Source organism: Dactylosporangium sp. NPDC005572 (genome assembly GCF_040605515.1).
Lineage (GTDB): Bacteria > Actinomycetota > Actinomycetes > Mycobacteriales > Micromonosporaceae > Dactylosporangium.
The window spans coordinates 1-54,959 of record NZ_JBEXCY010000031.1 but is presented as its reverse complement, the minus strand read 5'-3'; the positions used below and the strand labels follow the sequence as shown (position 1 = coordinate 54,959).

Annotated in this window: 58 protein-coding genes (1 of these 58 running past the window's edge); 34 read left to right on the top strand and 24 right to left on the bottom strand. The window is 72.6% G+C overall.

What is annotated here, in order from left to right; all coding sequences use genetic code 11:
* Both ABZS66_RS18085 and ABZS66_RS18080 read left to right on the top strand, forming a co-directional pair.
* Positions 1-434: the 3' portion of an ABC transporter permease gene (locus ABZS66_RS18085; protein ID WP_354758920.1), read on the top strand. 292 nt of this gene lie to the left of the window's left edge; only the last 434 of its 726 coding nucleotides appear in the window; the start codon falls outside the window, past its left edge; the stop codon is at positions 432-434.
* Entirely contained in the window at positions 431-991 is a 561-nt protein-coding gene (locus ABZS66_RS18080; protein ID WP_354758918.1) for a helix-turn-helix domain-containing protein, read from the top strand. Before ABZS66_RS18085 ends, ABZS66_RS18080 begins: the two co-directional genes overlap by 4 nt.
* Here ABZS66_RS18080 and ABZS66_RS18075 read toward each other — a convergent pair.
* Positions 968-1,312 carry a hypothetical protein gene (locus ABZS66_RS18075; RefSeq protein ID WP_354758916.1) on the bottom strand — a complete coding sequence of 115 codons (345 nt, stop codon included), beginning with the start codon at positions 1,310-1,312 and terminating at the stop codon, positions 968-970. The two genes, ABZS66_RS18080 and ABZS66_RS18075, sit on opposite strands and share 24 nt — an antisense overlap.
* 57 nt (positions 1,313-1,369) lie before the next feature.
* Here ABZS66_RS18075 and ABZS66_RS18070 point away from each other — a divergent pair, with 57 nt between their 5' ends.
* Both ABZS66_RS18070 and ABZS66_RS18065 read left to right on the top strand, forming a co-directional pair.
* Positions 1,370-1,897: a GNAT family N-acetyltransferase gene (locus ABZS66_RS18070; protein ID WP_354758914.1), complete on the top strand. Its 528-nt coding sequence runs from the start codon at positions 1,370-1,372 to the stop codon at positions 1,895-1,897.
* Between the two features lie 43 nt (positions 1,898-1,940).
* Positions 1,941-2,411 (top strand): hypothetical protein, encoded by a 471-nt coding sequence (locus ABZS66_RS18065; protein WP_354758912.1) that lies wholly within the window; start codon positions 1,941-1,943, stop codon positions 2,409-2,411.
* 56 nt (positions 2,412-2,467) lie between these two features.
* On the opposite strand, the gene ABZS66_RS18060 is transcribed toward ABZS66_RS18065, so the two are convergent.
* A complete protein-coding gene (locus ABZS66_RS18060) occupies positions 2,468-2,737 on the bottom strand; it encodes a hypothetical protein (protein ID WP_354758910.1) in 270 nt (89 codons plus the stop codon).
* 88 nt (positions 2,738-2,825) lie between these two features.
* Here ABZS66_RS18060 and ABZS66_RS18055 point away from each other — a divergent pair, with 88 nt between their 5' ends.
* The 3 genes from ABZS66_RS18055 (at position 2,826) to ABZS66_RS18045 (ending at position 5,374) form a co-directional block, all read left to right on the top strand.
* The gene (locus ABZS66_RS18055; RefSeq protein ID WP_354758908.1) at positions 2,826-3,719 is read left to right on the top strand and encodes a helix-turn-helix domain-containing GNAT family N-acetyltransferase; all 894 of its coding nucleotides are present in this window, start codon (positions 2,826-2,828) and stop codon (positions 3,717-3,719) included.
* Between the two features lie 69 nt (positions 3,720-3,788).
* Positions 3,789-4,310: a SigE family RNA polymerase sigma factor gene (locus tag ABZS66_RS18050; RefSeq protein ID WP_354758906.1), complete on the top strand. Its 522-nt coding sequence runs from the start codon at positions 3,789-3,791 to the stop codon at positions 4,308-4,310.
* A 14-nt stretch (positions 4,311-4,324) separates the two neighbouring features.
* Positions 4,325-5,374: a hypothetical protein gene (locus ABZS66_RS18045; protein WP_354758904.1), complete on the top strand. Its 1,050-nt coding sequence runs from the start codon at positions 4,325-4,327 to the stop codon at positions 5,372-5,374.
* 76 nt (positions 5,375-5,450) lie between these two features.
* On the opposite strand, the gene ABZS66_RS18040 is transcribed toward ABZS66_RS18045, so the two are convergent.
* The 5 genes from ABZS66_RS18040 to ABZS66_RS18020 form a co-directional block, all read right to left on the bottom strand.
* Positions 5,451-5,756, bottom strand: a complete 306-nt coding sequence (locus ABZS66_RS18040; protein WP_354758902.1) for a hypothetical protein — start codon at positions 5,754-5,756, stop codon at positions 5,451-5,453.
* A gap of 53 nt (positions 5,757-5,809) precedes the next feature.
* Positions 5,810-6,394 carry a hypothetical protein gene (locus ABZS66_RS18035; RefSeq protein WP_354758901.1) on the bottom strand — a complete coding sequence of 195 codons (585 nt, stop codon included), beginning with the start codon at positions 6,392-6,394 and terminating at the stop codon, positions 5,810-5,812.
* Between the two features lie 10 nt (positions 6,395-6,404).
* Positions 6,405-7,112, bottom strand: a complete 708-nt coding sequence (locus ABZS66_RS18030; RefSeq protein ID WP_354758899.1) for a DUF899 domain-containing protein — start codon at positions 7,110-7,112, stop codon at positions 6,405-6,407.
* An 82-nt stretch (positions 7,113-7,194) separates the two neighbouring features.
* Positions 7,195-10,287, bottom strand: coding sequence for an RING finger family 4 domain-containing protein (locus ABZS66_RS18025; RefSeq protein ID WP_354758897.1), 3,093 nt, complete (start codon positions 10,285-10,287; stop codon positions 7,195-7,197).
* A gap of 157 nt (positions 10,288-10,444) precedes the next feature.
* Entirely contained in the window at positions 10,445-11,641 is a 1,197-nt protein-coding gene (locus ABZS66_RS18020) for a lipase (protein WP_354758895.1), read from the bottom strand.
* A gap of 328 nt (positions 11,642-11,969) precedes the next feature.
* Here ABZS66_RS18020 and ABZS66_RS18015 point away from each other — a divergent pair, with 328 nt between their 5' ends.
* The 4 genes from ABZS66_RS18015 to ABZS66_RS18000 all read left to right on the top strand — a co-directional run bounded on the left by ABZS66_RS18015 (position 11,970) and on the right by ABZS66_RS18000 (position 14,677).
* The gene (locus tag ABZS66_RS18015) at positions 11,970-13,163 is read left to right on the top strand and encodes an inorganic phosphate transporter (RefSeq protein WP_354758894.1); all 1,194 of its coding nucleotides are present in this window, start codon (positions 11,970-11,972) and stop codon (positions 13,161-13,163) included.
* 11 nt (positions 13,164-13,174) lie between these two features.
* Positions 13,175-13,462, top strand: coding sequence for a hypothetical protein (locus tag ABZS66_RS18010; protein ID WP_354758892.1), 288 nt, complete (start codon positions 13,175-13,177; stop codon positions 13,460-13,462).
* A gap of 7 nt (positions 13,463-13,469) precedes the next feature.
* Positions 13,470-13,775, top strand: a complete 306-nt coding sequence (locus ABZS66_RS18005) for a DUF3349 domain-containing protein (RefSeq protein WP_354758890.1) — start codon at positions 13,470-13,472, stop codon at positions 13,773-13,775.
* 89 nt (positions 13,776-13,864) lie between these two features.
* Positions 13,865-14,677 carry an expansin EXLX1 family cellulose-binding protein gene (locus ABZS66_RS18000; RefSeq protein WP_354758888.1) on the top strand — a complete coding sequence of 271 codons (813 nt, stop codon included), beginning with the start codon at positions 13,865-13,867 and terminating at the stop codon, positions 14,675-14,677.
* Positions 14,678-14,691: 14 nt separating this feature from the next.
* Here the strand turns inward: ABZS66_RS18000 and ABZS66_RS17995 are convergent, their stop codons facing one another.
* Entirely contained in the window at positions 14,692-15,885 is a 1,194-nt protein-coding gene (locus ABZS66_RS17995; RefSeq protein WP_354758886.1) for a sugar efflux transporter, read from the bottom strand.
* Between the two features lie 42 nt (positions 15,886-15,927).
* Here ABZS66_RS17995 and ABZS66_RS17990 point away from each other — a divergent pair, with 42 nt between their 5' ends.
* Entirely contained in the window at positions 15,928-16,662 is a 735-nt protein-coding gene (locus ABZS66_RS17990) for an enoyl-CoA hydratase/isomerase family protein (protein ID WP_354758884.1), read from the top strand.
* 131 nt (positions 16,663-16,793) lie between these two features.
* Here the strand turns inward: ABZS66_RS17990 and ABZS66_RS17985 are convergent, their stop codons facing one another.
* Positions 16,794-17,618, bottom strand: coding sequence for a helix-turn-helix transcriptional regulator (locus ABZS66_RS17985; protein ID WP_354758882.1), 825 nt, complete (start codon positions 17,616-17,618; stop codon positions 16,794-16,796).
* A gap of 114 nt (positions 17,619-17,732) precedes the next feature.
* Here ABZS66_RS17985 and ABZS66_RS17980 point away from each other — a divergent pair, with 114 nt between their 5' ends.
* Positions 17,733-18,599: an oxidoreductase gene (locus ABZS66_RS17980; protein WP_354758880.1), complete on the top strand. Its 867-nt coding sequence runs from the start codon at positions 17,733-17,735 to the stop codon at positions 18,597-18,599.
* 379 nt (positions 18,600-18,978) lie between these two features.
* On the opposite strand, the gene ABZS66_RS17975 is transcribed toward ABZS66_RS17980, so the two are convergent.
* Both ABZS66_RS17975 and ABZS66_RS17970 read right to left on the bottom strand, forming a co-directional pair.
* On the bottom strand, positions 18,979-20,223 hold the full coding sequence (locus ABZS66_RS17975) for an MFS transporter (RefSeq protein ID WP_354758878.1): 1,245 nt from the start codon (positions 20,221-20,223) through the stop codon (positions 18,979-18,981).
* Positions 20,211-20,708, bottom strand: a complete 498-nt coding sequence (locus ABZS66_RS17970) for a MarR family transcriptional regulator (protein WP_354758876.1) — start codon at positions 20,706-20,708, stop codon at positions 20,211-20,213. The genes ABZS66_RS17975 and ABZS66_RS17970 overlap by 13 nt, the downstream gene beginning before the upstream one ends.
* 461 nt (positions 20,709-21,169) lie before the next feature.
* On the opposite strand from ABZS66_RS17970, the gene ABZS66_RS17965 reads away from it, so the two are divergent.
* Positions 21,170-21,613 (top strand): DUF3592 domain-containing protein, encoded by a 444-nt coding sequence (locus tag ABZS66_RS17965; RefSeq protein ID WP_354758874.1) that lies wholly within the window; start codon positions 21,170-21,172, stop codon positions 21,611-21,613.
* Between the two features lie 31 nt (positions 21,614-21,644).
* Here ABZS66_RS17965 and ABZS66_RS17960 read toward each other — a convergent pair whose 3' ends face one another.
* Both ABZS66_RS17960 and ABZS66_RS17955 read right to left on the bottom strand, forming a co-directional pair.
* Positions 21,645-22,628 carry an aldo/keto reductase gene (locus tag ABZS66_RS17960; protein ID WP_354758872.1) on the bottom strand — a complete coding sequence of 328 codons (984 nt, stop codon included), beginning with the start codon at positions 22,626-22,628 and terminating at the stop codon, positions 21,645-21,647.
* Between the two features lie 34 nt (positions 22,629-22,662).
* Complete coding sequence (locus ABZS66_RS17955; RefSeq protein WP_354758870.1) at positions 22,663-23,025, bottom strand: MerR family transcriptional regulator; 363 nt, start codon at positions 23,023-23,025, stop codon at positions 22,663-22,665.
* A 28-nt stretch (positions 23,026-23,053) separates the two neighbouring features.
* Between ABZS66_RS17955 and ABZS66_RS17950 the strand changes: the two genes are divergently transcribed.
* Positions 23,054-23,797: an MOSC N-terminal beta barrel domain-containing protein gene (locus tag ABZS66_RS17950; RefSeq protein WP_354758868.1), complete on the top strand. Its 744-nt coding sequence runs from the start codon at positions 23,054-23,056 to the stop codon at positions 23,795-23,797.
* A gap of 61 nt (positions 23,798-23,858) precedes the next feature.
* A complete protein-coding gene (locus tag ABZS66_RS17945; RefSeq protein WP_354758964.1) occupies positions 23,859-27,752 on the top strand; it encodes a bifunctional nitrate reductase/sulfite reductase flavoprotein subunit alpha in 3,894 nt (1,297 codons plus the stop codon).
* Here ABZS66_RS17945 and ABZS66_RS17940 read toward each other — a convergent pair.
* From ABZS66_RS17940 to ABZS66_RS17930, 3 genes are read right to left on the bottom strand one after another with little or no spacing between them, the layout of a single operon-like run.
* Entirely contained in the window at positions 27,718-28,341 is a 624-nt protein-coding gene (locus ABZS66_RS17940; protein ID WP_354758866.1) for a hypothetical protein, read from the bottom strand. The genes ABZS66_RS17945 and ABZS66_RS17940 overlap by 35 nt on opposite strands.
* Positions 28,338-29,333 carry a hypothetical protein gene (locus ABZS66_RS17935; protein WP_354758864.1) on the bottom strand — a complete coding sequence of 332 codons (996 nt, stop codon included), beginning with the start codon at positions 29,331-29,333 and terminating at the stop codon, positions 28,338-28,340. The genes ABZS66_RS17940 and ABZS66_RS17935 overlap by 4 nt, the downstream gene beginning before the upstream one ends.
* Positions 29,333-29,647 (bottom strand): helix-turn-helix transcriptional regulator, encoded by a 315-nt coding sequence (locus ABZS66_RS17930; protein ID WP_354758962.1) that lies wholly within the window; start codon positions 29,645-29,647, stop codon positions 29,333-29,335. The genes ABZS66_RS17935 and ABZS66_RS17930 overlap by 1 nt, the downstream gene beginning before the upstream one ends.
* Before the next feature lie 195 nt (positions 29,648-29,842).
* On the opposite strand from ABZS66_RS17930, the gene ABZS66_RS17925 reads away from it, so the two are divergent.
* A complete protein-coding gene (locus tag ABZS66_RS17925; protein ID WP_354758862.1) occupies positions 29,843-30,229 on the top strand; it encodes a cupredoxin domain-containing protein in 387 nt (128 codons plus the stop codon).
* On the opposite strand, the gene ABZS66_RS17920 is transcribed toward ABZS66_RS17925, so the two are convergent.
* The 3 genes from ABZS66_RS17920 to ABZS66_RS17910 are packed head-to-tail and all read right to left on the bottom strand — an operon-like array spanning position 30,215 to position 32,547.
* The gene (locus tag ABZS66_RS17920) at positions 30,215-30,709 is read right to left on the bottom strand and encodes a molybdenum cofactor biosysynthesis protein (protein ID WP_354758860.1); all 495 of its coding nucleotides are present in this window, start codon (positions 30,707-30,709) and stop codon (positions 30,215-30,217) included. The genes ABZS66_RS17925 and ABZS66_RS17920 overlap by 15 nt on opposite strands.
* A gap of 22 nt (positions 30,710-30,731) precedes the next feature.
* Positions 30,732-31,844 carry a MerR family transcriptional regulator gene (locus ABZS66_RS17915; RefSeq protein ID WP_354758858.1) on the bottom strand — a complete coding sequence of 371 codons (1,113 nt, stop codon included), beginning with the start codon at positions 31,842-31,844 and terminating at the stop codon, positions 30,732-30,734.
* A complete protein-coding gene (locus ABZS66_RS17910; protein WP_354758856.1) occupies positions 31,804-32,547 on the bottom strand; it encodes an alpha/beta fold hydrolase in 744 nt (247 codons plus the stop codon). The genes ABZS66_RS17915 and ABZS66_RS17910 overlap by 41 nt, the downstream gene beginning before the upstream one ends.
* Positions 32,548-32,623: 76 nt before the next feature.
* On the opposite strand from ABZS66_RS17910, the gene ABZS66_RS17905 reads away from it, so the two are divergent.
* From ABZS66_RS17905 to fxsT, 6 genes are all read left to right on the top strand, one after another.
* Positions 32,624-33,685 carry a glyceraldehyde 3-phosphate dehydrogenase NAD-binding domain-containing protein gene (locus ABZS66_RS17905; RefSeq protein ID WP_354758854.1) on the top strand — a complete coding sequence of 354 codons (1,062 nt, stop codon included), beginning with the start codon at positions 32,624-32,626 and terminating at the stop codon, positions 33,683-33,685.
* 67 nt (positions 33,686-33,752) lie between these two features.
* Positions 33,753-34,157: a YciI family protein gene (locus tag ABZS66_RS17900; protein ID WP_354758852.1), complete on the top strand. Its 405-nt coding sequence runs from the start codon at positions 33,753-33,755 to the stop codon at positions 34,155-34,157.
* Positions 34,154-35,698, top strand: coding sequence for a DUF6596 domain-containing protein (locus ABZS66_RS17895; RefSeq protein ID WP_354758850.1), 1,545 nt, complete (start codon positions 34,154-34,156; stop codon positions 35,696-35,698). The genes ABZS66_RS17900 and ABZS66_RS17895 overlap by 4 nt, the downstream gene beginning before the upstream one ends.
* A gap of 340 nt (positions 35,699-36,038) precedes the next feature.
* A complete protein-coding gene (fsxC, locus tag ABZS66_RS17890; RefSeq protein WP_354758848.1) occupies positions 36,039-37,247 on the top strand; it encodes an FxsC protein in 1,209 nt (402 codons plus the stop codon).
* Positions 37,244-37,975, top strand: a complete 732-nt coding sequence (locus ABZS66_RS17885; RefSeq protein WP_354758846.1) for a toll/interleukin-1 receptor domain-containing protein — start codon at positions 37,244-37,246, stop codon at positions 37,973-37,975. The genes fsxC and ABZS66_RS17885 overlap by 4 nt, the downstream gene beginning before the upstream one ends.
* Before the next feature lie 31 nt (positions 37,976-38,006).
* Positions 38,007-41,837, top strand: coding sequence for an FxSxx-COOH system tetratricopeptide repeat protein (gene fxsT, locus ABZS66_RS17880; protein ID WP_354758844.1), 3,831 nt, complete (start codon positions 38,007-38,009; stop codon positions 41,835-41,837).
* Here fxsT and ABZS66_RS17875 read toward each other — a convergent pair.
* From ABZS66_RS17875 to ABZS66_RS17865, 3 genes are all read right to left on the bottom strand, one after another.
* On the bottom strand, positions 41,830-42,951 hold the full coding sequence (locus ABZS66_RS17875; RefSeq protein WP_354758842.1) for an FxsB family cyclophane-forming radical SAM/SPASM peptide maturase: 1,122 nt from the start codon (positions 42,949-42,951) through the stop codon (positions 41,830-41,832). The genes fxsT and ABZS66_RS17875 overlap by 8 nt on opposite strands.
* A 312-nt stretch (positions 42,952-43,263) precedes the next feature.
* On the bottom strand, positions 43,264-43,818 hold the full coding sequence (locus ABZS66_RS17870; RefSeq protein ID WP_354758840.1) for a DUF4231 domain-containing protein: 555 nt from the start codon (positions 43,816-43,818) through the stop codon (positions 43,264-43,266).
* Positions 43,819-43,958: 140 nt separating this feature from the next.
* Positions 43,959-44,831, bottom strand: a complete 873-nt coding sequence (locus tag ABZS66_RS17865; protein WP_354758838.1) for a sigma-70 family RNA polymerase sigma factor — start codon at positions 44,829-44,831, stop codon at positions 43,959-43,961.
* 102 nt (positions 44,832-44,933) lie between these two features.
* Between ABZS66_RS17865 and ABZS66_RS17860 the strand changes: the two genes are divergently transcribed.
* The 9 genes from ABZS66_RS17860 (at position 44,934) to ABZS66_RS17820 (ending at position 52,601) form a co-directional block, all read left to right on the top strand.
* The gene (locus ABZS66_RS17860) at positions 44,934-45,386 is read left to right on the top strand and encodes a carboxymuconolactone decarboxylase family protein (RefSeq protein WP_354758836.1); all 453 of its coding nucleotides are present in this window, start codon (positions 44,934-44,936) and stop codon (positions 45,384-45,386) included.
* Between the two features lie 96 nt (positions 45,387-45,482).
* A complete protein-coding gene (locus tag ABZS66_RS17855) occupies positions 45,483-46,400 on the top strand; it encodes a hypothetical protein (RefSeq protein WP_354758834.1) in 918 nt (305 codons plus the stop codon).
* A 46-nt stretch (positions 46,401-46,446) separates the two neighbouring features.
* Positions 46,447-47,376, top strand: coding sequence for an ATP-binding cassette domain-containing protein (locus tag ABZS66_RS17850; protein ID WP_354758832.1), 930 nt, complete (start codon positions 46,447-46,449; stop codon positions 47,374-47,376).
* Positions 47,373-48,140: an ABC transporter permease gene (locus ABZS66_RS17845; protein WP_354758830.1), complete on the top strand. Its 768-nt coding sequence runs from the start codon at positions 47,373-47,375 to the stop codon at positions 48,138-48,140. Before ABZS66_RS17850 ends, ABZS66_RS17845 begins: the two co-directional genes overlap by 4 nt.
* A gap of 7 nt (positions 48,141-48,147) precedes the next feature.
* Positions 48,148-48,879, top strand: a complete 732-nt coding sequence (locus tag ABZS66_RS17840; RefSeq protein WP_354758828.1) for a MerR family transcriptional regulator — start codon at positions 48,148-48,150, stop codon at positions 48,877-48,879.
* Positions 48,880-48,888: 9 nt separating this feature from the next.
* A complete protein-coding gene (locus ABZS66_RS17835; RefSeq protein WP_354758826.1) occupies positions 48,889-49,257 on the top strand; it encodes a RidA family protein in 369 nt (122 codons plus the stop codon).
* Positions 49,254-50,375, top strand: coding sequence for an aminotransferase class I/II-fold pyridoxal phosphate-dependent enzyme (locus tag ABZS66_RS17830; protein WP_354758824.1), 1,122 nt, complete (start codon positions 49,254-49,256; stop codon positions 50,373-50,375). Before ABZS66_RS17835 ends, ABZS66_RS17830 begins: the two co-directional genes overlap by 4 nt.
* A 254-nt stretch (positions 50,376-50,629) precedes the next feature.
* The gene (locus tag ABZS66_RS17825) at positions 50,630-51,703 is read left to right on the top strand and encodes an FUSC family protein (protein ID WP_354758822.1); all 1,074 of its coding nucleotides are present in this window, start codon (positions 50,630-50,632) and stop codon (positions 51,701-51,703) included.
* 58 nt (positions 51,704-51,761) lie between these two features.
* Entirely contained in the window at positions 51,762-52,601 is an 840-nt protein-coding gene (locus ABZS66_RS17820; protein ID WP_354758820.1) for a hypothetical protein, read from the top strand.
* A 169-nt stretch (positions 52,602-52,770) separates the two neighbouring features.
* Here ABZS66_RS17820 and ABZS66_RS17815 read toward each other — a convergent pair whose 3' ends face one another.
* Complete coding sequence (locus ABZS66_RS17815; RefSeq protein ID WP_354758818.1) at positions 52,771-53,094, bottom strand: hypothetical protein; 324 nt, start codon at positions 53,092-53,094, stop codon at positions 52,771-52,773.
* 174 nt (positions 53,095-53,268) lie between these two features.
* On the opposite strand from ABZS66_RS17815, the gene ABZS66_RS17810 reads away from it, so the two are divergent.
* A complete protein-coding gene (locus ABZS66_RS17810) occupies positions 53,269-53,628 on the top strand; it encodes a hypothetical protein (RefSeq protein WP_354758816.1) in 360 nt (119 codons plus the stop codon).
* Between the two features lie 175 nt (positions 53,629-53,803).
* The gene (locus ABZS66_RS17805) at positions 53,804-54,031 is read left to right on the top strand and encodes a hypothetical protein (RefSeq protein WP_354758814.1); all 228 of its coding nucleotides are present in this window, start codon (positions 53,804-53,806) and stop codon (positions 54,029-54,031) included.
* Positions 54,032-54,149: 118 nt separating this feature from the next.
* Here the strand turns inward: ABZS66_RS17805 and ABZS66_RS17800 are convergent, their stop codons facing one another.
* Positions 54,150-54,638, bottom strand: a complete 489-nt coding sequence (locus ABZS66_RS17800) for a VOC family protein (RefSeq protein WP_354758812.1) — start codon at positions 54,636-54,638, stop codon at positions 54,150-54,152.
* Between the last annotated feature and the right edge of the window lie 321 nt (positions 54,639-54,959).

Genomic DNA, 54,959 nt, shown 5'->3' with positions numbered 1-54,959 from the left:
TGGCCGCCACGACGGTGGTCGCACTGGCCCAGACCCTGCTGCTGGCCGTCCTGGGCTGGCTGCTGTACCGCGACTGGCCGCCGATGCTGCCGTCGGCGGTGTTCGGCGCGGTCACCGTGAGCCTGATCGGTGTCGCCGTCGCGCAGGTCGTGCCCCGCGGCGACGCCGCCGCAACGCTCCTGTCCACGACCCTCCTGCCGGTCGTGCTCGTCTCCGGCGTCTTCTTCCCGGCGTCCGAGCTGCCCGGCTGGGTCGGCGTCGTGTCGGAGGCGTCGCCGCTCACCCACGTCGGCGCCCTGCTGAACGCCTTCTCGTGGGTGGACCTGGCGTGGCTGCTCGGCTGGTCCTGCGCCGCCCTCGCCTTCGCCCTGTGGCGGTTCCGGGTGGAGCCCGAGCCGCCGCGCGCCACCGGACGGGTCAGACTGGCCGGGTGACACGCAAGCTCCTGAAACGCGACGAGCGGGTCGCCAGCGTCCTCGCGGCGGCGGCCCGCGCGTTCGCGGTCGGCGGCTTCGCGGCGACGTCCATGGAGGACATCGCGGCCGAGGCGGGCGTGACGAAGCTGATCGTGTACCGCCACTTCGACACCAAACAGGCCCTCTACGAGCGGGTCCTGGACGACACCCGCGAGCGCCTGGCCCAGGCCCTGCGCTTCCGCGAGCGGGACACCGACCCGGATATGATCGCGCAGCTGCTCGCCGCCGCCCGCGCCGAACCGGCGGCGTTCGCCCTACTGTTCCGCCACTCGGCCCGCGAGCCCCAGTTCGCCGGCTACGCGGCGGGATTCCGGGACCGGGTGCTCCAGATCGCGCTCCAGGCGCTTCCTCCCTCGGTACCGCCGGAGCTGCGCAGGTGGCTTGCCGCGTTGAGCTTCTCGATCGTGGTCGACGGCATCCTGCTCTGGCTGGAGTCGGGCACTGCTGACGGTGACGCCGCGGTCGCTGCCCACCTGCGCCGCGTCGCTGCCTCACTGGTTGAGCAGCACGGCTAGCGCGACGGCCTCCTCGGGGTCGGTGGTGAGCAGCTGGACGACCGGCCCGCGGCCGGGCTCGTCCCACCACACGACGTACTCGCCGTCCTGGCCGGTCCCCGCGATCCCGATCGCCGCCGGCTTGCGCGGGTCGCCGGGCCCGGTGCCGTCGTGGAACCAGATCGCGCTCATGCTCCAGATCGGCAGGAACCGCCGCAGCGCCGAACCGAAGGCCGCGCTCACGAGCGCGACGCAGATCGGCGGCGGCCACCGCCCCGGCTCGGCGGTGGCGTCGTAGCGCCGGGCCCGCTGGAGGATCTCGTCCCAGCCCACGTCGTCCATACTGGCCCTCGCTGCGATCTCTCGCTGCGATCTTGCTGCGATCGGAAGGGGAGTGGAGTGATCGAAGGACGGCTCGTCGGGCTGCGGCCCCTGGAGCCCGCCGAGTGGGAGGCGCTCTGGCGGTGGAACAGCGATCCCGAGGTCATGCGCTGGATGTTCGACGGCTACCAGCAGTCCCTGGCCCGGTATCTCGAGCGCGGCCGGGAACGCACCGCCAACACCTACGGCGACGTGCTCTTCGGCGTCGTCACCCGCGACGAGGACCGCCTCGTCGGCCTCGTGCGCCTCTCCGGTGCCGAGCCGGAGACGGGCCGTGCGGAGCTCGACGTGTACATCGGCGAGCGCGACTGCTGGGGCCGCGGCTACGCCACCGAGGCGACGCGGCTCGTGTGCGCCTACGGCTTCGACGCGATGCGGCTGCACTCGATCATGCTCTGGGTCGTCACCGAGAACGCCGCCGCCCGCCGGGTCTACGACAAGGTCGGCTTCCGCGAGGACGGCCGCCATCGCGAGTGCTTCCGCCGGGACGGCAAGTGGTACGACATGTACCTCATGAGCCTCCTCGAAGATGAGCTGTTGGCATGAACAGGCGAGTCGCGCCGCCGCCGGCCGGAGCACCCTCGATGGCATGTCCTACGCCTGGCAGCAGCCCTACCCGGTGCGCACGACCGCGCCGGTCTCCCTGCACGTCGTCGCGATCTTCCAGTACCTCGGCGGCCTGATCACGCTCGCGATCGGCGCGCTGCTCGCGCTCGCGGCGGTCGACGTGGTCCCGCGGTTCGAGTACGCGACCGGCAACGACACGTGGACGACCCGGCCGGCCCAGATCACCCCGATCGTGGCCGTGATCTGCGGTTCCTTCATCGTCGTCGGCCTCGTCGCGATCATGCTCGGGCGCAAGCTGCAGCGCGGCCGCAACTGGGCCCGCGTGCTGCTCACCGCCCTGAACCTGCTCAGCGTCGCCGGCGGTGTCTGGCAGGGGTACGCCAGTGGCCGCCCCTACGCCGAGACGCTGATCTCGATCGCGCTGCCGCTCGTCTTCGTCTTCCTCCTCAACACCCGGGCCGCCCGCTCGTGGTGCCGCTACCAGACCTACTGAGGCGCTCCTGGTCGCTTTGGTTGCGCTTCCGGCCGCGGTGGCCAGGGCCGGGCCGGTCAGGCGGGTGACGTGGCGTCGACCTTGCGGTAGAGCAGCCAGACGCCGCCCTCGATGAGGCGGTGGACCAGGTCCTCCGGGACCCGCTGGTGCGGACCCGGAGCGTAGTGCACGAACTCCACCCCCTCGCTGCGGCCGCCGGGCCACACGACCGTGGTCGGTGTGCGGGTGAACATCAGCCCGGCCGCGCTGAGGGTCTGGTCCACGGCGTCGATCCCGGCGCCCATGGTGACCAGGTGATAGGCGCAGCCACCCCGGTAAATCCTCATGGCTGGCGATTGAACTACAACTCGGCGCCCGTACCGATCGGCCGGAAGGAGGGTTCCGCGGCGGCAATGCCTGACTAAAGTCAGCTATGTGGACGCGAATCTTGTGGCATCGGTGCGGCGGTTCAACCGGACGGTGACTCAGCGGGTCGGGGCGCTCGACGATGAGTACATGGCCCGCGGCCGGCCGCTCGGCCAGGCCCGCCTGCTGTGGGAGATCGGGCCGGCGGGCGCCGAGGTCGCGGCGCTGCGCGGGCGGCTCGGGCTCGACTCGGGCTACCTGAGCCGGCTGCTGCGGTCGCTCGAGGCGGACGGGCTCATCACGATCGGCCCGGCGATCGGCCCGGCCGGCGGCGACGGCCGCGTGCGGGAGGCCCGGCTCACGGCCGCCGGCCGGGCCGAGTGGGCGGTGCTCGACGAGCGCTCCGACGACCTGGCCCGCTCGATCCTCACGCCGCTCAGCGACGGCCAGCGCGACCGCCTCACCGCGGCGATGCACGAGGTGGAGCGGCTTCTGCTGGCCAGCATGGTGGTCATCGAGGTCGTGCCGCCCGGCGATCCGCGGGCCCGGGCGTGCCTGCGCGCGTACGTGCGGGAGATCGCCCACCGCTTCGACGACGGCTTCGACCCGGCGCTGAGCACGCCCGCGGCCGACGAGGCGTTCACCGCGCCGGCGGGCGCGTTCCTGCTCGCCACGCTCGCCTCGGAGCCGGTCGGGTGCGGCGGCGTCAAGCTGCACCGCCACGGTCCGGCCGAGATCAAGCGCCTCTGGGTGGCCGAGGCGGTCCGCGGCATGGGCGTCGGCCGGCGCATCCTCGGCGAGTTGGAGCACCACGCCGCCGAGCGCGGGTACGCGGCGGTACGGCTCGACACGAACCGCAACCTGCACGAGGCCATCCGCATGTACCGCAGCTCCGGCTACCGCGAGATCCCGCAGTACAACGCGGAACGCTACGCCCACCACTGGTTCGAAAAAACCTTGTAGCCGCTGTCAACGCAGGGCCCTCGCCGGAGCCTCTGAGCGGTGACAGAGTCCGGCAGAGGAGACGAACGCGTGGTGAGCGTGATCCGGCAGGAGCCCGAGGCGGCCCCGGCGAGCTTCGAGGCCTATGTGGCGGCTCGGGGAGCAGCGCTGGTGCGCTTCGCGATCCTGCTCACGGGCGACGACCAGCGCGCCGAGGATCTGGTGCAGGACGCGCTCGCCAAGGCGTACCTGCGGTGGGGGCGCATCCGGCGCGCCGACAGTCCCGACGTCTACCTGCGGCGGCTGCTCGTCAACGCCGCCCGCTCCTGGTGGCGGCGCGGGGCCAACCGCGAGGTCCCGATCGAGCACGTCGTCGACCGGCCGGCACCCGGCGACCTCGGCGGCGAGGCCGCCGACCGCGACCAGCTCTGGCGCCTCATCGTCCGGCTGCCGCACCGGCAGCGGGCCGTCATCGTGCTGCGCTATTACGAGGACCTCGACGACGCCACGATCGCCGAGATCCTCGACTGCGAGCCGGTGACCGTCCGGACGCACGCGATGCGTGCGCTGCAGCGGCTGCGCGGACACCTCGACGCAGCAGGTGCATCGTGAAGGAGGGACGGCACATGACCGACCTGGAGACACGGCTCACGGCGACGCTCACCGCGCGGGCCGACCGGCCGGTGTCGACCGACGCCCTGGGCGCGGCGGCGGTCCGGCGCGCCCACATCGTCCGCCGCCGGCGCCGCGCGATCGGCGCCGCCGGGCTGGCGGCCGTGCTCGTCGCGCTCTTCGCCGTGGTGCGGCTGCCGGCACCCGGCGTCGGCGACAACGGCCTCCCGGTCGCCGCGGGCGGAGGCGAGGTCGGCACCGACCCGTCCGTCGTGCACTTCGCCCTCGACTACGGTGTGCTCGACAAGACGGTGGCGACCGAGTGGGTCTCGTCGTCGAAGGGCTACGAGAAGGCCACCGTATACGACGGCGAAAACCGCTGGTGGGTCACCTTCTACCTGGCCACGGACGAGGCCATCCTCGACCGCGCGGCGGGCGACGACCACGGCGCCGAGGAACCGTCCACGGTGAACGGTGAGCCGGCCCTCCTGCGCGAGGGCTTCTACGACAATGCCCGCGCCTTCGAGATCCGCTGGGAACCCCGCCCGGGCGTGCACGCCATGCTCCTGGCCAGCGTCAACACCGCCGACTTCGCCCTGCAGGTCGCCGAGTCGATCCGCCTCGACCGCGCCTTACGCTGCGTGATGCCGCTCCGCCTCACCGAGCTGCCACCCGGCTACCGCTGGGTCGAGTGCCAGACCCGCGTCCGCCGCACCCCCACCGCCGGCCAGCCCCGCTGGATCCACTCCGGCCTCACGGTCGAGCAACCGGGCGGCACTCCGGTCCTCATCTGGACCATCGAACGCCGCGCCGCCGACCCGAGCGTCCAGGCCGCGTTCCACCCCAACCGCACGGTCGCCGGCTGGCCCGCCGAGTGGCGGACGACTTCGCCGAGGGGCCTGTGGTTCACGACCTTCGGCCCGATGGAGCTCTTCGTCTGCGCCCTGAACCCCGAGGACGCCGACGCCCTCACCGAAGCCGAAGCCACGCGCCTGGCCACCCACCTGGAGGTCTCCCGGAACCTCGACGCCCCATCAACCTGGCCGACCCGCGCCGCCGGCTAGTGCGGCGCGGTGCGGTGGCCGCGCGGCGTGATATCGGTTCGGGGCGGTGGGACGGGCGCGGTGGCGGCGGGCCGCATTAGCTCGGCGGCTGTGGGGGGTGTCGTTGCTGGCGTGCTCGGGCGTACTCCTCGAACTTGCGCTCCAGGGCCGCTCGCCTGGCCGCGCTGTTCGAGCCGTCCAACTGCCCCTCGAACGTCCTGCGGGCCGACGTCACCAGGTCGTCGGTGACGTGTGGGTAGGCCCTGGCGATGGCCCACAACGCGTTCTCGGTTTCCATGTCCACGCCGCTGTGGGTGTAGATGCCGCCGCCGTTGCGCACCGAGGACAGGAGTTCCTCGAAGTTGGCGCGGAGTTCGTCGTCGTCCGGGTGGTTGAGGCGCATCGGGTGCTCCTGCGAAGTGGACAACTTTTTGTAGCGATGACTTTATAGCTGCCCTAGAGCTCGATGCGGGCCAGCCAGGGGTGGCCCGGGTGGACGCGGGTGATCGCCGCGTAGAGCCATGCGCGGCGGGCCGGGTCGAGGTGGGGCAGGGCGGTCGTGAAGTCGGCCTCGTCCTTCGGGCGGGTCGCCTTGGCCTTGAAGAGCAGGGCGAGCTCCGGCACCAGGTAGGGGACGCCGTCCGCGGTCCGGTGGATGATCTCCCGGTACGGGCGGCGGATCGACGCGTCGCGGCGGCAGATCCAGACGTCGCCCTCGTGCGGCTCGCGGAAGATGTCGAGGTGGAAGCGGCCGGTGGCCGGGTCGCTCACCCAGGTCTGGTGATGGGCCTCGAACGCCGGGCCGTCGGCCGGCCACAGCTCGCCGTCGCCGGCGACCTGGAAGTCGTAGGCGCTCAGCGCCGTGCGGAACTCGGGGAAGCCGCCCGCCGGGACGCCGATCTCGGTGTCCTCGTGCGGGCGGGTCTCCGCGCCGAGCCACAGGTCGAGGGCCCAGCCGCCCGCGACGTACCACGGCGACCGCACCCCGGCCAGCCGCCATGCCACCTCTTCGGGTGGCCAAGGATCCCAGTCCCACTCCACCCGGGGCACGTTAGCTGAAGTCGGGCACCGCGCCGTGCGGGTTTTCCACCCGGTCCTTCGGCTCCTCCCAGGCCTCCTGCCGGCCCAGGGCGGTCAGGTCGAGCAGGCCGTAGGCGCCGCCCATGTGGTCGGTGCCGCGGGCGTACGCCGAGTACGTGTGGAACACCGCGTCGCCCTCGCGCAGGAAGCAGCTCATTCCGGACAGCTCCGGCGTGTCGGCCATGAGCAGCGGCCGGTAGTTGTACACCGGCTCCTTCACGGCCGGGTCGAAGCTGACGTCGAAGTCGAAGTTGAACGACGTCCCGTGCGAGCTGTACCACGGGATCGCCCATCCGCGACCCAGCCCGTACCCGGCGAGCTTCTCGTAGGGCGCCCGCGACACGAGCGCGAACGTGGTCTCGCGGTTCGCGAGGTGCTCCAGGAGCGCGGGCGCGATCTCGTCCACGCCGGCCGTGCACGCCGGGCAGGCACCGTCCCACGACGGCGCGAACATCACGTGCTGGACGATCAGCTGCCGGCGCCCCTGGAACACGTCGGCGAGGGTGGCGTCACCGCCGGGCCCCCGCAGCCGGTACGGCGTGTCGATCCGCACCATCGGCAGGCGCCGCCGCTGCGCGTTGAGCGCGTCGATCCGCCGCGTGATGTCCTTCTCCTGGTCGAGCAGCGCGGTCCGGGCGGTGAGCCACTCCGCGCGTCCGACGATCTCGGGCAGTGCCATGTGTGACCTCCAGGGTGATGTCGTACCTCCATTCCCCTGACGATCGGCCCCGCCCGACATCGACAGGTCGCGGCGAAATTCCTCAGGACGGCGCCAGCGCGGCGATCAGGTCGGCCGCGGTGACCGGGGTCCACGGCGCCGGCGGCCGGTCGTCGACGACCAGCGCGACCGAACCCTCGGCCACGTGCGCCGGAAGCAGGCGGGCGTCGGCGACGGCCGCGAGCACCCGCCCGACCGCCGGCGCCACTACCGGGCCTGCCGCGCCGGCCGGCGCCACCGAGGCTCCCGCGGTGGCCGCTGCATCGTCGGCACCCGCGGTCCGGCCGGCCCGGAGGACGGCCGGTGTCGCCGGGGCTCCCGCGGCGTCGGGCGTCGCTGCCGGGTCTCCCGCGACTGCCGGGGTCGCCACCAGGGCTTCCGCGGCGGCGGGCGTCGTTGGCAGGGCTCCTGGGGCGGTGGCTGCGGCGCGGATGGCCGCGACCGTCTCCGGCGGGGTCGTGACCGGGACGGCGGTGCGGGTGCCGTCGGCGTGGGCGACCTCGACCCGGTCGGCGCGGGCCGCTGCGTGCCAGGCCGCCACGTCCAGCACCGTCGCCCGGACGCCGCCGGTGAAGTGGTCCCACAGGTCGGCCGCCAGCTTGCCGATGCGCGGGCCGTGCTCGTCGACGTCGTGCCCGTACCCGAGCACGGACAGCACCGCCTCGACCCACATCACCTCGCCGGAGCGCACGTCGAGCACGAACGGCACCAGGGCCCGGACGTCGCCGCGCAGCGTGAACCGCTGCATGACGCGCGCCGCGTCGTACTGCTCGCCGCCCGGGACCGGCAGCGCGAACCCGGCGAAGGCGGCGTCGAGCACGTCGAACGGGACGTCGTTGTAGCTCAGCACGACCGGCACCGCCCAGGCCACGCCGGCCCGGAGCAGCCGCGAGCGGTGCAGGTCCAGATACTCGGTCGCGCCCAGCGGCGGCGGCGCCGACGTCAGGTCGCCCGAGTGGATCGCGGCGTCGCCGAACCGCAGGTTGCTGTAGTCGCAGTGCCCGGACTGCACCCAGTCGGCGGTGTAGAACGCGCAGGAGAGGTCGAGGTCGACCCGGTCGGTCGTGTCCGTCCAGTGCGCGAACAGCCGCACCACGTCCACGCCGTCGTCGAGCGTCCGCACGCTGCCCCGCGGCCATCCCGCGAGCTGCTCGGCCGAGACCCGCTCCCGCATGGGCGCCGGCACCCGCGCCAACCCCGCATCGATGACCGCGAGATCAAACCGGCCGCCCGCCGCGGGCGGGGAGGAGGCCGCGGGCGGGGAGGAGGCCGCGGGCGGGGAGGAGGGAGTGGCGCCGGCCGCCTCCGCGGCCGGGCGGGAGGCGGCGTCGGCAGCGCGCGCGGCCCGGCGGGTCAGTTCCTCGTCGGCGCAGCCGCGGACCTCGGCGACGATCCCGGGCGGGAGGGGGCCGCGCAGTTCGGGCGCGGTCCAGGTGCGCACGGAGTCGCCCTTCGGGAAGAACGTCCGCCGTGGCGTGCCGGGACCCGGGCCGTGCTGCGACGCGGCGCCCGGGCGCCCGGTCCCGCGCTGGATCCGGATGCGCAGCGCCGTCCGGAGCCGGTTCGTCCGCTGCTCGATGCTCTCGGCCACCGCTGGGACGGCTGCGGCCGTCGCCTCGCCGGCGGCGGCAGCCACCACGTTGGCCGGGGTCGTCGTGGCGCGCGTGCCGACCGCCGCGGCCGCCGTGGCCAGGACGTTGGGGGAGACGTGCGGTGCGGTCTCGCGGGCCGCGTCCAGCACGATCCGCTGGGCGTCCGGGTCGTCGCCGGCCAGCCGCAGCAGGTGGTCGAGGCGCCGCCACAGCTCGCCCGGGCGGCCCATCAGGATCGCCGCGGCGCTCGCCGGGTCGGCGGCCGCGGTGGCCGCCTCGACCAGGGACGTCAGGGTGCGCACGCGGACCGACACCGTGCCGTCGGGGTGGTCGGTGCAAAGAATGCGGTCGGGGCGGCGCTCGTGGGCGGCGGCGATCGCCCGGCCGAGGGGGCCGGCCGGCGGGGTGCGGGTGCCGCGGAGCGCGGCGAAGACGACGGCGGCGGAGGGGGCGGCGGCCACCTGCTCATACGGGTGGAGCCGCTCGGCCAGGCGCTTCCACACCGCCGGGTGCCGCTGCACGTCCTCGGCGGCGGTCACCGGGTCGAGGCCATCGAGGAAGGCGAGGACGGCCCGGCGCAGCCGGCGGGGGAGCGCCCGGACGCGCGGGGCCGGCACGGTGACGATCCGTTCGCCGGCCGGGCGGCGGGCCTCGCCGGGGCCGGGCACCCGCTTCGCCGGCAGGACGAGGCCGGGGTCACCGCCGGAGTACGCCCACAGCGTCCGGGCCACGTCGGTCGCGGTGCTCCACCGGGCGACGGCCTCGTCCAGCGCCGACAGCCCGGCGTCGAGGGCCGCGGAGATGACGACGGCGAGGGTCTCGCGGGCCGGCACCTCGACCGGCAGCCAGTCGAGCCGGCCGGGTGCGGTGGCGACCACCAGCAGCCGCAGGTCGGCGCGGTCGGTCTCGGACAGGGCGGCGGTCCGGGCCACCAGCTCGTCACGCAGCCGGACGGCCGTGCGCGCCGGGTTGTCGTCGAGGGTGAGGCGCCGCAGCCGCAACGGCTCGCCGGCCGGCGAAGGCGGCGAGGGCGGCGAGGGCGGCGTAGTGGGCAGCGGCAGCCAGCCGTCGCCGCTGATCCGGCGGCCGCAGATCGGGCAGCCGGCATAGCGGTCCGGGGCGTAGCACCGCGTGCAGGCCAGGTGCCCGCACGGGTCGACGGGGCGGACGTGCCCGACCTCGTCGCAGAGCAGGCAGCGCTCGGTCCGGTCCTGGAAGAGCAGGGCGAGGATGCGTTCGACATACTCCTCGACCGGGTCGCGCGGCGTGTCCGGGAACCGGCGGAACAGCGGCACGTGGTCGCGGTCGGCGCCGACGAGCTCGTCGGCGACAGCCTGCACCCAGTCGGCCCAGGGCAGCCGGACCGCCGGGTCGAGCGCCGCGAACCGGGCCCGCAGCCCGGCGTCGAGCACCCAGCCCTGTCTCGCCAGGTCGGCCTCCAGCGCGGTGACCCAGACGTCACCGTCGGCGGGCGGCCGCGGCGCGGCCGGTGGGAGGCGCACCGCGCCGGCACGGCGCAGCAGGAGCGTGGCGAGCGCGTCCATGGAACAGTCATCCACCCGGGGCAAGGGGAAAGGGAGTGAACCGGGGCGGAGAGTCGAGGCGCTAGATCTTTTTCAGAGAAAGGGAGAAGGAAGCACCCCGGAGAGCCGCCCCGGTCCGTCGATCCTACGGCGTGGCCGTACAGCCCGCAGCCCCGTTTCAGCCGAGCTGCGCGAACCAGCGCACCGCCTGCGCGGTGCCGGCGATGTTCGAGCCGAGATGCACCGAGCCCTGGTACTGCTGGATTCCGGTGTCGACGACCGGCGCCCGCAGTACCGCTGCACAATGCTCCGAATTCGTCACCGGAACCTGCTCGTCGGAGCGCGCCGCGAACAACCGCGTCGGCACGGCGAACCGGTGCCCGGTGCAGGATGCGTCGTGCTCGGCGAGCGCCTCGGCGAACCGGCCGGTCGGCGCCTCCAGCTGGGCCAGGCCCTCGTCCGACAGCAGCTCGGCCGGCGACTGTGGCAGCGTCTCGACCAGGTCGTCGCCGGTGTGCACGCCGTCGTAGAGGGCCTCCACGCGGCCGGCGTAGCCGGGGTCGAAGAAGCCCGGCAGGTCGTGCAGGCGGTTCCAGGCGACCAGCAGGTAGCCGAGGTAGCCCACGTCGTACGGCCACGGCACGGTGGTCAGCAGGGCGTGCAGCTCGACGCCCCGCAGGTCGTAGGCGCCGGAGATCGGCGCCAGGGCACCGAGCCGGAACCACGGGTCGGCGCCGGACAGCAGCGCCTTGCCCAGCGCCGTCGCCGCGCTGGCGCCCTGGGAGAAGCCGGTGACGTACACCTCGCGGCGCAGCGTGCGGCCCTGCTCGGCCGCGACCGTGCGGGCGGCGCGCAGCAGGTCCACCGAGGCGGTCGTCTCGGACGGCAGGTGCAGGTACGGGTGCGGGCCAGGGCCGAGGCCCATGCCCAGGTAGTCGGGTGCCACGGCCGCGAACCCGGCCGAGGCGTAGGTGATGGCGGGCCCCACCGACCAGCCGTCGCGCCACATCGACGGCGCGTCGGTACGGTTGAGCTCGGTGCCGTGCGCATACGACACGACCCGCAGCTGCCGCTCGGCCGAGCGGGGCAGCGCGAGCAGCCCGCTGGCGACGGTCGGCCTCCCGGCGGGGTCGATCGTGCGGTACACGACCTGGTACATGTCGACGCCGAACCGCACGGTGCCGATGTCGAACCCGGCCCCGGCGAGCTCGGCCCGCGCCGCGCCGGCGGTGTCGATCGGACGCAGCCGCTGCACGGCCACCACGTCACCACGGCCCTCCCGCGCGGCCGCGGCGCCGCTCCCACCGGCGGCGCTCAACCCGAGCCCGCCCGCGAGCAACAGTCCACAGAGGACGATGCGCTGAAGATTTCTCATGTACCGAACGCTATGGCGCGGCATGACAGCTATCGATCCGGTCTGCCGGTGACTTGAAGGTGGGGCTCACCCCACCCCGGCTCAACTCGCGACGAGGGTGCACACGGCGCCGCCGCCGGTGGCGCTGCAGACCCGCGCCGTGCCGTCGCGGGAGGAGGTGACCAGCCGGGTGCAAAAAGGGGTGAACTCGGTCCAGGAGACGTGGTCGTCGTGGCCGAGAACCTCCCTGCCCGACGGGTCCGGCCGAGGCCTGAACGGCTGGGAAACCGCAGCCGAACAGTTCCGGGTCCGAATCAGGTGGGCAGCGGTTCCGCGTGACGATCGGTTGGTGACAGAGACCACCGTGATCTTGGTCTTGGTGATCGTGACGGCGCTCGGGTTCGACTTCACGAACGGGTTCCACGACACCGCGAACGCTATGGCCACCTCCATCGCGACCCGCGCGCTGCGGCCGAAGGTCGCCGTGCTGCTGTCCGGCGTCCTGAACCTGGTCGGTGCGTTCCTCTCCGTCGAGGTCGCCCTGACCGTGACCAACGCGGTCGTCAAGATCCAGAACTCGAACGGGACACCCAAGCAGGAACTGCTCGGCAACGGCGGTTTCGACCTGCTGCTCATCGTCCTCGCCGGGCTCGTCGGCGGCATCGTCTGGAACCTGCTGACCTGGCTGCTCGGCCTGCCGTCGAGTTCGTCGCACGCCCTCTTCGGCGGCCTGGTCGGCGCGACCATCGCCGGGCTGGGGTGGTCCGGCGTCAACTGGAACGGCGACGGCGACGGGCTCGACGGCCTCGTCGGCAAGGTCCTCCTGCCGGCGGTCATGTCGCCGGTCATCGCCGGCATCGTCGCCGCCACCGGCACGTGGCTCATCTACCGCGTCACCGTGGGCGTGGCCCAGCGGTTCACGGACAACGGCTTCCGCTGGGGGCAGATCGGCAGCGCGTCGCTGGTGTCGCTCGCCCACGGTACCAACGACGCCCAGAAGACCATGGGCGTGATCACGCTCGCCCTGATCGCCGCCGGCGACTGGACCGACACCGGGAACATCCCGTTCTGGGTGAAGGCCTCCTGCGCGCTCGCGATCGCGCTGGGCACCTATCTCGGCGGCTGGCGCATCATCCGTACCGTGGGCAAGGGCCTCGTCGAGATCGCCCCGCCGCAGGGCATGGCGGCCGAGTCCGGCTCCGCCGCGGTCATCCTCGTCTCCAGCCACCTCGGGTTCGCGCTCTCGACGACGCACGTCGCCACCGGCTCGATCCTCGGCACCGGCGTCGGCAAGCGGGGAGCGCTGGTGCGCTGGGCGGTCGCCGGCCGCATGGTGCTCGCCTGGCTGACCACGCTGCCCGCGGCGGCGGTCGTCGGCGCCGTCATGTGGTGGCTGGCCCACGTCATCGGCGGGCTGGCCGGGGCGCTCGTCGTCTTCGTCGTCCTGGTGCTGCTGGCCGGGTACATGTACCTGCGCTCGCGCCGCCAGCCGGTCGACCACACCAACGTCAACGAGGACTGGGCCGGTCTGGCTCGCCGATAAGGACGGCTCGTATGCACAATCTTGGATTCGCCCTGGAAGAGGCCTGGCAGGTGCTGATCGCCAGCCTCCTGCTGGGCGCCGGCCTGCCGACGCTGTTCGCGCTCGGCGTGCGCTCGCTGGCCTACGGTGCGGGCGCCGTGGGCGACCGTCCCGCCCGGCCGCTCGGGACGGTGATCGGCTGGCTGTGCTTCGCCGTGGTGTTGCTCGGCGTGGCACTGGGCATCACGTACATCGTCGCGTCCGGCCTCGGCAAGACCCTGAGCTTCGAGCACATCTTCCCGACCATCGCGGACAAGTGAGGTGTTCGTGGAACCCAGTTTCCTGACCCGCGTCGTGGACTGGCTGCGCGCCGGGTACCCGGCCGGCGTGCCGCGCCAGGACTACGTGGCACTGCTCGGGCTGCTGCGCCGCAAGCTCACGGACGTCGAGGTGCACAGCATCGCGCAGGCCCTCGCCGACCGGTCGATCCTGACGGCCGAGCCGATCACCGTCGAGCACATCGAGCAGATGATCAATGATGCGGTACTGCAGCATCCGTCGGACGAGGACGTGGCCCGCGTGTCGGCCCGGCTGGCGGCTGGCGGCTGGCCGCTGGCCGACCCGGAGCGCTGACGGCGGCCGCGGCGCCCGGCGATTCCGGCAATCCGGGCGCCACCAACCGTCCGCGCGGTTTTGTCGGTGCCCCCGCCTAGGATGCCGTCATGCGTCGCCACCTCCGCTGGGCCGTCCCCTCCGCCGGCGTGCTCCTCGCCGCCGTGCTGACCGTCGTCATCGTGACGCAGGTCGGCGGCAACGCGGCCTGCGCGGCCCCGATCAGCGGCAAGGCGTCCTACTACAGCACCAACCGCAACGGCATGTGCAACCTCGGCGCCCCGTCCACGGACTCCTACGTGGCGATCGGCCCGGCGGAGTACGCCGGCGGCGCCGCCTGCGGCTCGTATCTGAGCGTGACCGGCCCCAACGGCACCACCGTGCTGGTCCAGGTCGTCGACCAGTGCCCGTCCTGCCCCCGCGGCAAGATCGACCTGAGCAAGGCGGCCTTCGCCCGCATCGGCGAGCTGAGCGCCGGCATCATCCCGATCACCTATGACACGGCCCGCGACCCGGCCCTGACCGCCCCCTTACGCGTCAAGCTCAAGGGCGGCACGTCCCGCTCGTCGCTCACGGCCGTCGTCGACAACCACGGCAACCCCCTCGCGTCGGTCGAGCTGCAGACCCCGGCGGGCTGGACCCCGCTGAAGCGCGGCAGCGACAACGTGTGGACGGGCCCGTCGGGCCAGGTCGCGGCGCCGGTGACGCTGCGGGTCACCGACGTGTTCGGTCACCAGGCGGTCGTCCCCGGCCTGACCCCCGGCCCGTCGGAGTTCCAGCAGACGCAGGTCGCCCTGTACGGCCCGGGGGCGTCCCCATCGCCGTCCCCGTCGGCGTCGCCCTCGGCCGAGCCGTCCCCGACGGCGTCGACCGTCCCGGCCGGCGTCGTGTCGGCGCTGCCCTCGGCGTCGTCGACCTGCTGAGCCCGCGCCGTTCGTCAGGTCGACGCGGTGCGCGGGCGGCGGGTGGTCAGCAGGAGGGCCAGGCCGACGGCGCACAGGGCGGCACCGAAGCCGTAGGCCCAGCGGTAGCCGACGTGCTGCGCCACGCCCAGCAGCGGGCCGGCCAGGATCGACGCCACCGGGAACGAGTTGCCGGCCAGGGTTGCCGCGCGGCCGGGTTCCGAGGGCAGCAGCTCCTGGACGTACGAGATACCCAGGCCGCCCACCGCGGCGATGAAGCACGCGTTGAGCAGCTGCAGCGCCATCACCTGCCAGGTGCTCGACGAGCCCGTCACCAGCGCGTAGTAGACGACGCCGAGCACCGCGCCGAACGCCATCAGGTTGCGCAGGGACCACTTCGCCGACAGCGCCCCGAAGGCGAGCATCAGCGGGATCTCCAGGGCGGCGCACCAGCCGAGGATGAGGCCGGCGTTGCGGACGTCGGCGTGCAGGACGTGGCCGACGAACAGTGACATGGCCTGGACGCCCAGCACGCCGGCGCCCTGCAGGACGGTCAGCGCCGCGACCACCCGCAGCACCGTGCCGCGCGAGGCCGACGGCAGCGGCGCGGGCCGCTCCGCGTCCGGGTGGCCGGGCGGCGGTCCCGTGTCCTTCAGCCAGATCAACGCGACCGCGCCGGCGAGCACGTACATCGCCGCGGCGGTGAGGTACAAAATGCGGAAACTGCCGACCTCGAGCAGCACCGCCGCCACCGGAGGGCCCGCCACCCAGGCGATCGAGAACAGCATCCGCAGCGTGCTGATCGCCATGGCCGAGCGGGTGGAGCCGTTCTGCTGGAGCACCTCGCGGGCGTAGGCGAACGACTGCGGGAACAGCGAGCCGCTGACCGCGGTGAGCGTCACGGCCACCGCCACGAGCACCCAGTAGTCGCGGACGAACGCCGTCACCACCGAGCCGGTGCAGCCCGCGGCCGCCGCGACGAGCAGCAGCCGCCGCCGGATCGCCCGCTTGTCCGACAGGCGCCCGATGACCGTCGACGACACCACCGAGCTGACCGGGCCGATGATGAGGAACGCCGCGACGAGCGCCGGGCCGGCGTGCACGGCCGTGCTCAGGAACAGCGACAGGAACGGGCCCACGACCGCAGCGGACAGCCCGACGAAGAAGAACATGACGCCGAGCGGGACGAGCGACAGCGGCCGCCGCTCGATCTTGGTCGCGGTGAGCACGGGTGCTCACCATACCGGCAGGTCAGCGGTAGGGTGACCGGCGTGATCGAACTCACCGAAGCCGGCGACGTCGCCGTGGTCCGCCTCGCGCACGGCAAGGTCAACGCCCTCGACCTGGAACTCCTCGCCGCGATCACCGAGACCTTCACCGCCCTCGATGCGGGCGACGCCCGGGCAATCGTGCTGACCGGCGCCGGCCGCACCTTCTCGGCCGGCGTCGACCTGCGCCGGGTCATCGACGGCCCACCGGAGTACGTCGATGCCCTCCTCCGGGCCCTGACCCGGGCGTTCCTGGCGGTCTTCACCACGGGCAAGCCGGTCGTCGCGGCGGTCAACGGCCACGCGATCGCCGGCGGCGCCGTCCTGGCCTGCGCCTGCGACTACCGCCTGATGGCCGCCGGCGACGCCCGCATCGGCGTGACGGAGGTCCTGGTCGGCGTCCCGTTCCCACCGGCCGCCATGGAGATCGTCCGGCACGCGGTCGGCACCTACGAGGAGATCCTGACCGGCGACACGTTCGAGCCCGACCTCGCCCCGTTCATCGACACCGTCGTCCCGCCGGAGTCCCTCCTGGACGAGGCCGTGGCCACCGCCAACCGGGTAGCGGACCGGATCCCGCCCGACACGTACCGCCTGACGAAGGAGCAGCTCCAGTCCGCGGTGCACGACCGCCTGTCCCGCCTGGGTCCGCAGTTCGAGGCCCGCGTGGCCACGCTCTGGCACCGCCGCCGCGACGACGGCACCCTGGCCACCCAGCTCAACCGCCCGAGGGCCTGACCGGTTGGTGTGAGCCGATCCGCAGCCGCGTCCCGCAGACGACCTGGTCTCTGCCGGACTACGAGCTGGCGCGCCGCGTTCTCGGCCGACCTGGTGCCGCTGGTCGTCACGCTCAGCCCGCGCGGCGTGCTCTACGAACTGGCGGCCAACGAGCCCAGCAGGTTCAGTAATCGGGAGGACTCCGAGCCCGGCTCGGCGTGATAGACCACCAGGAGCTGGCCCTCCTCGCCCGGGATGCCGAGCTTGTCGCAGAACAGGTCCAGGTCGCCCACCTCCGGGTGGTGCAGGCGGCTCACGCGGCCCGCGCGGGCGCGGACGTCGTGGCGGGCCCACAGCTTGCGGAAGCGGTCGCTCTTCAGGGACAGGTCGCCGACCAGCGCGGCCATCCTGGGGTCGTCCCCGCCGGCGCCGGCCTCCGCCCGGAGGCCGGCGATCGCGTTTGCCGTGGCCTGCGTCCAGTCGCGGTGGAGCGCCTTCTCGGCCGGGTCCAGCAGGGCGGCGCGGAGGCGGTTGACGCCGGGGGCCAGGTTCGGGGACAGCGCGTGGGCCATGCGGTTGGCGGCGAGGACGTCGAGATACCGATTCTGGATGAACGCCGGCATCGGCATCTCCGTCATCAGGTGCAGCACGCTCGCCGGAACGGTGTCGGCGGCGGAGCGGCGGCGGGTCGTGCGGGAGCGCGGGCGGGTGAGGCCGATCATGTACTCCGTTGCCGCCGCGTCGAGCCGCAGCACGCCGGCGAGGGCGTCGAGGATCTGGACCGACGGGTGGCGGTCGCGGCCCTGCTCCAGCCGGAGGTAGTAGTCGGAGCTGATGCCCGCCAGCATCGCGACCTCCTCGCGGCGCAGGCCGCGGACCCGCCGCAGGCCGGGGCCCGGGTTGAGGCCGGCGTCCTCCGGTGTTACTTCCTCGCGCCTGGCGCGGAGGAACTCGCCAAGCGTGTTGGTACCGTTCATGCCCACCACCGTAAGCCGCCCGGCGCCCCGCCGGGGCTCCCGTGCCTGGTCCCCTTGCTCCTAGGATCACCAGGGCACTGCACAACCGGCCGCCTGAGGCGGACCGTAGAAACCATGAACACCGCAACGCTGACCCTCGCCGAGGACCTCACCATCACGCGCATGGGCTACGGCGCCATGCAGCTCGCCGGCCCACATGTCTTCGGCCCGCCGAAGGACCGCGACCAGGCGCTCGCCGTGCTGCGGGAGGCCGTCGCCCTCGGCATCACCCACGTCGACACCAGCGACTTCTACGGCCCGGCCGTCGTCAACGAGCTGATCCGGGAGGCCCTCAGCCCCTATCCGGAAGAGCTGCGCATCGTCACCAAGGTCGGCGCCCGCCGGGGCGCGGACGGCTCCTGGATCCAGTCCCTCGAGCCGGCCGACCTGAAGGCACAGGTCCACGACAACCTGGAGCACCTCGGCCTCGACGTGCTCGACGTGGTCAACCTGCGCGTCGGCGCCGCCGAGAGCACCGGCGACGCGCCGATCAGCGAGCAGTTCGAGGCCCTCGCCGAGCTGCGCGGGCAGGGCCTCATCCGCCACCTCGGGCTGAGCGGGGTGACGGACGCGCAGCTCACCGAGGCACAGAGGATCGCCCCGGTGGTCACCGTGCAGAATCTCTACAACCTGGCCAACCGCCAGGACGACGCCCTGGTCGACCGGTGCGCCGCGGAGGGCATCGCGTTCGCCGCCTTCTTTCCGCTGGGTGGCTTCTCGCCGCTGCAGTCGGAGACGCTGACCCGGGTCGCCGCCGACCTCGGTGCCACGCCGCAGCAGGTGGCCCTGGCCTGGCTGCTCCAGCGCTCCCCGACGATGGCCCTCATCCCGGGCACGTCCTCCGTCGCCCACCTGCGCGAGAACGTCGCGGCGGCGGATCTGTTACTGCCGGAGCCCGCGCTGACCGCCCTGAACGCCGTCGCCGGCGCGGTTGCTGCGTGACGGCACGCCGGCGGGCATGAACCTGAACGCCGTCGCCCGGTCCGGTTGCTGCGTGACGGCACGCCGGCGGGGCACGAACCTGAACGCCGTCGCCGGCGCGGTTGCTGCGTGACGGCACGCCGGTGGGCATGAGCCTGAACGCCGTCGCCGGTGCGGTTGCTGTGTGACGGCACGCCGGCGGGCATGGGCCCGCTCGCCAGGTGGACGGCCGTCACCCAGGAGGCGGGCCCGCAGCTGTGTCGCACGACGCACCCGCGCACCGGGCCGGCACCGGGCCGGGACGGCACCGGGCCGGGTTCTGGCCTCGCGTGCGGCGCGCGGCCCGCGATCGTCGCCCGCTTCGTCATGCTGACCCCGGGGGGCAGGCGATCCGCCTTCGTCAGGCTGAACCTGGGGCAGGCGATCCGCGGGCACCGGCGGCCGCCGTGAGCGACGGGGTCGCCCGGGCGACGGCGGCGACCGCGAGCACGCACAGGGCGCCGCCGCTCACCAGGGTCGTGGTGGCGCCGAGCGGGACCGCGAGCAGGCCCGCGCGGAAGTTGCCAACGTCGGGGCCGGCCTGGCCGACGATCTGTTCGGCCGCGGCCACCCGGCCCAGCAGCGCATCGGGCGTGTGCAGCTGCACCACCGTGCTGCGGCAGACGACCGCCACCGTGTCCGCCGCGCCGGCCACCACCAGGCAGGCCAGGGCGGACCACGGGTCGGGAGCGAGGGCGAACGCGGCCAGCGAGACGCCCCACGCGGCCGAACCGAGCAGCATCACCGCGCCCGGGCGAGGGCTGCTCGTGAACGTGCCGGACAGCACCGAGGCCACGATGCCGCCGGCCGCGATCGCGCTCAGGAAGAGGCCGAGCGTGCGGGGGTCGTTGCCGAAGCGCTCCGCGTTCACGAGCGGGAACAGGCTGAGGGGCATCGACAGTACGGTGGCGGCCAGATCCGTCAGCAGCGCCCCGCGCACCGGCGGGGTGGCCAGCAGGAACCGCAGGCCCTCGGCCACGGCACGCAGGCCGGGCGCGGCCGGGGCGCCGTCCGGGCGCATCGGGGGCAGGCCCGCGGCGGCCAGCAGCGCGGCGCCGAAGGACAGGGCGTCGAGCAGGTAGCAGACGCCGACGCCGCCCCAGCTGATCACCGCGCCCCCGATGGCCGGGCCGAGCAGCAGCGAGCCCTGGAACGCGACCCGGTTCAGGGCCAGGCCGGCCGCGACCTGCTCGTCTGGGAGCAGCCGGGAGACGAACGTGCGCGCGGCCGGTCCGCCGGCGGACGCGAACGTCGACTGCAGCGCGAGCACCAGCAGTACCACCGGAGCCGACACCCCACCGGCAAACCCCTGCGCCGCCAGGAGCGCGGAACAGGCGGCGGCGCCGGCGGTGGCCAGCAGGTAGAGGCGGCGGCGGTCAGTACGGTCCACCAGCGCGCCCGCGAACAGGCCGAACGCGACAAGCGGCAGCGCCTGGGCGAGGGCTGCCGCGCCCGTCCAGGCGGTGCTGTGCGTGGTGTCCCAGAGCTGGTACATCACGGCGACGAGCGTCATCTGCCCGCCGAACATCGAGCACACCCGGCCCAGCCACAGGCGCCGGAACTGCGGCGACGACCGCAGCGGCGCGACGTCGATCAGGGCTGCCACGCCGGGTCCCGGGCGAGGTGGTCGGCGATGCGGTCGTGGAAGCTGCGCCGCCGCAGGGCCGTCTCGAGGTCCGTGACCACCCGGCTGAGCGGGTACGGTACCTCGGCCTCGAGCTCCGCCAGTGCCGCCTCGGTCGCCCGCCACTCGGCGGCCAGCCGCCCGACGACCCGCCGCGCCTTCGCGGTCAGCACCACGCGCTTCGTCCTGGCATCGACGCCGGTCGTCGTCCGGACCCACCCGGCGGCCCGCATGGCCGCGACCTTCTGGCTCATCGCCGAGTGGGTGCGCTGCACCGACTCGGCCAGCTCGGTGATCGTCATCGGCCCGCGCGCGTGCAGCCGCACCAGCTCCAGCACGAAGCTCGACCTGAGCCCCTCGACGCCGGCCTCGTCGTAGAGCCGCTCGATGTCCGCGTCCATCGCCGCCACGAGCAGCCGCAACGGCCGCCAGGCGCTCCGCTCGGTCGGGTCCTCCACCTCGCTCACAGTGGTGAATGTAACAGTGCTTATACAATCGGTCGAGCCACACCGCCCAGGCCCTGCACCGTCCACTGTGGAAGTCGGGCCTGGGGGTTCGCGAGTGAACCGCTGCCGACCGCGACTGCTGGCACGTATGTGGCACGCGGGTGTGGGTCAAGGCCCCCGTGCACCCGGCGCCCACCGGGACCCCGGGGCCCCCGGCTGGAGGCCCCGCCGGAGGCAAGGAGCCCAGCACGACGCGCAGGTGGCAGGGAGAGGGTTTCCACTGGTGGGAACCCCGACCGGTGTCTGACGGGAGCAACGGAAGTAGTTCGACGGACGAGAGTCATCCGTTACCAGGTTTTGCCTTTTCGGACGAATTCGCTGCGGCCGCAGCCAAGGCTATCCTGCATGACGTCGAACGTTCGAAATGTCCAGCATCCACCAAGGTGGCACAATGTCCGTAGCTGCAGCCGCACGTCACACATATGCGTCGTAGTCCATCGATTCTCGGACCCACGGCATCATTGGTGGTGCTGACCGTTGGCTCGGTGTTCCTCGCGGTGGCCTTGCTCGTGTCGGCCTGGCAAAGTGTCGATGACCTTCGAGGTGGCACCGTTTCCGCGGAAGTTGTCGACATTTTGTGGAACGATTCCGGCAGTCGAAATTACACCGTGCGATTCACGACCGGCGCCGGGGTGGCTTGTGAGTCTCGGATCAACTCCGGCTCGAATCCGCCACCACGCGCCATTCAGGTCGGCGGTCAATCCCAGGTCCGTCATCGAAGGTCCGATCCGTGTTCGGCGGTTCGCGAAACGTCTGAGCCGGCACCATGGTTCGGTACGGCCGTATCGGCGGTGTTGTTCGTTGGGTGGCTGTTCGCAGCTCGCTCGGCATGGCGGCGTCGACGAGCAGCAACCGCATCTGCGTGACTGAACCGCCTCCGAAACCCAGGCGGGAGCGCTAGGCGCCGGCCGCGTCCAGTTCGGCCAGCACCTCGGGGGCCAGCTTGATGCTCAGGGCGGACATCGAGGAGTCGTACTGCGAGAGCGTCCTCGGGCCGATCAGGGCGACGCGTGACGGATCCCGCTGGTGGAGCAGCCAGGCCAGCGCGAGTTCGCTGCCCGTCACGCCCAGGTCCGCCGCCAGCTTCGCGACCGCGGCCAGGCGGGCGTCCGAGTCGGCGCCCCGGTACGACTCCATGACGTGGTGGTCGCGGCCGTCGTAGATGCCCTTGAGGATCGGGGAGTACGCCACCAGCGTCAGGTCCTCGTGTGCCCGCAGGTAGCTGAGCTGCTCCGGGCCGACGATCGAGGCCTTCGACGCGGACGGGTGAGGGCGCAGATACGAGTGTTCCTGCTGGAGGGCCACCGGGGCCGGCCAGCCGTTGGTCGCGCACAGCCGGCGGATGCGCTCCAGGCGCCAGGTCTGGACGTTCGACCAGCCCAGGTGGCGGACCTTGCCCGACGAGACCAGGCCCGCCAGCGCCGACAGCGTCTCCTCCAGCGGCGTGGCCAGGTCGTCCACGTGGACGTAGTAGAGGTCCACGTGATCCACGCCGAGGCGGCCGAGGCTGGCGTCCAAGGCGTGGCGGAGCGTGTCGGCACGAGCGCCCGCGTACTGGGACGGGGCGGGGACCGTGCCGGCGCGGGCCCCGGCGGGGTCCGGCACCCAGGCGCTGCCCTTCGTGGCCAGGAAGACCTCGTCACGGCGGCCACCCCGGGCGAACCAGCGGCCCAGCAGCGACTCGCTCTCGCCGCCCGTGTCGCCGGGAGAAGGCCACCACGCGTAGCAGTCGGCGGTGTCGAGGAACGTGCCGCCCGCCTCCAGGTAGCGCTCCAGCATGGTCACGGACGTGGGCTCGTCGGTGCTCGTGCCCATCAGCATGCAGCCCAGGGCGACCGCGCTCACCTGCTCGCCCGTGTGGCCCAGAGGGATCGTTCGCATGGGACCGACCGTAGGAGCTGGAGCGCGCTCCAGGTCAATCGCCCAGTTCGGAGTGGTACCACTCGATCTTGTGGCGGATGCGGGTCTGCTCCTCGCGCAGGGCCGCGATCTTCGCCTCGATCTCGCGGTCGTGCTCCTCCAGGAGCTCGGCGCGCTCGGCGAACGTGGCGTCGCCGCCGCGGGCCAGCTCGGCGTAGCGCAGCATGCGGGCGATCGGCATGCCGGTGTCGCGCAGGCAGCGCAGGATCTCCAGCCACGCGATGTCGTCGTCGGAGAAGACCCGCTGGCCGCCGGCATTGCGGTCGATGTCGTCCAGCAGGCCGATGCGTTCGTAGTAGCGCAGGGTGTCGAGGGTGAAGCCGGTCTTGTCGACGACCTCGCGTGGGGTGTACCGCATGTGTCAGTTGTACCGGCAGGATGTACCAGTGGGCGAGATCGTGTGGCTGGGGCGGTACCCGGTGAAGTCGATGCTGGGCGAGGAGCTGTCCGAGGTGGCGCTGGAGGCCGACGGCCTCGTCGGCGACCGCCGGTACGCGCTGGTGGACCGGGAGACGGGGCTGGTGGCGAGCGCCAAGAACCCGCGGAAGTGGGGCTGGCTGCTGCGGCACAGCGCCCGCTACGAAGAAGACGGCACAGTGACCATTTCGGAAATGTCCGACATGCCGGAGAACCTCATCAGTGAGGTGCCGGAGGGTGCCACCCTCGAACGGCTCACGCCCGAGACCGAGCCCGGCGCGGGCGAGATGACCAGGAGTGTCCTGCCGAGGCGGAACTTCGTCGACTTCGCGCCGGTCCACGTCGTCACGACGGCCACCCTCGAAGCCCTCCAGGCCGACCACCGCCGGTTCCGCCCCAACATCGTCGTGCGCATGGTCGACGGCGAACCCTTCGCGGAGAACGACTGGCCGGGAAGGAAGATCGCGGTCGGAGACGCCGAGATCGAGGCGATCGTCCCGACGCCCCGGTGCGTGATCCCCACCCTGGCCCACGGCGACCTGCCCGCCGACCCGTCCGTGATCCGCACCGCCGCGCGGCAGAACCGGGTCCAGGTGTACGACCTCGGCAAGCTGACCTGCGTCGGCGCCTACGCGACGGTCAGCCGCCCGGGCACCCTCCGCGTCGGCGATCTCGTTCACATCGACGGCGCGCCGAATGTGGGAGCGGTGTAATCGCGGCGGACAAAACCGCGTGACGTCGGTGTAACGGGCCGCCCGTACGGTACGGACCGTGATGCAGACCCGTACGGTCTGTTCGTACTGCGGGGTCGGCTGCGGCATGGTCCTCGACGTGGCGACGGACCCCGACGGCCGCCGTCGCGTGCTGAAGGTGACCGGCGACCGGCAGCACCCGGCGAACGCGGGCCGGCTCTGCACCAAGGGCGCGACGAGCGCCGAGATGCTCGCGGGCCCGGGCCGGCTGGCCACCGCGAAGACCCGGCAGCGCCGCGGCAGCGAACCCACCGACACCCCCGTCGACCAGGCGATCGCGGACACCGGGCGAAGGCTCAGGGCGATCGTCGACGAGCACGGCCCCGACGCGGTCGCGTTCTACGTGTCGGGGCAGATGACCCTCGAGGCGCAGTACCTCGCGAACAAGCTCGCCAAGGGCTTCGTGCGCACCAACCAGATCGAGAGTAACTCCCGCCTCTGCATGGCCAGCGCCGGCAGCGGCTACAAGCTGTCGCTCGGCGCCGACGGCCCGCCCGGTTCCTACGACGACTTCGACCACGCCGACCTGTTCCTGGTCATCGGCTCCAACATGGCCGACTGCCACCCGATCCTGTACCTGCGCATGATGGACCGGGTCAAGGCGGGCGCGAAGCTCATCGTGGTCGACCCGCGCCGCACCGCGACCGCCGACAAGGCCGACCTGTTCCTCCAGCTCCGGCCGGGCACCGACCTGGCGCTGCTCAACGGCCTGCTGCACCTGCTCGATCAGGGCGGGGGCATCGACGAGGCGTTCATCAGGGAACACACCGAGGGCTGGGAGGCGATGCCCGAGTTCCTCGCCGACTACACCCCGGACAAGGTCGCCGAGCTCACCGGGCTGGAAAGCGCCGACGTGCGCAGAGCCGCCGACCTCATCGGCACCGCCGGCGAGTGGATGAGCTGCTGGACGATGGGTCTCAACCAGAGCACCCACGGCACCTGGAACACGAACGCCCTGGTCAACCTGCACCTGGCGACCGGCGCCATCGGCCGGCCCGGCAGCGGCCCGTTCTCGCTCACCGGCCAGCCCAACGCGATGGGCGGGCGCGAGATGGGGTACATGGGGCCCGGCCTGCCCGGCCAGCGCTCGGTCCTCGTGGAGCAGGACCGCGTCTTCGTCGAGGAGGCCTGGGGCCTGCCCGGCGGCACACTGCGCACCGACGTCGGCAAGGGCACCGTCGAGCTGTTCGAGCGGATGGCCGCCGGCGAGGTCAAGGCGTGCTGGATCATCTGCACCAACCCGGTGGCCTCGGTCGGCAACCGGCGGACCGTGATCGAGGGCCTGGAGCGGGCCGAGCTGGTCATCACCCAGGACGCCTACGCCGAGACGGAGACGAACGCGTACGCCGACGTCATCCTGCCCGCCGCCATGTGGTCCGAGATCGACGGCGTCATGATCAACTCGGAGCGCAACCTCACGCTGGTCCAGCAGGTCGCCGACCCGCCGGGTGAGGCGCTCGCCGACTGGCAGCTCATCGCGCGGATCGCCGCCGAGATGGGGTACGCCGACGCCTTCTCCTACGACGGCGCCGAGGACGTGTTCGCCGAGATCCAGCGGTTCTGGAACCCGCAGACCGGCTACGACCTGCGCGGCGTGAGCTACGAGCGGCTGCGGACCGAGCCGGTGCAGTGGCCCGCCCCGCCTGGAGCGCCGCCGCGCAATCCCATCCGGTACCGCCACCAGCCGACCAGCCAACTGCGGTTCGCAACCCAGAGCGGCAAGGCGGTGTTCTTCGCCCGCCCGCACCTCGACCCCGCCGAGCTGCCCGACGACGACTTCCCGTTCCTGCTCAACACCGGCCGCCTGCAGCACCAGTGGCACACGCTGACCAAGACCGGCAAGGTCGCCAAGCTCAACAAGCTCAACCCGGGCCCGTTCGTGGAGGTCAACCCGGCCGACGCCGAGCGGCTCGGGGTGGCCGACGGCGACGAGGTCGAGGTCGCGTCGCGCCGCGGCCGGGCGGTGCTGCCGGCCCGGGTCACCGACCGGGTCATGCCCGGCAACTGCTTCGCGCCGTTCCACTGGAACGACCTGTTCGGCGAGTACCGCAGCATCAACGCCGTCACCAGCGACGCCGTCGACCCGATCTCCTTCCAGCCGGAGCTGAAGGTGTGCGCGGTCAGCCTCACGCGGGTCGCGACGCCGCCGCGGGAGGGGCCGCTCGGGCTCGACCTGACCCCGCCCCGGCTGACCGAGGGGGAGCGGCTGTACCTCGCCGGCTTCCTCAGCGCGCTCACCGCCGCCCCGCCGGCGACGGCGCCGATGCTGCCCGACAACGCGCCGTTCGACCCGGCGCGGGCGCAGTGGGTCAACGGTTTCCTCGCCGGGACCTTCGGCGGCCGGCCGCCGGCGACCGCCGACGCACCGGCCCCCGCCCGTACCATCCACGTCCTCTGGGCGTCGCAGACCGGCAACGCCGAAGAGTTCGCCGGCCTGGTGAGCCGGCGCCTGGCCGACGAGGGCTGGCAGGCGGACCTGCGCAGCATGACCTCGGCGGCGGCCGACCTGGCCACCAGCGGCGCCGACCTGCTCATCATCACCAGCACCTTCGGTGACGGCGAGGCGCCCGACAACGGCGCCGCCTTCTGGGAGTCGCTGCACGGCCCCGACCCGGTGCGCTTCGACGGCCGCCGCTACGCGGTGCTCGCCTTCGGCGACTCCAGCTACGCCAACTTCTGCGGCCACGGCCGGGCCCTCGACACGCGCCTCGACGAGCTGGGCGGCGTCCGGCTCACTCCGCGGGTCGACCTGGAGCCGGACTACGAGGACGCCGCGCACGGCTGGCTCGACGAGGTGCTCAAGGCCCTCCGGTCGTCGGCCGTGGCGCCGGCCCGGCGGACCGGCTCCAAGCGCGAGCCGATCACCGGCATCCTGACCGGCAACGAGCTGCTGAGCCGCCCCGGGTCGGCCAAGGAGGTGCGCCGGTTCACGTTCGCCGCCGACCTCGACTACGAGGCCGGCGACTCGCTCGGCGTGTGGCCGGCGAACTGCCCGTCGCTCGTCGACGAGTGGCTCGACGTGACCGGTGTCGACGACCCGTCGTTCGGCGAGGCGCTGCTGCGCCGGCACGACATCACCCGCATCACGCCCGACCTGCTGCGCTTCGTCGCGGACCGCTCCCACGACACGACGCTCAAGGCGCTGCTGCGGCCCGACAACCAGGGCGAGCTCGCGAAGTACACCTATGGCCGGCAGGCGATCGACGTCATCGCGGAGCACGGGACCGAGGCCACGGCCGCCGAGTGGCTGGGGGTGCTGAAACGCCTCCAGCCCCGGCAGTACAGCATCTCCTCCTCGCCCCTGGCGAACCCCGGGTCCGTCAGCCTCACCGTGTCGGTCGTCCGCTTCGACAACCCGCACGGCCGGCCGCGCAAGGGCGTCGCCTCCACGTTCCTCGCGGACGCGCTCCTGGAGTCCGAGATTCCGGTGTACCTCCAGAAGGCCCCGCATTTCCGCCCGCCCGCCGACGACACTCCCATGGTCATGGTCGGCCCCGGCACCGGCGTGGCCCCGTTCGTCGGCTTCCTCCAGGAGCGCCACGCGCGGGGCGCCCGCGGCGGCAACTGGCTGTTCTTCGGCGAGCAGCGCCGCGCGACCGACTTCTACTACGAGCAGGAGCTCGCCGCGTTCCGCGACGCCGGCACCCTGACCCGGCTGGACCTGGCGTTCTCCCGCGACCAGCGGTCGAAGGTGTACGTGCAGGACCGCATGCGCGAGCACGGCGCCCAGCTGTGGGCGTGGCTGCAGGACGGCGCCTGCTTCTACGTCTGCGGCGACGCGACCCGCATGGCGAAGGACGTCGACCAGGCGCTGCGCGACGTGGCGGCCGCCCACGGCCACCTGTCCGAGGAGGCGGCCGCGGCCTACGTGAAGCAGCTGGTCAGCGAGAAGCGCTACCTGCGCGACGTCTACTGAGGCGCTGCTCGCGGATCGCGAGTCCGAGCCCGGCGAGGAGGTAGGCGGCGGCGACCCCGGGGATCGCGGCGACCATGAACCACATCGCCCGCCCGCCCGGCCCGCACCGGTGCAGGGCCGGCATCGCCCGCCCGTCGGGGTCGACCCGGACGGTGACCTGGTCGCCGGTCCGGTAGACCGGCTCGCCGCAGGAGAGCCAGCCGAGGTCGCGTTCGGTGCGCAAGTCGCTGACCAGGTACTGCTGCTCGCACCCCTCCTCCTGCTCGACGCACCGCCCGTCCTGGACGATCGCCGGCCGGTCCTCGCCGACGACCTCCAGATAGGCCGCCGGGGCGAACGTCGTGACGAAGATCGCCGCGACGAACATGAGGAAGAAGAACCCGAAGTGCAGGACGGCCGCCGAGGACTCGCTGTTGAGCACGACGACCGCGATCGCGACGCCCATCGTGACGACGAACCCGAGAATGGACAGCAGGGCCCGCGCCGGGTCGTCCCGCCCCGCGACAAGCACGGCCACGACGACATCGACGCCGAGCCACACCAGCACCAGCAAGCCCGACCCGGCCCACCGCGCCAGAGGCGACCTCATGCCCCCGCACGGTAGCGAACCCGCGCACCTGCCGGGAGGGCGGAGACGGCCAGGCTCAGCAGGGCGGCGGCGGTGCCGAGCAGGAACAGCAGTGAGAACGTCGGCTGGCCCAGCCACTCCCACAGCGGGTGCCACGACGGGTGGGGCTCGCTCAGGTGGTGGTTGAGCGCCAGGGGTGCGGCGAAGACGGTTGGGGTCCACCACAGGAACAGGGCGATCGCCAGCAGTACCGTCGCCGAGGCCCGCGGCCGGCGGCGGCTGGCCCAGCCGAAGAGCAGGAAGGAGCCGGCCGCGCCCAGGAGGAAGCCCGCGATCCCCGCCGGCCAGACCGGCCACGGGGCCGCGCGCTGGAACGACGCCGACAGGTAGGTGCCCGTCAGTTCCAGCGTGAAGACTGTGTCGCCGCGGGCCGCGACCAGGGTCGTCGACGTCGGGATCGTCGCTGGGTCGCAGGGCGGGCCGGCGCAGCCGTACAGGTCGTGCTCGATCGGCGGGTAGACCGTCCAGCCCAGGTCGCGCAGCCGCTGGACCGTCGCGGCGACGTCGGCGTCGCCGGGGGTGCCGCCGCCCACCCCGGCCGGCTGGTACTCCCCGCCGTCGCCCAGCAGCAGGTCGCGGGTGGCGGACCAGCGCAGCGGGCCGCCGTAGACGACGAACAGGGACGGGGCGTCGGCGAGGCCCTCGAAGTGCCTGCCGGGCACGATCTCGGCCAGCATCGAAGTGGCCTCCGCGGCCGTCGGGAGGGGGCGGGCCGTCTCCCACGCCGCGCGGACCGCGAACCCGGCCGTGAACAGGCCGCAGATCAGCGCGGTCAGGGTGGCCCAGACCGCGACCGTGCGGCTGGCCGGGCGGCCCAGGCGGGCGCGCAGTCCGTGGCGGACCAGGTTGGCGGCCTCCCGGGCGGTGGGCCGGGTCCGGCCGGCCTCGCGCAGGGTCTCCAGGATCTCGTCGCGCCGGTGGCCGCGCGGGTAGGCGAGTAGCCAGATGCGCATCAGGCGGTCCTCGGGCGGGCGGCGCGCAGGCGGGCCTCGGCGGCGGTGGCGAGGCCGCGCAGGCGGGCGGTCTCCGCGGTCAGTGCGGTCAGGCCGGCGGCGGTGAGGCGGTAGTACCGGCGGGTCCGCCCGTCGACCTCCTCGTCGCGGTCGTGCTCGACGAGGCCCTCGGCGGTGAGCCGGTCCAGGGCCGTGTACAGCGTGCCCGTCAGCAGCCGCATCCCGGACAGCGTCTCGACCTCCCGCACGATGCCGTAGCCGTGCCGCGGCTCGCCGGCCAGGGCGGTGAGGATGAGAAACGTCGGTTCCCGCATCGTCGCCATCGCCCGACCATAGATAAATGATCAAGCTATGGCAAGTGCCATGGGCGCATGCGCAGCGTCGCGGTGCTCTCCGACCAGCGTCGCTCACGACCGTGCGCTGGTGGGACGCGGGAGGGGTCGGCTAGGCTGCTGGCCAGATCCGCGAATTGGTGTCGGCGCACCAACCTCACCGCGAGGAGTGCCACCGTGCCCACCGCCACCAAGTCCCGGCCCGACACCATGGTCCGGCTGCTCGCCGTCGCGGTCATCGCGATCGCCGCGGCCGTCGCCGTCTTCTACGCCACCCGCGGCGAAGACACACCGGCCGGCGGCGACCGGGAGCTCACGATCACCATCAGCAACCGCACGGTCAGCCCGCCGACCGGCCGCGTCGAGGTCGCCCGCGGCACCACGATCAAGCTCACCGTGACCTCCGACGCCCCCGACGAGCTGCACGTCCACGGCTACGACCGCAAGGCCGCCCTCGAGCCCGGCAAGCCGGCGAAGCTGGAGTTCAAGGCCGACGCCACCGGCCTGTTCGAGGTCGAGACCCACGACGCCGGCCTGGTCCTGTTCCAGCTAGTGGTCCGCTGAGGCGGAGTCCGCTGAGACTGAGAAGGACACCGGCCCGACCCGCAGCACCCCGTCGTCGAGCGGCACGCACCGCACCCCGCCGTGACCGCGCAGCCCGCGCCAGGCGCCCGGCCGGATCGTCACGTCCATCCAGGCGCACGGGTGCGCCGGCCGGCGCACCCGCAGCCGGACCGGCCCGTCGCCCGAGTCGAGCGTGAGGATCGACCCGACCAGGTCGTCGACCGGGATGCCCTCGACGAGCACGTTGCGGCGCACCTGCGCGAGCCCGGCCCCGTCCGGCAGCCACTCCCGCGCGACGACGGTGACGCTCGCGTCGCGGTGCGCCTGCTGCCCGAAGTAGCGGTCGCCGACGATCCCCAGCCCGGCCCGGATCCGCACGGTGGACACCAGCTCCCCGTCGGGCGCCGGCGCCGGCCCGTCCGCGGGGCGGCCCTCGAACCGGTGGACGGGCGAGGCGAGCAGCTCCACGATCTGTGCCATGCCGGCCAGTGTATGGACGGTGTTACTCCAGGCTGACCACGTCGGCGACCACGCAGGCGATGTTGTCCGGGGCGCCCGCCGCGTACGCCAGCTCGACCAGGCGGTCCAGCGTCGCCTGCGGGCCGCCGGCCTCCAGCAGCGCCGTGCGCAACGAGGAGGCCGCCACCACCGTCGACAGGCCGTCGGAGCAGAGCAGGTAGCGGTCGCCGGCGCGGGCCTCGTGCACCGACAGGTCCGCCTCGTTCGCGCCGGTGCCGGTCAGGGCCCGCACCAGCAGCGAGCGCTGCGGGTGGGTCGCGGCCTCCTCCGGGGTCAGCCGGCCCTCGTCGACCAGCTGCTGGACGTGCGTGTGGTCGTCGGTGATCTGGAACAGCTCGCCGTCGCGCAGCTGGTAGGCGCGGCTGTCGCCGACGTGGACCAGGGCCAGCCGGGAGCCGGACCACAGCAGCGCCGTCAGGGTGGTGACCGCCTCGCCCGACGGGTCGGTCGCGGCGATCTCGTGCAGGGCGCGGCCGGCGTCGGCGACCGCGTCGGCGAGGGCGCCGAGCAGGTCGTCCGCCGGCACCGACAGCGTCTCCAGCGGTTTGAGCGCGTCGACCGCGGCCGCGCTGGCCCGGTCGCCGGCCGCGCCGAGCGTGCCGTCGGCGACCGCGAGCAGGCGGCTGCCCGCGTACGCGGTGTCCTCGTTGCTCGTGCGCACCAGCCCCGACTCGGCGCGGGCGGCGTAGCGGATGCCCAGCGGGCTGATGGCGGTACCCCTCCCCGACAGGTGGTCGACGAGGAATGCGGCCAGGCGCCCGCGGGCGGCGGTCTCGGCGAGCACGTCGTCCCAGTACGCGGCGACGATGTCCGCGGCCTCGGCCGGCGGCAGGTCGCACACCCGCCGGATCGTGGCCAGCGGCATGCCGAGCCGGCGCAGCCAGGCGATGAGCCGGGCCCGGTCCAGCTGCGCCGGGTCGTAGAAGCGGTACCCCGAGTCGCTGTCGACCGCCGCCGGGGGCAGCAGCCCGAGCTCGTCGTAGAGCCGCAGCGCCTTCGGCGACAGCCGCGCCGCCCGGGCGAACGCCCCGATCGTGAGCACTGTCCCCTCCAGGTCAACCCTCGTAGAGCTCCACGAACCGCGGTACCAGCTCATCGTGCCCCGACACGATGTTGTGCCCGAGCCCGAGCCGGGCCGGCAGCGTGTCGAGGGCGAGGCTGGCGCCGGACGCGGCGGCCAGCCGGGACGGGATGTCGAACGCGAGCGCCCGGTCCACGACCGTGTCGTTCTCCGACACGGCGACGGCGACGTGCCGCAGCCCCGTGGCCGTCACCTCGCGAAACGCGGCGATGCGCAGGTACTGGGCCACGGCGCGGTACGAGTAACCCCGCCGGTCGACCCGGTCGGGCAGCAGGCCCAGCCCGTACAGGCGGATCAGCGGCCGCAGCAGCACCGGCGGGATCCGGCCCGGCGCGGGCGCGTAGAACGGGGCCAGGGCGAGCAGCCGGCGCACCGTCCCGCCGCCCCGCGCCGCCAGCCAGGTGGCCAGCACCGCCCCGCCGGACACCCCGACGATCCCGACCTCCTCGCCGAGCCGCGCGGTCCGCTCGAGCGCCGCGTCCGCGTAGTCGAGCAGCTGGCGGGTGCGGACCCGGGCGTGTGCGCCGGGCGTCACGACGCCGTGGAACGGGGCGCGGGGAACGTGGACGTTGTACCCCTGGCGATGCAGTGCGGCGGCCAGCCCGTCGAGCTGGGCCGGGCTGTGGGTGTACCCGTGCAGCAGCAGGACCGCGTGGGCCCGGCGCCCGCCGTGGCTGAGCGTCCGGCTGTCGTGCCCGGCGGCGACGCTCGGCTCCATGCGCACGATTGCACCGCACGTCGGGGGCGTGCCCGCGGGTCGGGCGCCGGGTTGTGGCCATGGCCACCCTGCCGCCATGATGAGCAACCGTCATGAACTCCCGGCAGTCGATCCGCGCCCGCCCGTGACCGCCCCGGTCCGGGTGGCGATCAACGGGTTCGGGCGGATCGGCCGGTCGGTGATGCGGGCGGCGCTGGCCACGCCGGGCGTCACGATCGTCGCCGTCAACGACCTCATGCCGGTCGCCCTCGCGGCCTGGCTGCTGCGCCGCGACTCCACGTTCGGCGCGCTGCGGTGGAACGTCACATCCGTGGCCGGCGGCCTGCTCGTCGACGGCGGCCGCCGTACCGAAGTGCTCAACCAGCCCGACCGGGCCACCCTGCCCTGGCGGGACCTGGGCGTCGACGTGATCGTCGAGGCCACCCGCCCGCGCCCGGACCGGCGGGCCGCCGAGGCGCACCTGGCGGCGGGCGCCCGGGCGGTGATCCTGCCGCACTTCGACGCCGACGCCGACGCGACCTTCGTCGTCGGGCTGAACGAGGACTCCTACGACCCGGCCCGCCACCACGTCGTGTCGAACGGCTCGTGCCCGGTCAACTGCATCGGCCTGGTGCTCGACGTGCTGGACGGCGCGTTCGGCGTGGAGGCGGCCTCGTCGCTGACCACCCACGCGTACACCACCAGCCAGTCGCTGCTCGACGTCAGCGCCCGCAGCCGGCTGGCCCGGGCCGCCGCGCTGAACATCGTCCCCGTCGAGGACCCGACCGTCCGGCACGTCGGCCGGGTGCTGCCGCGGCTGGCCGGCCGGGTCGACGGCCTCGTCGTGCGGGTCCCGGTGCCGGGCGGCTGCCTCGCCGGCCTGGCCGTGCGGCTGCGCCGCGCCGTCACCCCGGGCGAGGTGAACGCGGCGCTGCGGTCTTCACGGTTCGGCGCGTTGCTGGAGTACTCCGAGGCGCCGCTCGTCTCCTCCGACGTGCTCGGCAGCACCGCCTCCGGGATCGTCGACGCCAGCCTGACCCGCACGGTCGGCCCGCTGTGCGGGGTGTCGGCCTGGTTCGACAACGAGACCGCCTTCGCCGCGCGGACCGTCGACCTGTGCCGGACAATCGGATCTTCGTTGAGAAATTCTCGAGGATGATGTCGAGAACGGGTGAGCGGCTCCGTCCTGGGGTTGCACGGCACTGGACGGAAGGACGGACCCGGACATGACCAAGTACTTCCTCATCGTCGACTACCGCCCCGGCGTGATCCCGCAGCCCATGGAGGAGTGGGCGCCCGAGGACGTCAAGGCGCACATGAACTACTACGACGCCCTGAACCGCGAGCTCACCGAGACCGGCGAGCTCCTCGACGGCCACGCGCTCACCGGCCCCGAGCTGGCCAGGACCGTCACCTCCGACGGCCGCGGCGCGCCGGTCGTCACCGACGGGCCGTTCGCCGAGTTCAAGGAGATGCTCGCCGGCTACCAGCTGGTCGACGTCGAGTCGGAGCAGCGGGCGATCGAGATCGCGGCGCGGATCTCCCAGGTGCCCGGCCCGGGTGGTGTACCGCTGCAGCAGCCGATCGTCATCCGCCGGGTGATGGACGGCGCCGACTTCGAGGCGCTGTGACCGCTGCCGCGATCGGGGACCTGCTGCGCGAGCTGGCGCCGCAGGTCCTCGGCGCGCTCGTGCGCCGCTACGGCGACTTCGCCACGGCCGAGGACGCCGTCCAGGAGGGCCTGCTCGCCGCGGCCACCCACTGGCCGGTCGACGGCCGCCCCGACGACCCCCTCGCGTGGCTGATCCGCACCAGCTCCCGCAAGCTGCTCGACCAGCTCCGCGGCGACGAGGCCCGCCGCCGCCGCGAGGCGCTCGCCGCGCGCACGGCACCGGCCGGCGACGCTCGCCCGTACCAGCACGACGACACGCTGACCGTGCTCTTCCTGTGCTGCCACCCCACGCTGACCAGGGCCTCCGCGATCGCGTTGACGCTGCGGGCGGTCGGCGGCCTGACCACCGCCGAGGTGGCGAAGGCGTTCCTGGTGCCGGAGGCGACGATGGCCCAGCGCATCTCGCGCGCCAAGGCCAGGCTCCAGGCGGTGCCGCTGGGCCCGCCGGCCGCGGACCGGCTGGGCGATGTGCTGCACGTGCTGTACCTCATCTTCAACGAGGGCCACACGGGCCGCGCCGAACTGTCGGCCGAGGCGATCCGCCTGGCCCGCATGCTGCACCGGAGCCTGCCCGACGACCCGGAGGTGGCCGGCCTGCTGGCGCTGATGCTGCTCACCGAGGCCCGCCGCCCGGCCCGCTGCGGTCCCTTCGGTGACCTGGTCCCGCTGTCAGAACAGGACCGCACCCGCTGGGACCGCACGCTGGTCACCGAGGGCACGGCGCTGCTGAACGCGGCGGTCGTCCGCGGCCGGGTCGGCCCGTACCAGCTGCAGGCCGCGATCGCCGCGCTGCACGACCGCGCCCCCAGCACGTTGCGGACCGACTGGCCGCAGATCCTGGCCCTGTACGGCCTGCTGGAGCGCATGACGCCGTCGCCCGTGGTTTCCTTGAACGCGGCCGTGGCGGCGGCGATGGTGGAGGGCCCGGCGGAGGGCCTGCGCCGCCTCGCACTCCTCGAAGACCACCAGGCCCTGGCGAACGGCCACCGCCTCCCGGCCGTCCGGGCCCACCTGCACGAGCTCTCGGGCTCCTACCGCACGGCGGTGAGCTCCTACCGCGCGGCCGCGGCCCGGGCGACGATCGCGGTGGAGCGCCGGTACCTGCTGCGGAAGGCGGCCGGGATAGAGTCGCTCATGACCAACGAGCAGCGCTGCCGCCTCCGCTACCACGGCGACGACCTGGACCTGGCCGGCTCCCCGGAGGCCCTGCGGGCCCTGGCCAAGGCGCTCCGGTCGACGTCGGCCGAGGCGCCGCTGATGAACGGCAGGCTGGTCCAGACCCTGACCGACGCCGCCGCGCTGACGGTGACCCTGGACCCCGGCCCGATCCTGCGGGTGACGGGCTCGGCGGCCGAGCTGGAGCCGTTCTGGTCCGCGCTGGAGTCCACGGCGGCGGAGTCGGAGACGGCGGAGGACCGCTCGGGCGCCGAGCCCCACCGCCACGTCGGCCCGCTGGTGGTCACGGCCGACTGGCCCTTCGACCCCCTGGCCGACCTCTGAACGCACGATCGATGTTCTCCAATCAGGCGGTTCCGTCCGGCTGTGCCAAGCCGTAACCTGCGGCAACCAGGTCAATGCGGCGCATCCGGCAACGAACCGTCCGGGGTTCACCCGGCACGGGTGTTTTCCGTGCGCCGTGACACTGGTTGGCTGAACTGCACGGACAAACGCCGAAGGCACCCTGCTACGATATGTCGGATTTTCCGGGATTCCTGTGAGCGACGGGTCGGAATTGCGTGAACCTGGACAGGGCGTGTAAGCATATGGTTCAGGAGGACTCCGCGACATTGGCGGGTCCTGTTGCCGCTCCGCGTCCAATCGATCTGTGTCCGGAGGGGCTGTGGCGTTCGTTTTTCTGAGTTATCGCCCAGCCGACGACGGTGACTACGCCGAGGCGCTGGTCCATGACCTGTGCGACGCCATCCGGCTGATCGACGAGCCCGGGAATCCGACCCAGGTGTTTCTCAGCTCCGACGCCGAGATTGTCGACGGTGATTGGAGCGCCGAGGCTGCGGCGGCGCTCGCGGAATGCACGGCATTCGTCGCCGTGGGATCCGAGCGATACTTTCTCACCGACCGCTGCGGGCGCGAATGGTGGGCTTTTCAGGACCGGCTGCTCCAGCACGAGGCCGAGACCGGCCGGCGGCCGCGGGCGCTCATCCCGCTGGCCTGGGGCGACGCGCGGCTGCCCGAACGCCTGCCGGCGGACCGGTTCGCCAGCGACATCGGCCGCGCCGAAGACGTCCGGGCGCTGGCCCGCCTCACCGTCAACGAGGCGCGGTATCGGGAGATGATCGACCGGCTGGCCCGCCACGTCGTCGAGACGGGCCGCGCGGATCCGGTCCGCCGCGCCGTGACCCTCCTGCCGTATCGCGCCACGCCGAACGCCTTCCGCAAGATGGGCCGCGACGCGACTGGCCGCTCCACGCCGGTTCCGGTGGCTGCACCGACGCCGGCCGTGCGGTTCGTCGTCGCGGCCGGTCGCCGCGACGAGATGGAGCCGGTCCGGCGCGACCTGGAGTTCTACGGCGCCGAGCGGGCCGACTGGCGGCCCTACCAACCGGCCGACGGCGAGGCGCTCGCCCGCCGCGCGCAGGCGGTCGCGGCCGACCACCTCTTCTACTCGGAGGTGGTCGACGACGTCGAGGACATCGTCGACGTCCTGGAGCGGGCCGACGCGTCCGACGAGATCGTGGTGATGCTCGTCGACGCCTGGGTCGTCCGCATCACCGACTACCGGGCCGCCCTCGAGGAGGTGAACCGGCACCACGGCCCGTCGACCGCGGTCGTCGTGCCGTTCAGCGCCGACGATCCGGAGACGCAGCGCGCCCGCGCGACGCTCGGCGACGCGCTGGCCCGGCTGCTCACGCTGCGGCGGGCGTGGTCGGACCGCATGCTGCGGATCGGCCCGGAGACCACCGAGGCGTTCGAGGACGACCTGGGTGAGGTGCTGGAGACGGCCCGCAGCGCGGCGTTCCGGTCGGCGAAGGTGCGCCGCGTCGCACCGGGCAGCCGGGCCCGCAGCCTGCCGCTGCTGGATGCCCCGTGAGCACCGGCCCGTTACCCGACCCGGACCTCTTCTTCTTCCTCAGCTTCGCGGAGACCAGCAAGGCCGAGAACGACCTGGTCCGCGACTTCTTCGGCCGGCTGCGCGACGAGGTGCGGGCCCAGGCCGGTCTCGGCATGAACCACCCCGCACGGACCGGCTTCCTCAGCATCGTCTCCCTCGGGCTCGGCTACAACTGGTCGTACGAGCTCCGGGAGGCGCTCGGCACCTGCGGGGTCTTCGTCGCCCTGACCGCTCCGACGTACTTCAACAGCGGGTCCTGCGGCAAGGAGTGGCAGGCCTTCGCCGACCGGGAGGCGAAGGACCGGCGAGAGACGGGCCGTCAGACGATGGCTCCGGTGTTGTTGCCGGTCCGGTGGCGTGAGTCGCCGATGCCGCCGGTGGCCGACGAAATCCAGTACGTCGACCGGAGCCTGTCCGACGTCGTGCACGAACTCGGGTTGCACGCCGTGGCGAAGTCAAGCGCTTTGCGTGACGACTACGATGCATTTGTAGCCAGGCTCGCCGGACTGATCGTGCGGCGTGCCCGAGCGCATCGGCTTCCGTCCCTGGTGCCGGGCCTGGCCTTCGACAAGCTGCCGCAGGCCTTCCCGCCAGACCGGTCGTCAGAACTGAACATCCCGCCGCAAGCCGGCCCGCCGCCGGCCGAACCGTCGTCACCGCCGCAACCGCCGAAGCGCCCGTCCGACTTCCCGTACTTCAGCGTCTGATCGGCCTGTAGCTGCCGAAGGAGCCCTGTCGATGCCTGCCGAAACCGGCCCGCGCAACGGCCGCGTCATCACCTTTTACTCGTACAAGGGTGGATGCGGCCGCACGATGGCCCTCGCCAACACCGCCTGGGCGCTGGCCAGCAACGGCTACCGGGTGCTCGCGATCGACTGGGACCTGGAGTCGCCCGGCCTGCACCGGTACTTCCAGCCGTTCATGCGCGATCCCGACCTGCGCCGCACCGAGGGCCTGATCGAGCTGCTGCAGAAGTACTGCAACGCCGCCCAGGCCGAGGTCGTCGGCGACGACTGGATGGCCGAGGCCACCCGCCTGAGCAGCGCGTCCTTCTCGCTCAAGTGGCCGTGGACGTTCCCGGGCGTCCTCGACTTCATCCCGGCCGGCAAGCAGGACAACCAGTACTCGCCCAAGGTCAGCAACTTCGACTGGCACCTGTTCTGGGACAAGTTCGCCGGGGAGGCGTTCGTCCGCGCGCTCGGCGAAGCGATGCGCCGCGACTACGACTTCGTCCTGGTCGACAGCCGCACCGGGCTGAGCGACAGCGCCGGCATCCTCACCATGCTCCTGCCGGACGCGGTCGTGAACTGCTTCGCGCTCAACCGGCAGGGTGTCGAGGGAGCGCTGATGGTGGCCCACACGATCGACGGCGCCGAGCGGGACATCGCGATCTACCCGCTGCCCGGGCGGGTCGAGTCGGGCGAGCAGGCGAAGCTGCAGCACGGCCGCGACGAGGCGCAGCGGAAGTTCCGGCAGTTCACCGACAAGCTCGACCGTGACGTCGAGGACTACTGGAGCGCCGTCGAGGTGCCCTACAAGCCCTACTACGCGTACGAGGAGATCCTGGCGGTCTTCGCCGACCGTCCCAAGGATGCCAGCAGCGTGCTGGCGCCGTACGTCGCGCTGGCCGGGATGCTCGCCGGGAAGCCGCTGGTGGCGCCCGAGATCCCGGAGAAGCAGCGGCGCTCCGTCCTGGCGCAGTTCGAGCGCAGCGGATCGAGCGCCCAGCTGCGGGTGCTGGTGCAGTACGCCGCGATCGACCGCGTGTGGGCGGAGTGGATCCGGCAGGAGCTCGACTACCACGGCCACAAGTGCGGGCTCATCCCGCCCGGGTCCGACACACCGGCGCTGGACGGTGTCGACAAGGTCGTCGTGCTCGTGTCGAACGACGGCCTCACGTACGAGACGATCGACCGCCACTGGCGTCCGTGGCTGGAGCGGGTCGACCTACGCTCGGCCGACCTGCTCGTGCCGATGCGGGTCAACGGCCCGCCGCTGCCGGTCTCGACCGCGGTGGCGGCCTCCGTCGACTTCGCCACCCTCAAGGGCGAGGCCGCGGTCCAGGAGGTCTTCAAGGCGCTCGGGGTGCGGTTCGTCTCGTCGGACGACGGACACGTCGAGGGCGACATCATCCGGTACCCCGCCGAGCACGCGAAGACCTGGCGGGTGCCGATCCGGCGCAACCCGGGCTTCGTCGGGCGCGATGTCGACGTCGAGCGCCTCCGCGACCAGCTGTCGCAGCAGGACGCCCCGGTGGCGCTCGTCGGGATGAGCGGCGTCGGCAAGAGCACCCTCGCATTGGAGTACCTGTACCGGTACGCGGCCGCGTACGACAACGTGTGGTGGATCTCGGCCGACAGCGAGGAGCTGGCCCGGTCCGGCTTCGAGGAGCTCGGCGACGCCCTCGGTGTGCCGCAGTCGCGCGAGCCCGGTGGCCGCGTGGCGTGGATCCTCGAGGAACTGCGCGAGTCGCAGTCGCGCTGGCTCGTCGTGCTCGACAACGCCGGCGACCCGGCGCAGCTGGCGCAGTACGTGCCGGAGGGCGCGGGCAACACCATCATCACCTCACGCGATGCGGCCTGGTCCCGGCACGTGCAGGTCCAGCCGGTCGACGTCTTCCGGCGCCACGAGAGCATCACCCTGTTCGACAGGCGCAACGCGGGCCTGACCGGCAACGAGGCCGACACACTCGCGGAGCGGCTCGGCGACCTGCCGGTGGCGATCGAGGCCAGCGCGCAGTGGCTGGTCACGACCGCCGGCACCGTCGAGGAGTTCCTGGAGCGGATGGACCGGCACGGCGAGGCGGCGCTGGCGGCGTTCGCCGTCGCGATGGAGTCGCTGCGCGCGCAGAACCGGGCCGCGGCGCGCCTGGTGGAGATCTTCGCGTTCCTGGCCGCGACGCCGATCCCCAACGCGATCCTGCGGTCCCAGCGCATCAGGACGGTGCTCGCCGAGCACGACGCCACCCTCCGCGACCCGCTGCTGTTGAGCCACCTGGTGCAGCAGGCCGGCCGGTTCGGCCTCGTCAAGTCGGATCCGGCCAGCCGGACCATCAGTATGCACGTGCTGATCCAGCAGGAGATCCGGCGTCACCTGGACCCGGCCGCGCAGGCGGAGAGCCACGCCGTGGCCCTGGAGGCCATCGCCGAGATCAACCCGGGTGACGCTGACAACGCCACCAACTGGCCGCGCTACGAGCTGCTGCGGCCGCACGTCGACGTGCTGCGCGCCGCCGAGGACTCCACCCCCGCCGTGCGCCGGCTGATCATCGACCTGGTGCGCTATCTGCGCATGCGCGGCCAGGCGGCGGCGTGCGAGCAGCTCGCCGAGCGGGCCCTCGCCGCGTGGGCCGCGACGATCGACGACCCCGACGACATCGACACCATCCTGCTGCGGTTCCAGTACGCCAACGTCGTGCGGGACTTCGGCAAGCTGCAGCAGGCGTACGAGATCGACCTCGACCTGCTGGAGCGGCTCACCCGGGTCGAGGGCGAGGCCCACCCGTACACGCTGATGGTCGCCGGCAGCTACGCGCAGGACCTGCGCGAGCAGGGCCGCTGGGCGGAGGCCCAGGCGCGGGAGGAGCAGACGTACACGCTGATCGAGCACGTGCTCGGCGACGAACACCCGCGGACCCTGATGGCGGCGAACAACTATGCGCTCACGCTGCGCCTGGCCGGCCGCTACTCCGATGCCTGCGATCTCGACCGGGAGATCCACCGGAAGCGGCGGAGCCTGCTGGGCGACAGCAACCCGTTCACGCTGTCCTCCGCCGACGCTCTGGGCACCGACGAACGCGACCTCGGCGACCTGCAGGGCTCGCGCCGCCGGCTCGAGGCCGTCTACGAGGCGAGCAAGCAGATCCTCGGCGACGAGCACCCGAGCACGCTGATGACCATGCGCAACCTCGCCACGACCTACCGCTGGCTCGGCAAGGCCGACCAGGCGGCGACCCTGCTGGACAGCGCGCTGCCGCGCTTCGAACGGGTGCTGGGTGCCGAGCATCCGGCGACCGTCGGCTGCCGGGTCGAGAAGGCCAACGTGCTGTCCGACCAGGGCGACGACTGGGGCGCGCTGCGCCTCGTGACGGCGGCCGAGCGCTCGTACGAGGCGCAGTTCGCGATCGACCACCCGCTGCGGCTGGTCGCGCGGAACAACCTCGCCGTCTTCGCCCGCAAGACCGGCGACACCGCCCGGGGCCGGAAGATCGCCGAGGAGGTCGCCGTTGCGTTCGCCGCCAAGCTCGGCGCCGATCACACCATCACGGCGCTCGCCCTGGTGAACGTGGCCAACGCGGCGGCGGCCGGCGGCGACCTCGAACACGCCCGGCGGACCGACGAGCGGGCCTACAAGATCCTCGAGACGACGCTGCGGCCGGAGAACATCGCGTCGATCGGGGCGATGATGAACTACGCGGTCGGCCGGATCGCCACCGGGAACTACGACGAGACGTACTGGGCCAAGGCCGTGCAGTACGCCCAGGAGGTGCTCGGCCCCGACCACCCGATCACCCTGCGGGGCCAGAGCAAGCAGCGCATCGACCTCGACCTCGAACCGTTCGTCATGTAGCCGCCGGGAGCCGCGCCAGGTCGGCGCGGACCCGGTCGCGGACGTGCGAGATCAAGCGGAGCAGGTCGGGGCAGTACACCGAGGGCCGGTCGAAGCCGGCCGTCGGATGGAAGCGGTGGGCGTGCAGGCCGCCGCCGCACACCGCCACGACCTCGCACCCGCGGCACGGACCGGGCACGGTCGCCGGCGACCGCTGCTCGGCGCGGATGGCCGGGGCGGCCAGCGCGTCGTCGAACGTGTGGGTCAGCACGCTGAGCCCGGTCTCCGGCCCGCCGGGCCGCGTCGTCTTGAGCACGTCGCTGGCCTGGATGCTGCCGTCGGTGTCGATGACCACGGCACCGGTGCGGGTGAGTCCGATGTCCTCGGTGTCGCTCGGACCGCCCAGCAGCATCTGGATGATCGAGTCGAACAGCCGGATGCCGGTCGAGCGCGTGGGGGCGCCGTACCACTCCTCGAACACCGCCATCAACCAGTCGGCGTACGGCGTGGCCGGATCGCCGGGCACCCGTCCCGGTGGCGGGAACGCCCAGTTGCCGTGCGGCGGGCGCAGGTCGATCAACGGCGGGTCGAAGGCGAGCAGGCCGTGGTACACCTCGAGCGGATCGTTGCGCAGGTCGACGGTGCACAGGATGCCGCCGTAGATCTCCCGGTAGGGCGGGCTCCTGAGCAGTTCCAGCGCGGCGGCCACCCGCGGGAAGCTGGCTCCGCCGTGGGCGAAGCGCCGGTGCCCGTTGTGTTCCGCCACACCCCCGTCGAGGCTCACGCCGACGCTGACCCCCAGGGCCCGCAGGCACTCCAGGAAGGCTCGGTCGAGCCGCACGCCGTTGGTCTGGATCGCGAACCGGACGGCGGCCGCGCCGTTCACCGCCGCGCGGATCCCGTCGACGAGCCGGGTGATGCCGTCGACCCCGGCGAGCAGCGGTTCGCCGCCGTGCAGGATCACCCGGATCTCGGTCAGCCGGTGGTGTCGCACGTGTTCGGCGATGCGATCGGAAAGGCGCCGGCCGACGTCGGCGGTCATCGCCGGCGGGCGCCGTTTCCAGCTCTGGTCGGCGTGCTCGTACATGTAGCAGTAGTCGCACGCGAGGTCGCAGCGGCCGTGAATCTTCACCACGAACTGGCGGAATGGTTCGGGCGGGGTAATCGATGCGGTTAGATCGCTGAATTCCAACGTGCCACGTGTTCCGGTTGCCGGTCCGCGGCCCGCTGGCGGGCGATCCGCAGATGGTGAACAAGCACGCCGGAAACCTCGTCTGCCGGTGGCGCCGCCACCATTGCCGAACCGGCGGGAACGGGTGGTGGACGCGGCGGATCGGACAATGGTGCTACCGACATGAGGCCCCCCGGCCGACGTGCGCGAAATCGACGACTTCTTGTATTAGAGCAAACCTCCGATCGGAAGACGACACCTTACATCGGCACCTGCCTACTCGTTCGGATCCGGTTTGCGGGCGGGGCGCGGATCGGCTATCTGGGCCCACTGGCCCATCTCCGCCTGCTCGATGCGGGTCACCGCCTTGACCAGTTCCTCGTCGCGCGTGGCCGGGTCGTGGAACGGAGGGGCCGAGACGTGGTACAGGCGGCGCTGCTCCTCCACCGCCTCGCGGGCGCGGCTGAAGCGGAGGTAGTTCTCCGGCCAGTGGAAGATCGCGCGGACCCCGGCGATGATCACCAGGACCGCGCCCAGGACGGCCGGGATCGTGGGGATGTCGGGAGCGATCACGGCGGCCACCGGGATCGATGCGGAGATCAGGACCGCGGAGACGTCGGTGATCCGGTACGACCGGCGGGAGCGCTTCGACGCGGTGACGTACCAGCGGTACGAGTCGTTGGCGATGCCGAGCGCGTACGAGTCCTTCGGAGGAGTGGTCACCACTGCAATGAAATCGTCTCCGGCGATCTCCGACAAGGGCCGGCCGGCCCCGCCGGGCGCGGCGGTGGCGCGGCCGTCCGGGTCGATGTCGGGTCCGGTGTCCTGCACGCGGTCGTCCCCGCTCTCCGGCGACATTCGCACCGGAATTCGGACGGTACTGCCACCGCGCCGACCGGCCAACATTCGCCGATCTCGACATCGATGCACGGAATGGCGACCCGGGTCGACGTTCGGACGACGGCTTCCGGCTATCGCGGGAGATACGTGATGTCGAGGGCCGCCAGGTCGTCCGGGTCGGCGATCGACTCGATGGCCGCGATCCGGCCCGCCGTGACGATGAACGTGAGGGCGATGAAGACGCGGTTCTCCCGCAGTACCACTGCCGCGGGAACCCCGTCGATGAGCGCCGGCACCGCCGCCTGCGCGCGGCCGGCGAAGAAGCGGGCGACCACCTCGGCGCCGCGGGTCTCGCCCGCCGAGCCGAGGCGGGCGGCGGCCAGGTCCGCGCGCAGGACCACGTCCGGGTCGAGCAGCTCCAGCAGGCCGGCCATGTCCCCGCCGCGGGAGGCGGTCAGGAAGGCGTCGACGATCGCGCGCTTGCGGGGCGCGTCGGTGTCCGGGGTGTCCGGGGTGTCGGTGGCGGCCTGGATGCGGCGGCGGGCGCGGCTGGCCAGCTGACGGGCGGCGGCGGGGCTGCGGCCGACCATGACGGCGATCTCGTCGAACGACACCGCGAAGAGATCGTGCAGGACGAACGCCAGCCGCTCGGTCGGGGCCAGCGTGTCGAGCACGACGAGCAGGGCCAGGCCGACCGAGTCGGCCAGCATCGCCTGCTGCTCGGGGTCGGCCGCGTCGGCCGGCGGCTCGGCGTCGAGGTCGAGCGGCTCCTCGCGGCGCTGGGTGCGGGAGCGCAGCATGTCGAGGCAGACCCGGCCGACGACCGTGGTCAGCCAGGCGGCCAGGTTGCCGATCTCCCGGTCGTCGGTGCGCTGCAGCCGCAGCCAGGCCTCCTGCACGGCGTCGTCGGCCTCGGTGAGCGAGCCGAGCATGCGGTACGCCACCGCGCGCAGGCGGGGCCGCACGCGCTCGAAGCGCTCGGCCAGCAGGTCGTCGTTCGCCATGATGTCCTCCATTGTGGCCTACGCCACATATGTCACAAGAGCCCGGTCGGGTCCGTCATCTGAGCGACGAACCAAACCGCTCCGATGTGACAGGAGACGATCATGGAAGCACGCATCACGAACCCGGCCTCGCCCGACGTCGTCAAGGCGATCAACCTGCTGTACAAGTCCGTGCACTCGGCCGGCGTCCCGGCGGCGACGCTGGAGCTGGTCCACCTGCGGGCGAGCCAGATCAACGGCTGCGGCCCGTGCGTGGACGCCGGCGCCCGCAGCGCCAAGCAGCGCGGCGAGACCGACGAGCGGCTGTTCGCCGTGGCGGCCTGGCGGGAGACCCCGTACTTCACCGACGCCGAGCGGGCGGCCCTGGACCTCGCCGAGTCGGCGACCCGCCTGGCCGACCGCGGCGACGCGGTCCCGGACGACATCTGGGAGGCGGCGGCGAAGCACTTCACGGAGCCCGAGCTGGGGGCGATCGTGCTGTGGATCGCCACCACCAACTTCTTCAACCGCATCAACGTCACCACCCGCCAGCAGGCCCCACAGAACTGGGGATAGCCGTACCCCGGATCCGGGGGAGCGCCGGGCTGATTCGGGGGCCGCGGATTGGGACCGTGAAGCGGTCCTCAATGCGTCGGAGATGGAGACCTCACGATGAGCCCGCGCTGGCACCGTCCGTTGTTGTGGTTCGCGGCCGCGATGGGGCTGCTGACCGTCGTCGCGCTCGTCGGGTTGTTCACCGACGACCGGCAGATCGTCGGCAGCCCCGCCTGGCTGAAGCCGTTCAAGTTCGCCGTGTCGCTCGGGCTGTACGCGCTGACCCTGGCGTGGCTGCTCAAGAAGGCACACCGGTTGCGGCGCACCGGGTGGTGGGCCGGCACCGTCGTCACCGTCGCCTCGCTCGGCGAGATGGTGCTCATCGTGCTGCAGGCGGTCCGCGGGCGGCCGAGCCACTTCAACAACTCCACACCGTTCGACGAGACCGTGTGGAGCCTCATGGGCAACCTGGTCATGGTGCTGTGGACGGCCAGCCTGGTGGTGGCCGTGGTCATCGCCGTGCAGCGCGACGGCGACCCGGTGGTCCGCTCGGCCGCGCGCTCCGGCTTCGCGCTGTCGCTGGCCGGCATGGCCGTGGCGTTCCTGATGACGATGCCGACCGATGCCCAGCGGGCCGCCATCGACGCCGGTACCTCCAACGGCTTCGTCGGCGCACACAGCGTCGGCGTCGCCGACGGCGGCCCCAGCATGCCCGTCACCGGCTGGTCGACGACCGGCGGCGACCTGCGCATCGCCCACTTCGTCGGGATCCACGCCCTGCAGGCCCTGCCGCTGCTGGCGCTGCTGCTGGCCGGGTTCGTCGCCGACCAGCGCGTGCGGCTCCGGCTGGTGCGGGTGGCGGCCGCCGGCTACGCCGGGCTGATCGCCCTGCTCACCTGGCAGGCGCTGCGCGGGCAGCCGCTGCTGGACCCGGACCGGACCACCCTGCTGGCGGCAGGGGCCTTGACGGTACTGGTGGCGGCCGCGGCCGCCGCCGGGACAACGGTCCGCCGGCGGGAGCTGCAGAGCACCTGACGTTGCGCTTGACCCTGCCCCTGGGGCAGGGTTCGAGCATGGGGGCATGAACGCCACCGACACCCCCGCGGTGCTCGCCGAAGGTCTCCGCAAGTCGTACCGCGACCAGGTCGTCCTCGACGGCGTCGACCTGCGCGTCGGCGCCGGCGAGGTCCTCGCGCTGCTCGGGCCGAACGGCGCCGGGAAGACCACCACCGTGCGCATCCTGTCGACGCTGATCGCCGCCGACGGCGGCACCGCCGCGATCCTCGGCCACGACCTGCGCCGCGAGGCCGCCGCCGTGCGCGCCCTCATCGGCGTCACCGGCCAGTTCTCGGCCGTCGACGACCTGCTCACCGGCGAGGAGAACCTGCTGCTCATGGGCCGGCTGCTGCACCAGCGGCCGGCCGAGCGGCGGGCCCGCGCGGCCGAGCTGCTGGAGCGGTTCGACCTCGGCGACGCGGCCCGGCGCACGCCCGCCACCTACTCCGGCGGCATGCGGCGGCGGCTCGACATCGCCATGACGCTCATGGGGCGGCCCCGGCTCATCTTCCTCGACGAGCCGACCACCGGCCTCGACCCGCGCAGCCGGCACATCATGTGGCAGCTGGTCCGCGACCTGGTCGCGGAGGGCGTGACGATCCTGCTGACCACGCAGTACCTCGAGGAGGCCGACCAGCTGGCCGACCGCATCGCCGTGCTCGACCACGGCCGGATCGTCGCCGAGGGCACGCCCGACGAGCTCAAGCGCCGCATCCCCGGCGCCCACCTGCGCCTGCGCTTCCCCGACGGCGCCGCCCTGCAGGCCGCGGCGGCACGCCTGCCCGATGCCGTCGCCGACGAGGACCTCGCCCTGCGCGTCCCCGGCGACGGCGTCAAGGCCGTCCGGGATGTGCTCGCCCGCCTCGGCGACGACGTGCCCGTCGAGGACCTGTCCATCCACACCCCCGACCTCGACGACGTGTTCTTCGCCCTTACCAAGGAGCAGCGGTCATGACCGACGCCACCACGATGCTCGGCCGCGAGCTGACGCACACCGTCCGGTACCCCCTGATGCTCATCTCCTCCATCCTCACGCCGGTCGTGCTGCTGCTCCTGTTCGTCTACATCCTCGGCGGCCCGATCGGCGCCGGCCTGGGCGACGGCGCACCCGGAGCGTCCTATGTGGACTTCCTGGTGCCGGGCATCCTCATGATGACCGTGGCGTCCGGCTCCTCGACCACGGCGATCAACGTCTGCACCGACATGACCGGCGGGATCATCGACCGGTTCCGGACCATGGCGGTCAGCCGCGGCGCCGTGCTGTCCGGGCACGTCGGTGCGGGCGTCATCCGCACGCTCATCACGACGGCGGTGGTCATCCCGGTGGCGGTGCTCGCCGGGTTCCGGCCGCACGCGTCGGTGCTCGACTGGCTCGCGGTCGCCGGCATCGTCGCGGCGTTCGGGTTCGCCCTGTCGTGGGTGTCGGCCGCGCTCGGGCTCGGCGCGAAGACGGTCGCCGGCGCCAACGGGGCGACGCTGCCGATCCAGTTCCTGCTGCCGTTCCTGTCGAGCGCGTTCGTGCCGGCCGAGTCGATGCCGGCGGCGGTGCGCTGGTTCACCGAGTACCAGCCGTTCACCCCGGTCGCCGACGCGCTGCGGGCGCTGCTCACCGGCGCCCCGGTGGGCGGCAGCGCGCTGGTCGCCCTGGCCTGGTGTGCCGGGATCGCCCTGGCCGGCTACCTGTGGGCGGTCGCCGCCTTCGCCCGGAAGGCCGGATGATGGACACATGATCACCATCGGTCAGCTCGCGGACTACGCCGGCGTGACGGTCAAGACCGTCCGGCACTACCACGAGCGCGGACTGCTGGAGGAGCCGCCGCGCGACTCCTCCGGCTACCGCCGCTACGGCGCGGCACACGCGGTACAACTGGTGAAGATCAGAACCCTCGCGGAGGCCGGGGTGCCGTTGGCCCGGATCAAGGAGCTGCTGGCGGCGGACCCCGAGCGGTTCGCGGCGGCGATCGAGGAGATCGACCGGAACCTGCTGGCCCGGGCCGAGGAGCTGCACCGCACCCGCGAGCGCATCGCCCGGCTCGGCTCCGGCGAGCGGCTGTTCGTCTCCGACGAGGTCGCCGGCTACCTCGAGCGCCTCGAGGCGCTCGGCGTCAGCCGCCGGACCGTGCAGATGGAGCGCGACGGCTGGATCCTGCTCCAGTCGGTGTCCCCGCAGCAGGCGGCGGTCTGGATCGCCGACAAGCGTCAGGCGATCACCGATCCCGAGTTTCAGCAGTTGTACCTCGAGTACGACGCCGCGTTCGAGTGGTCCGCGAGCGACCCGCGGCTCGACGCGCTCGCCGAGCGGACCGAGCGCTGGATGCTGGCCCGCCACGGCGGCCCCGAGCCGTCCGGGCCGCCGGGCGTCGACCCGGCGCTGGCCCGCCTGGTGACGAAGACGGCGCCGTCGTCGCCGGCCTGGGACCGCCTCGCCCGGATCGCCCAGCAGCGCCGCAACGCCTAGGCTGGCGCCGTGGAGATCACCAGCCTCGACCCGCAGGCCCGCTCCTACGCCCAGGGCACGCTGCTCACCGGCGCCACCCGGATCGTGCACGTGAGCGGCCAGGTCCCGGAGACGCCGGACGGCGCCGTGCCCGACAGCTTCGACGCGCAATGCCGGCTCGCCTGGGCCAACGTGCTCGGCGTGCTGGCCCGCGCCGGCCTGGGCCGGGAGCACCTGGTCAAGGTCACCGTCTTCCTCTCCGACCGGCGGTACCGGGAGGCCAACTCCCGCATCCGCCACGAGGTGCTCGGCGGGCACAGCCCGGCGCTGACCGTGATCATCACGGGCATCTACGACGAGGCGTGGCTGCTGGAGATCGAGGCGGTGGCGGCCGCATGAGGCCCCGGCTGCCGGACTTCCGGCTGGAGACGTACTTCTCGCGGTGGGAGTTCGTCGCGCGGTACAACCTCGCCGGCTCCGACGCGGAGACCCTCACCGTGGCGGAGCTGCTGGAGCTCGGCGACGGCGCCGCCGACCTGCACGAACTGCGGCTCGGGTACGTCGAGACCTGGGGGACGCCGGCGCTGCGGGAGGCGATCGCCGCGACCTACGAGCGGTGCACGCCCGACGACGTCCTCGTCTTCGCCGGGGCGGAGGAGGCGATCTACTGGTCCGTGCAGCTGCTCGCCGGGCCGGGCGACCACGCGGTCGTGGTGGTGCCCGGCTACCAGTCGACGGAGACGGTACTGCTGGAGGGCGGCGCCGACGTCACCGCCGTCGCGCTGGACCCGGCCGACGGCTGGCGGCTCGACCTCGACGCGGTCCGGGCGGCGCTGCGCCCCACGACCACGCTCGTCGCGGTGAACTTCCCCAACAACCCGACCGGCGCGCTGCCGGACCGGGCGACCTGGCAGGGCCTCGTCGAGCTGTGCGCCGAGGCGGGCGCGCGGCTGCTGTCCGACGAGGTGTACCGCGGCCTGGAGTTCGACGCGCCGCTGCCGCAGGCCGCCGACCTGTCCGACACGGCGCTCTCGGTCGGCGTGATGTCCAAGGCGTACGGGCTGCCGGGCCTGCGGGTCGGCTGGGTCGCCTGCCGCGACCACGCGGTCCTGGAGATGCTCGAACGGCACAAGCACTACACGTCGATCTGCAACGCCGGCCCGAGCGAGCTGCTGGCCACTATGGCCCTGCATGCCCGCGAGAAGATCCTGGCCCGCAACCGCGGCATCGTCTCGGCCAACCTGCTGCTCATGGACGCGTTCTTCGCCGGGCACGGCGAGCTGTTCGACTGGCGCCGCCCCGACGCCGGGTGCGTGGCCTTCCCCCGGTACCGCGGCGCCGACGGCGTCGAGGCCTGGTGCCGGCGGGCGGTCGAGGAGGCGGGCGTCATCCTGCTGCCGGCCGGCCTGTACGAGTCGCGGGTCGGGCCGGTGCCCGCCGACCGGTTCCGGATCGGCCTCGGCCGGCGCAACTCGGAGCCGGCGCTGGCCGCGCTCGACACCCTCCTGTCGTCGTGAGCGCCGTCTCCATGCCCCACACGGCGACGGCCGCTTCCTAGCTCTCCGGCGCTGGCTGCCCGCCGGTAATCGGGCGGATTCGCCCAGTGCGGGTGGGGTAGCGGTACGGGGTGAGTCCTGGTGACCCTCGACGAAGTGTCCGCCGGCTGCGGGCTGATCGTGGTGCCGCGCAGGTGAGGGCGGCCGCGGCTCGGGTTCGGGGCCGGGGTGGTCAGGCGGGGCGACTGCGGCTGCTGCAGTTCGAAGTCGCCCTGGTGATCTCGACGCAGGCCGGACTTGCCGCGGCGGTGGCCTGGGTCATCGGACACGACGTGCTCGGCAACCCCGCACCCGTCTTCGCACCGTCCGCCGCCGTGGGCACGATCGTCGCCGCGCTCGGCCAGCGCGCCCACCGCACCGCCGAGCTGCTGCTCGGTGTCGGGCTGGGCATCGCCGTCACCGATCTGCTGCTGAAGTACCTGGGCACCGGGCTCTGGCAGACCGGGCTCATCGTCGGGTGCGCGATCCTGGCGACCCTGATGCTGTTCGGTCGCAGCGGGGCAGCCGTCGGGCAGGCCGGCGGTACGGCGGTGCTGCTGACCACCCTGTCCCCGGCCCAGCAGGACCTGGAATGGCCGCGGGTCGTCGATGCGATGGTCGGTGGTGTCGTCGGCCTCGTCGTCGTCGCGTTGCTGCTGCCGCTGAACCCGATGCGGATCCTCGATCGCAGCGCGGCCCCGATCTACCTGAACCTCGCCAATCAGCTGCGGGAGGTTTCCACGGCGCTGGCGACACACGACCGGCAACGGGCGGTTCGAGCCCTGGAAGCGCTCCGCAGCATGGGGCCCGACCTCGAACGGATGCACCAGGCGCTCAGCGGTGCCGAGGAGGTGGTCAGCCTGGCGCCGGCCCGCTGGCTGCGCCGCCAGGACGTGGAGCGCTTCGCCCGCGGCACCGTCCAGGTGGAGCGCGTCATCGAGCACAGCCGGGGCCTGGCCCGCCGATCGGCGATGGCGCTGCAGTACCACGAGCCGATTCCAGCCGACCTGCCCGTCAGCGTCGACCGGCTCGCCGACGCGGTCGAGTCGCTGCGCCGTGAGCACCGGGCCGGATACGAGCCCGAACGGACCCGCCGGAAGATCTACGACGCTGTGCACAAGGCCGGCCAGGCTCGGGCACTCGGCGTCAGCGACTTCGGCTCCGCGGTGGTGACCCAGCTGCGCACGGCTGCGAGCGACCTGCTCCGTGCCACGGGCTGCGACCCGGCGTCGGCGAACCGGACGGTACGCAGAGCCATCGAGCACGGCGCGAACACTGCCCGGGGGCGCCGACCTGACACCTCGGAGTGACCCGTTTCCGCGGCGGTATGCACACGGATCGTGGCGTGTGTTGAACTGGGGTGTGCAGATGCGTCCCGCAGAGTTGGCGGCGATCCAGGCCGGCGATGTCGACTTGGCGTTCCGCCGGTGGGAACGGCCTCGGGTCAGGGCCGGCACCCGGATGCGGACCGCGGTCGGACTGGTCGAGGTCACGTCCGTCGACCGCGTGCCGGTGAGCTCGCTGACCGCGGCGGAGGCCCGCCGGGCCGGCGCGGCGTCGTTGGCCGCGCTCCGGCAGGGGTTGGACCGTCTGCACCCGGAGCGGCCGGTGTATCGGATCGGGCTCCGGTACGCGGGCGCCGACCCGCGGCACGAGCTGCGGGAGGCGGTACCCGACGCTGCGGAGATCGACGCGATCGTCACGTGGCTCGACCGGCTCGACCGCGCCTCGCCGGCCGGGCCGTGGACCCGGGCAACGCTACTGCTGATCGACGAGCTGCCGGCCACCCGGGCACCCGACCTCGCGCAGCGGATGGGCCGTGACACCCCGTCGTTCAAACAGAACGTGCGCAAGCTGAAGGAGCGCGGCCTGACCGAGTCGCTCGACATCGGGTACCGGCTCTCGCCGCGCGGCGGCGCCGTCCTGGACCACGAGGGCCATCCCCGGCCGGCCCAGCCCCAATCGGCACCGGAGCCGGGCACCCCACTGCCACACATCGGCGCAGCCGCGACACGCGCGCTCACCGCGCAGGGCGTGGTCCGCCTCGAACAGGTGACCAGCCTCAGCGAGGGCGAGGTGCAGGCACTCCACGGAGTCGGGCCCTACGCCCTCCGCCACCTGCGAGCAGCACTGGACGCGGCCGGCCTGACCTTCCGTGCCGATCCTGGCGCATCACCGCAGGCCAGCGACCCACCAGAGACGTCCTGACCACCGGTTCGCAAGCCGCCACGACAAGCGCAGGACGAACCCGCTGATCATGATCACGGATCGCGGACGACGGAAAATCGGCGGTTCGGGTCGTTCACCGGCCACGCGCTGCGGGCTCTCAACTGCCTGCGCACAGTCGATGTCGCCGATCGTGCGCGCAACGAGCCCTTCAGCCTGAGGCGTCGCGGCTGACGCCGGCTCGATGGCGGAGCACAAGTACATCCATCGCGTGCGGCAATTCGATAGGTGGATCGGCTGCGCGCATCGCCAGGAGGCCCTGGATGTTTCCGCGCCGGATGGCGTCATCGATCATCTTCTGCGTGCTGGTCGGAAGGTGGCTCCAGGTCGCGGCGGCGGCACAGCGACCGCACAGGGTGCCGACGTGGTCAGGGAGGCTCGTCCGGACACGTACGCCGCAGCCCCGACAGAACCAGTCCAACACGGTCGTCATTTTCGAGGTCTTGTTCCTGATCGCCAACCGGATAACGCGCACGCACCGCTTGATCGCGTTTCCGCACCTGCCGCGGACCGTGCGCGCTGGCCAAACGCGGCAGGGACCTCAAGGATGGCCACGGGGAAGTTGCCGCCGAAGTAGAAGCGAGTCACGTGGATGGCCCTGTTTGCGCTGAAGTCCGAGCGGGCCCGGCGAGTTGCGAGGAGCCTTGCAATGGGCAGCTTCGTGGCGGCGGGTCTCGCCTGCGCTGGACTGATCTTTCCGCCGGCGAGGGGGCGACAGAGCCTTGCCGAGGTGTGGCCCTGGCTGCTCGGTGAGCTCGTGTTCTTCTGGGCGTTGAGCATTCTGCTGCGGCGGCTTGCTGACAACGGCGAGTCGAGTGATGCCGTGACGGCCGGGCCCGGCGAACCGGGCACTGGTCCGGGCATGGAGATGACCGAGGTCGAGCAGCTCGTGAAGTCGGGTAAACGTATCGAGGCGGTCGCGTTGGTTCGGCGGTTGACCGGCCGCTCCCTCAAAGACTCATTGGCCATCGTGAAAGCCCTGGAGAAGAAAGGTGCCGCACCCGAATAGCCTCAGCGCCACTACCGCCCCGTCGGCGGTCGCGGCCCACCGGCAGCCCGTCTCCATCCGCGCACCGTAACGGCGCCTCCACACTGCCGTGATCCACGAATGACAACACTGCAATTTTCGTGATCTCGGCGAGCGCCCTTGAACTGCGGAAACGTCGAGCAAAGCTTGCCGTGTGGTGACCGTGCTGCACGCCGACGGGTGGACGGTCGAGTCGTCCTGGCTCGACCGCGACGGTACCGGCGAACGCAACTGGAACCGGGTCATCGACCCCTGGGGCGCCGAGCACTGGTGCACCACATCGCAACTGCAAGAACTGCTCCACCGGCATGGACTCGACATCGGCGACCTCACCTACGCCGCGCCGCCCGATCGACCCGCGGGCCGTGGCGAGGACTGCGAGTAGCGCAGCAGCGTTGCCGCAGGGTGCTACGCGGCTGAATGGACGCAGAGCGGTTGTCTCTCCGCCGGCGAACCCTTGCTCCCGTGAGGGTTGAACGCGCCCTAGCGACGCCGGTCGAGGCTCAGCTCCGGGGGAAGATCTCGGTCTCGGGGCGCTGCATGTACTCCATCGCCGCGGTGAACTGCGGGTCGCTGAAGCGTCGCTGCATCTCCTCAGGTGTCACGTCCTCGATGCGGGTCTGGATCCACCACACGTTGCCGAACGGGTCGCGCACCCGCCCGACCAGGTCGCCGAAGGCCAGATGGGTGACCTCCGAGATGGACACGCCGCCCGCCTCGACCGCCTGGCGGTGCACGGCGTGGGCGTCCTCGACGTACAGCCGCAGGAACGCGGGCGTCGAGGGCCAACTCGGGTCGCCGTCGAAGAGCATCACGATCGCGTCGCCGATGCGGACCTCCGCGTGCCCGATCAGTCCACGGGCGTCGATCACCCGGCCCAGTTCCTCGGCGCGGAACGCTCTCCGGAGGTACTCGATGACCCCGCCCGTGTCGCGGGAGATGATCCACGGCGTGACGGTCGTGTAGCCCTCGGGGATCGCCTTGACAGACATATCGGGTGACTCCTCTGCAACCGGGAACGTACCGCCGAAGGTAGCTACCGTTTAGGCCGGTTTCTGTCCCGTATGGCAGGAGACGCGTTCTCGCGGGCCGGCCCTGACCCACGGTCCGCGACGACCTCGACAAGGGCCGGCGCTGAGCGCGGCGACCGCCCGGCCCGGCAAGACTTCCTCAGGATGTGCCGGACCAGGGAGCTGTCCGGATCTGGTGGGCGTCAAATACAGGTACGGCCGACACGGTCGCCGGAGCGGACGGAAAGGGTGACGACCGATGAGCGCACAGCCCAAACGCATCCCGGGCCAGACCAACGCCGA

Coding starts and splice junctions, on each gene's coding strand:
- ABZS66_RS18010 (WP_354758892.1), top strand. CDS start 13,175: ATGCACAATCTTGGATTCGCCCTGGAAGAGGCCTGGCAGGTGCTGATC.
- ABZS66_RS18020 (WP_354758895.1), bottom strand. CDS start 11,641: ATGAGAAATCTTCAGCGCATCGTCCTCTGTGGACTGTTGCTCGCGGGC.
- ABZS66_RS18040 (WP_354758902.1), bottom strand. CDS start 5,756: ATGCGCCTCAACCACCCGGACGACGACGAACTCCGCGCCAACTTCGAG.
- ABZS66_RS17810 (WP_354758816.1), top strand. CDS start 53,269: ATGGGCAGCTTCGTGGCGGCGGGTCTCGCCTGCGCTGGACTGATCTTT.
- ABZS66_RS17985 (WP_354758882.1), bottom strand. CDS start 17,618: ATGAACGGTACCAACACGCTTGGCGAGTTCCTCCGCGCCAGGCGCGAG.
- ABZS66_RS17865 (WP_354758838.1), bottom strand. CDS start 44,831: ATGGCGAACGACGACCTGCTGGCCGAGCGCTTCGAGCGCGTGCGGCCC.
- ABZS66_RS17905 (WP_354758854.1), top strand. CDS start 32,624: ATGATGAGCAACCGTCATGAACTCCCGGCAGTCGATCCGCGCCCGCCC.
- ABZS66_RS17955 (WP_354758870.1), bottom strand. CDS start 23,025: ATGCGGTACACCCCACGCGAGGTCGTCGACAAGACCGGCTTCACCCTC.
- ABZS66_RS17860 (WP_354758836.1), top strand. CDS start 44,934: ATGGAAGCACGCATCACGAACCCGGCCTCGCCCGACGTCGTCAAGGCG.
- ABZS66_RS17930 (WP_354758962.1), bottom strand. CDS start 29,647: ATGCGGGAACCGACGTTTCTCATCCTCACCGCCCTGGCCGGCGAGCCG.
- ABZS66_RS17900 (WP_354758852.1), top strand. CDS start 33,753: ATGACCAAGTACTTCCTCATCGTCGACTACCGCCCCGGCGTGATCCCG.
- ABZS66_RS17820 (WP_354758820.1), top strand. CDS start 51,762: ATGCGTCCCGCAGAGTTGGCGGCGATCCAGGCCGGCGATGTCGACTTG.
- ABZS66_RS17960 (WP_354758872.1), bottom strand. CDS start 22,628: ATGCGAACGATCCCTCTGGGCCACACGGGCGAGCAGGTGAGCGCGGTC.
- fxsT (WP_354758844.1), top strand. CDS start 38,007: ATGCCTGCCGAAACCGGCCCGCGCAACGGCCGCGTCATCACCTTTTAC.
- ABZS66_RS18065 (WP_354758912.1), top strand. CDS start 1,941: ATGTCCTACGCCTGGCAGCAGCCCTACCCGGTGCGCACGACCGCGCCG.
- ABZS66_RS18030 (WP_354758899.1), bottom strand. CDS start 7,112: ATGGCACTGCCCGAGATCGTCGGACGCGCGGAGTGGCTCACCGCCCGG.
- ABZS66_RS17965 (WP_354758874.1), top strand. CDS start 21,170: ATGCGTCGTAGTCCATCGATTCTCGGACCCACGGCATCATTGGTGGTG.
- ABZS66_RS17840 (WP_354758828.1), top strand. CDS start 48,148: ATGATCACCATCGGTCAGCTCGCGGACTACGCCGGCGTGACGGTCAAG.
- ABZS66_RS18025 (WP_354758897.1), bottom strand. CDS start 10,287: ATGGACGCGCTCGCCACGCTCCTGCTGCGCCGTGCCGGCGCGGTGCGC.
- ABZS66_RS18045 (WP_354758904.1), top strand. CDS start 4,325: ATGACCGACCTGGAGACACGGCTCACGGCGACGCTCACCGCGCGGGCC.
- ABZS66_RS17910 (WP_354758856.1), bottom strand. CDS start 32,547: ATGGAGCCGAGCGTCGCCGCCGGGCACGACAGCCGGACGCTCAGCCAC.
- ABZS66_RS17915 (WP_354758858.1), bottom strand. CDS start 31,844: ATGAGCTGGTACCGCGGTTCGTGGAGCTCTACGAGGGTTGACCTGGAG.
- ABZS66_RS17980 (WP_354758880.1), top strand. CDS start 17,733: ATGAACACCGCAACGCTGACCCTCGCCGAGGACCTCACCATCACGCGC.
- ABZS66_RS18000 (WP_354758888.1), top strand. CDS start 13,865: ATGCGTCGCCACCTCCGCTGGGCCGTCCCCTCCGCCGGCGTGCTCCTC.
- ABZS66_RS17845 (WP_354758830.1), top strand. CDS start 47,373: ATGACCGACGCCACCACGATGCTCGGCCGCGAGCTGACGCACACCGTC.
- ABZS66_RS18075 (WP_354758916.1), bottom strand. CDS start 1,312: ATGGACGACGTGGGCTGGGACGAGATCCTCCAGCGGGCCCGGCGCTAC.
- ABZS66_RS17940 (WP_354758866.1), bottom strand. CDS start 28,341: ATGAGGTCGCCTCTGGCGCGGTGGGCCGGGTCGGGCTTGCTGGTGCTG.
- ABZS66_RS17800 (WP_354758812.1), bottom strand. CDS start 54,638: ATGTCTGTCAAGGCGATCCCCGAGGGCTACACGACCGTCACGCCGTGG.
- ABZS66_RS17920 (WP_354758860.1), bottom strand. CDS start 30,709: ATGGCACAGATCGTGGAGCTGCTCGCCTCGCCCGTCCACCGGTTCGAG.
- ABZS66_RS17850 (WP_354758832.1), top strand. CDS start 46,447: ATGAACGCCACCGACACCCCCGCGGTGCTCGCCGAAGGTCTCCGCAAG.
- ABZS66_RS17945 (WP_354758964.1), top strand. CDS start 23,859: ATGCAGACCCGTACGGTCTGTTCGTACTGCGGGGTCGGCTGCGGCATG.
- ABZS66_RS17855 (WP_354758834.1), top strand. CDS start 45,483: ATGAGCCCGCGCTGGCACCGTCCGTTGTTGTGGTTCGCGGCCGCGATG.
- ABZS66_RS18060 (WP_354758910.1), bottom strand. CDS start 2,737: ATGAGGATTTACCGGGGTGGCTGCGCCTATCACCTGGTCACCATGGGC.
- ABZS66_RS17830 (WP_354758824.1), top strand. CDS start 49,254: ATGAGGCCCCGGCTGCCGGACTTCCGGCTGGAGACGTACTTCTCGCGG.
- ABZS66_RS17935 (WP_354758864.1), bottom strand. CDS start 29,333: ATGCGCATCTGGCTACTCGCCTACCCGCGCGGCCACCGGCGCGACGAG.